The 57671-nt window shown below is 71.0% G+C and carries 48 protein-coding genes, 1 tRNA gene and 1 pseudogene (2 of these 50 only partly in view); 28 read left to right on the top strand and 22 right to left on the bottom strand.

The genetic code is table 11. The features are described from left to right. The 3 genes and pseudogenes from ABZV34_RS01500 to ABZV34_RS01490 all read right to left on the bottom strand — a co-directional run. Positions 1 to 552: the 5' portion of an ATP-binding protein gene (locus ABZV34_RS01500; RefSeq protein ID WP_356270335.1), read on the bottom strand. Its footprint begins 549 nt before the window's first position; the window shows 552 of its 1101 coding nt (coding positions 1–552); its start codon is at positions 550 to 552; its stop codon lies beyond the left edge, outside the window. 40 nt (positions 553 to 592) lie between these two features. Continuing rightward, positions 593 to 1333, bottom strand: coding sequence for a response regulator transcription factor (locus tag ABZV34_RS01495; protein WP_356270333.1), 741 nt, complete (start codon positions 1331 to 1333; stop codon positions 593 to 595). A 113-nt stretch (positions 1334 to 1446) separates the two neighbouring features. Continuing rightward, positions 1447 to 1990 (bottom strand): annotated as a pseudogene (locus ABZV34_RS01490) (spermidine synthase); the annotation flags it as partial. Between the two features lie 330 nt (positions 1991 to 2320). Here ABZV34_RS01490 and ABZV34_RS01485 point away from each other — a divergent pair. The 3 genes from ABZV34_RS01485 (at position 2321) to ABZV34_RS01475 (ending at position 6661) form a co-directional block, all read left to right on the top strand. After that, on the top strand, positions 2321 to 3109 hold the full coding sequence (locus ABZV34_RS01485; protein ID WP_356270716.1) for a rhomboid-like protein: 789 nt from the start codon (positions 2321 to 2323) through the stop codon (positions 3107 to 3109). Positions 3110 to 3380: 271 nt separating this feature from the next. Beyond that, positions 3381 to 5804, top strand: coding sequence for an endopeptidase La (lon, locus tag ABZV34_RS01480; RefSeq protein WP_356270331.1), 2424 nt, complete (start codon positions 3381 to 3383; stop codon positions 5802 to 5804). A 365-nt stretch (positions 5805 to 6169) separates the two neighbouring features. Further along, positions 6170 to 6661: a MarR family transcriptional regulator gene (locus tag ABZV34_RS01475; RefSeq protein ID WP_356270329.1), complete on the top strand. Its 492-nt coding sequence runs from the start codon at positions 6170 to 6172 to the stop codon at positions 6659 to 6661. 203 nt (positions 6662 to 6864) lie between these two features. On the opposite strand, the gene ABZV34_RS01470 is transcribed toward ABZV34_RS01475, so the two are convergent. Continuing rightward, complete coding sequence (locus ABZV34_RS01470; RefSeq protein ID WP_356270327.1) at positions 6865 to 7653, bottom strand: hypothetical protein; 789 nt, start codon at positions 7651 to 7653, stop codon at positions 6865 to 6867. Positions 7654 to 8047: 394 nt separating this feature from the next. Here ABZV34_RS01470 and ABZV34_RS01465 point away from each other — a divergent pair, with 394 nt between their 5' ends. The 7 genes from ABZV34_RS01465 to ABZV34_RS01435 all read left to right on the top strand — a co-directional run bounded on the left by ABZV34_RS01465 (position 8048) and on the right by ABZV34_RS01435 (position 16794). Beyond that, positions 8048 to 10963, top strand: a complete 2916-nt coding sequence (locus tag ABZV34_RS01465; RefSeq protein ID WP_356270325.1) for a nitrate- and nitrite sensing domain-containing protein — start codon at positions 8048 to 8050, stop codon at positions 10961 to 10963. Continuing rightward, on the top strand, positions 10960 to 11463 hold the full coding sequence (locus ABZV34_RS01460) for a roadblock/LC7 domain-containing protein (RefSeq protein ID WP_356270324.1): 504 nt from the start codon (positions 10960 to 10962) through the stop codon (positions 11461 to 11463). Before ABZV34_RS01465 ends, ABZV34_RS01460 begins: the two co-directional genes overlap by 4 nt. Further along, complete coding sequence (locus ABZV34_RS01455) at positions 11460 to 11867, top strand: DUF742 domain-containing protein (protein ID WP_356270322.1); 408 nt, start codon at positions 11460 to 11462, stop codon at positions 11865 to 11867. Before ABZV34_RS01460 ends, ABZV34_RS01455 begins: the two co-directional genes overlap by 4 nt. A gap of 37 nt (positions 11868 to 11904) precedes the next feature. Next, positions 11905 to 12528: an ATP/GTP-binding protein gene (locus ABZV34_RS01450; RefSeq protein ID WP_356270714.1), complete on the top strand. Its 624-nt coding sequence runs from the start codon at positions 11905 to 11907 to the stop codon at positions 12526 to 12528. A gap of 24 nt (positions 12529 to 12552) precedes the next feature. After that, a complete protein-coding gene (locus ABZV34_RS01445; RefSeq protein ID WP_356270320.1) occupies positions 12553 to 13806 on the top strand; it encodes a styrene monooxygenase/indole monooxygenase family protein in 1254 nt (417 codons plus the stop codon). Positions 13807 to 14155: 349 nt separating this feature from the next. Next, on the top strand, positions 14156 to 14386 hold the full coding sequence (locus ABZV34_RS01440; protein WP_356270318.1) for a hypothetical protein: 231 nt from the start codon (positions 14156 to 14158) through the stop codon (positions 14384 to 14386). Between the two features lie 1685 nt (positions 14387 to 16071). Continuing rightward, positions 16072 to 16794 carry a GNAT family protein gene (locus ABZV34_RS01435; protein ID WP_356270316.1) on the top strand — a complete coding sequence of 241 codons (723 nt, stop codon included), beginning with the start codon at positions 16072 to 16074 and terminating at the stop codon, positions 16792 to 16794. A gap of 498 nt (positions 16795 to 17292) precedes the next feature. On the opposite strand, the gene ABZV34_RS01430 is transcribed toward ABZV34_RS01435, so the two are convergent. Together ABZV34_RS01430 and ABZV34_RS01425 are read right to left on the bottom strand one after the other, a co-directional pair. Then, positions 17293 to 17706 (bottom strand): Imm10 family immunity protein, encoded by a 414-nt coding sequence (locus ABZV34_RS01430; RefSeq protein WP_356270315.1) that lies wholly within the window; start codon positions 17704 to 17706, stop codon positions 17293 to 17295. Between the two features lie 260 nt (positions 17707 to 17966). Continuing rightward, entirely contained in the window at positions 17967 to 18311 is a 345-nt protein-coding gene (locus ABZV34_RS01425; protein WP_356270313.1) for a DUF2283 domain-containing protein, read from the bottom strand. Between the two features lie 210 nt (positions 18312 to 18521). Between ABZV34_RS01425 and ABZV34_RS01420 the strand changes: the two genes are divergently transcribed. Then, the gene (locus ABZV34_RS01420; protein WP_356270311.1) at positions 18522 to 20150 is read left to right on the top strand and encodes a multicopper oxidase family protein; all 1629 of its coding nucleotides are present in this window, start codon (positions 18522 to 18524) and stop codon (positions 20148 to 20150) included. A gap of 62 nt (positions 20151 to 20212) precedes the next feature. Here the strand turns inward: ABZV34_RS01420 and ABZV34_RS01415 are convergent, their stop codons facing one another. From ABZV34_RS01415 to ABZV34_RS01400, 4 genes are all read right to left on the bottom strand, one after another. Then, a complete protein-coding gene (locus tag ABZV34_RS01415; protein WP_356270309.1) occupies positions 20213 to 21361 on the bottom strand; it encodes a C40 family peptidase in 1149 nt (382 codons plus the stop codon). A 102-nt stretch (positions 21362 to 21463) separates the two neighbouring features. After that, complete coding sequence (locus ABZV34_RS01410) at positions 21464 to 21781, bottom strand: hypothetical protein (RefSeq protein WP_356270307.1); 318 nt, start codon at positions 21779 to 21781, stop codon at positions 21464 to 21466. 105 nt (positions 21782 to 21886) lie between these two features. Continuing rightward, positions 21887 to 22612, bottom strand: a complete 726-nt coding sequence (locus ABZV34_RS01405; protein WP_168530205.1) for a TetR/AcrR family transcriptional regulator — start codon at positions 22610 to 22612, stop codon at positions 21887 to 21889. 114 nt (positions 22613 to 22726) lie between these two features. Further along, complete coding sequence (locus ABZV34_RS01400; protein ID WP_356270305.1) at positions 22727 to 23671, bottom strand: diiron oxygenase; 945 nt, start codon at positions 23669 to 23671, stop codon at positions 22727 to 22729. 138 nt (positions 23672 to 23809) lie between these two features. Here ABZV34_RS01400 and ABZV34_RS01395 point away from each other — a divergent pair, with 138 nt between their 5' ends. Both ABZV34_RS01395 and ABZV34_RS01390 read left to right on the top strand, forming a co-directional pair. Beyond that, the gene (locus tag ABZV34_RS01395; RefSeq protein WP_356270303.1) at positions 23810 to 24916 is read left to right on the top strand and encodes a ferritin-like domain-containing protein; all 1107 of its coding nucleotides are present in this window, start codon (positions 23810 to 23812) and stop codon (positions 24914 to 24916) included. 230 nt (positions 24917 to 25146) lie between these two features. After that, positions 25147 to 26055: an ADP-ribosylglycohydrolase family protein gene (locus ABZV34_RS01390; protein WP_356270301.1), complete on the top strand. Its 909-nt coding sequence runs from the start codon at positions 25147 to 25149 to the stop codon at positions 26053 to 26055. Between the two features lie 52 nt (positions 26056 to 26107). Here ABZV34_RS01390 and ABZV34_RS01385 read toward each other — a convergent pair whose 3' ends face one another. From ABZV34_RS01385 to ABZV34_RS01355, 7 genes are all read right to left on the bottom strand, one after another. Beyond that, a complete protein-coding gene (locus ABZV34_RS01385; protein WP_356270299.1) occupies positions 26108 to 26878 on the bottom strand; it encodes a TIGR03943 family protein in 771 nt (256 codons plus the stop codon). Continuing rightward, complete coding sequence (locus ABZV34_RS01380; protein WP_356270712.1) at positions 26875 to 27855, bottom strand: permease; 981 nt, start codon at positions 27853 to 27855, stop codon at positions 26875 to 26877. The genes ABZV34_RS01385 and ABZV34_RS01380 overlap by 4 nt, the downstream gene beginning before the upstream one ends. A gap of 241 nt (positions 27856 to 28096) precedes the next feature. Further along, positions 28097 to 29614: a penicillin-binding transpeptidase domain-containing protein gene (locus ABZV34_RS01375; RefSeq protein WP_356270297.1), complete on the bottom strand. Its 1518-nt coding sequence runs from the start codon at positions 29612 to 29614 to the stop codon at positions 28097 to 28099. Positions 29615 to 29636: 22 nt separating this feature from the next. Beyond that, complete coding sequence (locus tag ABZV34_RS01370) at positions 29637 to 31058, bottom strand: FtsW/RodA/SpoVE family cell cycle protein (RefSeq protein ID WP_356270710.1); 1422 nt, start codon at positions 31056 to 31058, stop codon at positions 29637 to 29639. A gap of 120 nt (positions 31059 to 31178) precedes the next feature. Continuing rightward, entirely contained in the window at positions 31179 to 32522 is a 1344-nt protein-coding gene (locus ABZV34_RS01365) for a HAMP domain-containing sensor histidine kinase (RefSeq protein ID WP_356270708.1), read from the bottom strand. A gap of 161 nt (positions 32523 to 32683) precedes the next feature. Beyond that, on the bottom strand, positions 32684 to 33460 hold the full coding sequence (locus tag ABZV34_RS01360) for a hypothetical protein (RefSeq protein ID WP_356270295.1): 777 nt from the start codon (positions 33458 to 33460) through the stop codon (positions 32684 to 32686). 222 nt (positions 33461 to 33682) lie between these two features. Then, positions 33683 to 34189 (bottom strand): dual specificity protein phosphatase family protein, encoded by a 507-nt coding sequence (locus ABZV34_RS01355; RefSeq protein ID WP_356270706.1) that lies wholly within the window; start codon positions 34187 to 34189, stop codon positions 33683 to 33685. A gap of 97 nt (positions 34190 to 34286) precedes the next feature. Between ABZV34_RS01355 and ABZV34_RS01350 the strand changes: the two genes are divergently transcribed. Then, on the top strand, positions 34287 to 35090 hold the full coding sequence (locus tag ABZV34_RS01350) for a nuclease-related domain-containing protein (RefSeq protein ID WP_356270293.1): 804 nt from the start codon (positions 34287 to 34289) through the stop codon (positions 35088 to 35090). Positions 35091 to 35288: 198 nt separating this feature from the next. Here the strand turns inward: ABZV34_RS01350 and ABZV34_RS01345 are convergent, their stop codons facing one another. Both ABZV34_RS01345 and ligD read right to left on the bottom strand, forming a co-directional pair. Continuing rightward, positions 35289 to 36566, bottom strand: a complete 1278-nt coding sequence (locus ABZV34_RS01345; protein WP_356270291.1) for a GNAT family N-acetyltransferase — start codon at positions 36564 to 36566, stop codon at positions 35289 to 35291. A 319-nt stretch (positions 36567 to 36885) separates the two neighbouring features. Then, a complete protein-coding gene (gene ligD, locus ABZV34_RS01340; protein WP_356270290.1) occupies positions 36886 to 37767 on the bottom strand; it encodes a non-homologous end-joining DNA ligase in 882 nt (293 codons plus the stop codon). 199 nt (positions 37768 to 37966) lie between these two features. Here ligD and ABZV34_RS01335 point away from each other — a divergent pair, with 199 nt between their 5' ends. Beyond that, entirely contained in the window at positions 37967 to 39115 is a 1149-nt protein-coding gene (locus ABZV34_RS01335; protein WP_356270288.1) for a Ku protein, read from the top strand. 78 nt (positions 39116 to 39193) lie between these two features. Here ABZV34_RS01335 and ABZV34_RS01330 read toward each other — a convergent pair whose 3' ends face one another. Together ABZV34_RS01330 and ABZV34_RS01325 are read right to left on the bottom strand one after the other, a co-directional pair. Continuing rightward, positions 39194 to 40972, bottom strand: coding sequence for a beta-ketoacyl-[acyl-carrier-protein] synthase family protein (locus tag ABZV34_RS01330; protein WP_356270286.1), 1779 nt, complete (start codon positions 40970 to 40972; stop codon positions 39194 to 39196). A 344-nt stretch (positions 40973 to 41316) separates the two neighbouring features. Then, positions 41317 to 42207 carry a LysR family transcriptional regulator gene (locus tag ABZV34_RS01325; RefSeq protein ID WP_356270284.1) on the bottom strand — a complete coding sequence of 297 codons (891 nt, stop codon included), beginning with the start codon at positions 42205 to 42207 and terminating at the stop codon, positions 41317 to 41319. Positions 42208 to 42337: 130 nt separating this feature from the next. Here ABZV34_RS01325 and ABZV34_RS01320 point away from each other — a divergent pair, with 130 nt between their 5' ends. The 4 genes from ABZV34_RS01320 (at position 42338) to ABZV34_RS01305 (ending at position 45233) form a co-directional block, all read left to right on the top strand. Further along, positions 42338 to 42781 (top strand): hypothetical protein, encoded by a 444-nt coding sequence (locus ABZV34_RS01320; RefSeq protein ID WP_356270282.1) that lies wholly within the window; start codon positions 42338 to 42340, stop codon positions 42779 to 42781. 43 nt (positions 42782 to 42824) lie between these two features. Next, on the top strand, positions 42825 to 43247 hold the full coding sequence (locus tag ABZV34_RS01315) for a nuclear transport factor 2 family protein (protein WP_356270280.1): 423 nt from the start codon (positions 42825 to 42827) through the stop codon (positions 43245 to 43247). A 280-nt stretch (positions 43248 to 43527) separates the two neighbouring features. Next, positions 43528 to 44586, top strand: coding sequence for a zinc-dependent alcohol dehydrogenase family protein (locus tag ABZV34_RS01310; RefSeq protein WP_356270278.1), 1059 nt, complete (start codon positions 43528 to 43530; stop codon positions 44584 to 44586). A gap of 200 nt (positions 44587 to 44786) precedes the next feature. Continuing rightward, a complete protein-coding gene (locus ABZV34_RS01305; protein WP_356270276.1) occupies positions 44787 to 45233 on the top strand; it encodes a hypothetical protein in 447 nt (148 codons plus the stop codon). Between the two features lie 310 nt (positions 45234 to 45543). Here ABZV34_RS01305 and ABZV34_RS01300 read toward each other — a convergent pair. Next, positions 45544 to 45615, bottom strand: a tRNA-Arg gene (locus tag ABZV34_RS01300). Positions 45616 to 45855: 240 nt separating this feature from the next. On the opposite strand from ABZV34_RS01300, the gene ABZV34_RS01295 reads away from it, so the two are divergent. The 9 genes from ABZV34_RS01295 to ABZV34_RS01255 all read left to right on the top strand — a co-directional run. Beyond that, a complete protein-coding gene (locus ABZV34_RS01295; RefSeq protein ID WP_356270704.1) occupies positions 45856 to 46506 on the top strand; it encodes a response regulator in 651 nt (216 codons plus the stop codon). A gap of 213 nt (positions 46507 to 46719) precedes the next feature. Further along, on the top strand, positions 46720 to 47826 hold the full coding sequence (nrtL, locus tag ABZV34_RS01290) for an ArgS-related anticodon-binding protein NrtL (RefSeq protein ID WP_356270274.1): 1107 nt from the start codon (positions 46720 to 46722) through the stop codon (positions 47824 to 47826). Positions 47827 to 47833: 7 nt separating this feature from the next. Beyond that, positions 47834 to 49225 (top strand): diaminopimelate decarboxylase, encoded by a 1392-nt coding sequence (gene lysA / locus ABZV34_RS01285; RefSeq protein WP_356270273.1) that lies wholly within the window; start codon positions 47834 to 47836, stop codon positions 49223 to 49225. A 165-nt stretch (positions 49226 to 49390) separates the two neighbouring features. After that, positions 49391 to 50689, top strand: a complete 1299-nt coding sequence (locus tag ABZV34_RS01280; RefSeq protein ID WP_356270702.1) for a homoserine dehydrogenase — start codon at positions 49391 to 49393, stop codon at positions 50687 to 50689. A gap of 6 nt (positions 50690 to 50695) precedes the next feature. Further along, positions 50696 to 51754 carry a threonine synthase gene (thrC, locus tag ABZV34_RS01275; RefSeq protein WP_356270271.1) on the top strand — a complete coding sequence of 353 codons (1059 nt, stop codon included), beginning with the start codon at positions 50696 to 50698 and terminating at the stop codon, positions 51752 to 51754. Positions 51755 to 52227: 473 nt separating this feature from the next. Beyond that, the gene (gene thrB / locus ABZV34_RS01270) at positions 52228 to 53157 is read left to right on the top strand and encodes a homoserine kinase (RefSeq protein ID WP_356270269.1); all 930 of its coding nucleotides are present in this window, start codon (positions 52228 to 52230) and stop codon (positions 53155 to 53157) included. A gap of 388 nt (positions 53158 to 53545) precedes the next feature. After that, positions 53546 to 55639 (top strand): transcription termination factor Rho, encoded by a 2094-nt coding sequence (gene rho, locus ABZV34_RS01265; RefSeq protein ID WP_356270267.1) that lies wholly within the window; start codon positions 53546 to 53548, stop codon positions 55637 to 55639. A 137-nt stretch (positions 55640 to 55776) separates the two neighbouring features. Continuing rightward, a complete protein-coding gene (locus ABZV34_RS01260; protein WP_356270265.1) occupies positions 55777 to 56313 on the top strand; it encodes a hypothetical protein in 537 nt (178 codons plus the stop codon). Positions 56314 to 56616: 303 nt separating this feature from the next. Continuing rightward, a protein-coding gene (locus ABZV34_RS01255) for an LCP family protein (RefSeq protein WP_356270263.1) crosses the window boundary here: on the top strand, positions 56617 to 57671 show its 5' portion. Its footprint extends 85 nt past the window's final position; the window shows 1055 of its 1140 coding nt (coding positions 1–1055); its start codon is at positions 56617 to 56619; its stop codon lies off the right edge, out of view.

Genomic DNA, 57671 nt, shown 5'->3' with positions numbered 1-57671 from the left:
GAGCCGGGAGAGGTCCAGCAGCGTCTCGACCAGCCGGCCCAGCCGCTCCGTCTGCTTCAGGGCCGTACGCATCGTCTCGGGGTCGGCGGCGGAGACGCCGTCCACGACGTTCTCCAGGACCGCGCGCAGCGCCGCGATGGGGGTGCGCAGCTCGTGCGAGACGTTCGCCACGAGTTCCTTGCGCTGGCGGTCCTGGGCCTCCAGCTCGTCGGCCATGAGGTTGATCGTCTGGGCCAGGTCGCCCAGCTCGTCGCGGCGGCTGTCGCTGACCCGGCGCGTGTAGTCGCCGTGCGAGATGGACCGGGCGACCGTGTTCATCTCGTCCAGCGGCGCGGTGAGCGAATGCGCCACGAACTGCGTGATCAGGAGGGTGGCGATCATCGAGAAGACCGTGATGAAGCGCAGCTCCGTCTCGGTGCGCACCGCGATCATCAGCAGACCGGTGGTGATGAAGACCGAGACCACGACCAGCGTGCCCAGCTTCGTCTTGATCGAGAAGGGGCGCACGGAGCCCCAGGGCCCGGCGTTCCCGCGCTCTCCCGATCCGCTCATGAGATCAGCCCCCTCAGACAGGTCCTCGCGCGGGCCCCGATCAGGGAGTCGGGGTCTCCAGCGCATAGCCCACACCGTGCACGGTGCGGATCCGCTCGGCGCCGATCTTCCGGCGCAGCGCCTTGATGTGGCTGTCCACGGTCCGGGTGCCCGAAGCGTCCGCCCAGTCCCAGACCTCGGCCAGCAACTGCTCGCGGGAGAGTACCGCGCGCGGCGTGTTGGCAAGGCAGACCAGCAGGTCGAACTCGGTGGGGGTGAGGTGCACGTCCTCCGAGCGCACCCGCACCCGGCGCTGGGCGTGGTCGATCTCCAGCTCGCCGAGGCGCAGGATGCCGCTGCGCGGCGTCGAGGCCGCCACCACCGCCCGCTCGACCCGGCGCAGCAGGACGTGTACGCGCGCGGCCAGCTCGCGCATCGAGAACGGCTTCGTCATGTAGTCGTCGGCGCCCACGCCGAGCCCGACCAGCATGTCGGTCTCGTCGTCGCGCGCGGTGAGCATCATCACCGGTACCGGACGCTGGGCCTGGACCCGCCGGCACACCTCCAGGCCGTCGAAGCCGGGGAGCATGATGTCGAGGATCAGCAGGTCCGGCTGCCAGGCCTCCGCCGTGTCGACGGCGGCCGGTCCGTCGCCCGCGGTTTGCACGAGGAACCCCTCGGCCCGCAGACGGGCCGCGATGGCGTCGACGATCGTCGGATCGTCCTCGACCACCAGCACCCGGCGCTGAGCGCCCGGCGTCGTCGCCGCCGTGCCGTTGTGGGATGTGTGGGTCTGCTCCATCGCCCGCCCCTGATGTGTGCGTTCCGGAATCCGTGGGGTGATCCCATGACTGCGCTTGACGCTTGAATGATCCGCGCCAGGGGAGCAGCGTAAGGGCAGTCGCCCGCGCTCGGCTATCCAGGCCCTGTCGCGAGGTGGACGACGTCCGGAACGCCCCGGGCAACCGGGATCTCTTCGGTACGCACCCGGCGGAATCCGGCATTCCGCAAGCTACCTTCAAATTCCGGAGAGGGCCGGGCCGACCACGCGGCGAGCACCCCGCCGGTCCTCAACACCCGCGCGCAGTCCGCGAGTCCGGCCGGTCCGTACAGGCTGTCGTTGTCCTCCGTGACGGTCCAGCCGGGGCCGTTGCCGATGTCCAGGCAGAGCAGCGTCGTACGTGGCGGATGTCTCACGGAGGCGAGTGGACGGATCGGCCTCCACGATCCCGGTGCTCGGATCGGCCGACGCCCGCGCGCAAAGCCCGGCCGGTGGGCCGCCACGGTGCCGGTCGACGATGGCCCGCTCGCGTTCGACGACACCGATGAGCCCCCGGCGCCGGTCCGCCGCCGCGTGGGCGAGCGAGAACCCGACGCCGAGTCCGCCGATCGGCACGTCCGGCTCCGGGCGTCCGTCGAGGGCGTCGTACGCGGCGTCGACGAGCAGCCGCTCCGACCGGCTGTGTCCTCCTTACATATGGCGATGGCGACATGGCGATGGCGGCATGGCGAGCACGTACGGCGATGGCGACACGGCGTCGCCCTCCCGCCGTCACCGCGGCACGCACGTCCCGGAAGCCCCGCACACCGTTCCTGGATGTGGGGTTGCTGTGAATCGCCCCGCGGGTGGCGTCGGTCATAGACAGTGACGCGTGGGACACCCAAGGGTGGGTGAGGACGGAAGGAGCCTTCCACCTTGGACCGGAGCACGACCGCGGCGGCCACGACCTCTCGGTCGGACGCCACGCCCGAGAACGCGGAAGCCGGTGGCACGTCCGTGCTGGACGGCATGCCGCGACAGCGCGGCGACGCGGTCCCGGAGACATCCGCGCCCCGCCCGCCCGCCTCTCGCGCCCGCACCCGTGGCCCCGCCCGCGCCCGGCTGCGCGCGCTGCGGCCCTGGCGGCTGCTCCCCACCCCCGCCGGCACGCCCTTCACCTTCGGGTACGCGGCCGTCCTCGCCGTCGTCTCGGTGACCGCGGACCACGCTGCCCCCTCCCTCGTCCACGCCCTGCAGCAGGGCTCCAGTACGGACGTGGCGCACCTCGCGCGCCATCCGGTGCTGGTGCTGCTGGCCAGCGCGCTGTGGATCGCGGGCGGCGTCGCGTCGATGTACGCGGCCGGATTCGTACTCGTGCTGACCGCGCTGGAGCGGCGCATAGGCGGACTGCGGACGGCGGGTGTCTTCCTGCTCGGCCATGTCGTGGCCACGCTGGCCACCGAGGTGCCCGTCGGTCTGTCGGTGCTGGCGGGACGCCTTCCCGGCAGTTCCCTGCACCGTCTCGACTACGGCATCAGCTTCGGTGTCGCCGCGAGCGTGGGGGCCCTCGCCGGGCTGCTGACGCCGTGGCTGCGCTGGCCGGTGCTGATCGGCTTCGCGGGGGTGCTGGTCGGCGACCTGATCGCGTTCAGGGACCCGATGACCGACTGGGGACACCTGCTGTCCCTCGCGGTCGGGGTGTCGACCTGGCCGCTGATACGGCGCCGGCACCGGGCCGGGGCGGACGGGAGCGGGGGCCGCGGCACGGCCGACCCCGCCGTCCGGGCCGCCCAGGCGCCCGGCACCCTCGCCGCCTAGGGCCTGACCATCGCCCCTGGGCCCCGCGGGAACAGGGCGCGGCGCGAGGGGGTTCTCGCGGTAAGCCTTCGGCCGTCGCATGTCCGTCGCCTCGTCGACCGGTCGCCCCGGGCGGCCCACCGACCTGTCGAAGACGACGCTGACCTGCGGGGATTCCCGAAGCCTCAGGGGGTGGCCGAGTGATCGCTCAGAGCGAACAGGCCGGGGGAACAATCGGGGACTCACGTGCATTGAGTCGGTGTAGCTCAACTTGACTGCCGGAGGGAAGATCATGGCTTCGACGTCCACCTCGCTCACCCTGCCCGTGCTGCCGCTCGACGACGAGGTCGTGCTGCCCGGGATGGTGGTTCCGCTGGACCTGAACGACCCCGATGTGCGCGCCGCGGTGGAGGCCGCCCAGGCCGCCGCGCGGTCGGAGCCCGGCAAGCCGCGGGTGCTGCTGGTGCCGCGCATCGACGGGGCGTACCCGAGCACCGGTGTGCTCGGCACCGTCGAGCAGGTCGGCCGGCTGGCCGACGGCGACCCGGGCGCGCTGATCCGCGGTCGTGGACGCGTGAAGATCGGTGCCGGGACGACCGGTCCCGGTGCCGCGCTGTGGGTCGAGGGCACCCAGGTCGACGAGACCGTGCCCGACCCGCTGCCCGGTCACGTCACCGAACTGGTCAAGGAGTACAAGGCCCTCGCCACCAGCTGGCTGCGCAAGCGCGCCGCCTGGCAGGTCGTGGACCGCGTACAGGCCATCGACGACGTGTCCGCGCTCGCCGACAACTCCGGTTACTCCCCGTTCCTGAGTACCGAGCAGAAGGTCACGCTGCTGGAGACCGCCGACCCGGTGGCCCGCCTGAAGCTCGCCACCGAGCAGCTGCGTGAGCACCTCGCCGAGCAGGACGTCGCCGAGTCCATCGCCAAGGACGTCCAGGAGGGCGTCGACAAGCAGCAGCGCGAGTTCCTGCTGCGGCGCCAGCTGGAGGCGGTCCGCAAGGAGCTGCGCGAGCTGAACGGCGACGCCAAGGAGGGCGAGGAGTCCGACGACTACCGGACCCGCGTCGAGGCGGCCGACCTTCCGGAGAACGTCCGCGAGGCCGCGCTCAAGGAGGTCGACAAGCTGGAGCGGTCCAGTGACCAGTCGCCCGAGGGCTCCTGGATCCGGACCTGGCTCGACACGGTGCTGGAACTGCCGTGGAACGAACGGACCGACGACACCGGCGCGTACGACATCCAGGGCGCCAAGGCCGTCCTGGACGCCGAGCACGCCGGACTCGACGACGTGAAGGAACGCATCACCGAGTACCTCGCCGTGCGCAAGCGGCGTTCCGAGCGCGGGCTCGGCGTGGTCGGCGGGCGGCGCGGCGGTGCCGTGCTCGCGCTGGTCGGACCGCCCGGTGTCGGCAAGACCTCGCTCGGCGAGTCCGTCGCGCACGCGATGGGCCGGAAGTTCGTCCGGGTCGCCCTCGGCGGCGTCCGGGACGAGGCCGAGATCCGGGGCCACCGGCGTACGTACGTCGGCGCCCTGCCCGGCCGTATCGTCCGCGCCATCAAGGAGGCCGGGTCCATGAACCCGGTGATCCTGCTGGACGAGATCGACAAGGTGGGCTCCGACTTCCGGGGCGACCCGGCCGCGGCCCTGCTGGAGGTCCTCGACCCCGCGCAGAACCACACCTTCCGGGACCACTACCTGGAGGTCGAGCTCGACCTCAGCGACGTGGTGTTCCTGGCGACGGCCAACGTGCTCGACGCCATCCCGGAGGCCCTGCTCGACCGTATGGAGCTGGTCAGGCTCGACGGGTACACCGAGGACGAGAAGGTCGTCATCGCCCGTGACCACCTGCTGCAGCGGCAGCTGGAGCGGGCGGGTCTGGCGAAGGACGAGGTGACGCTCGACGAGAGCGCGCTGCGCAAGCTCGCCGGGGAGTACACCCGGGAAGCGGGCGTCCGCAACCTGGAGCGGGCCGTCGCCCGGCTGCTCCGCAAGATCGCGGCGCAGCACGAACTCGGCGAGCGGGAGCTGCCGTTCACGGTGACCGACGCCGATCTGCGCGGGCTCCTCGGCCGGCCGCACCACGTGCCCGAGTCCGCCCAGGACCCGGCCGAGCGCCGTACCGCGGTGCCCGGCGTCGCCACCGGTCTGGCCGTCACGGGCGCGGGCGGTGACGTCCTCTACGTGGAGGCGTCGCTCGCCGACCCGGAGACGGGCGCGGCCGGTCTGACCCTGACCGGTCAGCTGGGTGACGTGATGAAGGAGTCGGCGCAGATCGCGCTGAGCTTCCTGCGGTCGCACGGAGCCGAGCTGGAACTGCCGGTCGGCGACCTGAAGGACCGGGGCGTGCACATCCACTTCCCGGCGGGCGCCGTTCCCAAGGACGGTCCGAGCGCGGGCGTCACCATGACGACGGCCCTCGCGTCGCTGCTCAGCGGGCGGCCGGTCCGTACGGACGTGGCGATGACCGGCGAGGTCTCGCTGACCGGCCGGGTGCTGCCGATCGGCGGCGTCAAGCAGAAGCTGCTGGCCGCCCACCGGGCCGGGGTGACGACGGTCGTGATCCCCAAGCGCAACGAGCCCGACCTGGACGACGTCCCCGCGGAGGTCCTGGAGAAGCTCGACGTCCACGCCGTGACGGACGTCCGGCAGGTGTTGGAGCTGGCGCTGACCCCCGCGACCAGCGCCGCGACCCCGGAGGTGCCGGTGGCGGCGTGACGGACGCCGCCGGTCCGTCCGGACGGGGAAGGCCCGGGCCCGTGAGGGAGCCCGGGCCTTCCCCTGTTCCGGCGCTCACCCGGCTGTCCGGGCGTTCACCCGACGGCGAGTGCCCGCAGCCGGTCGTAGCCGCCGTCGAACCTCGTGGGGGTCGAGCCCTCGGCGACCTGATGATGGCGTGCGCATGCCAGTATTTGTCCGTCAAAGAGAACCTGGTGCCGCGGCACCAGGTGCGGGGCAGGCCGCGGGGAGGAGGGCCCGGAGGCTGCCGTTGGTCTATGCCTGCGAAATACTGGCGGAGCTGCGGCGACGGCGACTTTTGGCAGAGACTTTCAGGATCGGGAAACCGGGTCAGGGGTGCTGACGTGCACGAGGGCGCAAACGGCGAGGGACGTCGTGTCGAATCCGAGGCGTCGGAAAATGGTGTGGACCAGGAATTCCCGGCATTGGAAAGGGAGTTGACCGTTTTCCTGCGACGCGCCCGTGCCAATTCCGGTGAGATGGCCCGGGAGGTCCACCCGGACCTGGAGTCCTCGGCGTACGGACTCCTCTTCCGTCTGGAGGAGTGCGGCCGCCAGCGCGCCACGGAGCTGGCCGCCTACATCGGGGTCGGCAAGGCCACGATGTCCCGTCAGCTCCGCGCCCTGGAGGAGCTCGGCCTCGTCGCCCGCGAGCCCGACCCGGCCGACGGCCGCGCCTGGCTCGTCCACCTCACCGAGGGGGGCCGGGAACGCTTCCGCCGGGTCAGGGAGGCGCGACGGGCGCGGTACGTGCGCGAACTCGCCGGCTGGGACCCGCACGAGGTCGCCGAACTCGCCCGGTTGCTGCACCAGCTGAACCAGGGCATGGAGAAGTAGGCCCCCGGCCGCTCCGCGGGCGGCCCGGCGCCTCGCGGCCGCCGCGCTGCTCCGCGGACGGTCCGTTTCTCCATGGGCCTTCCCCGCGAGGTTTCCCCAAGGGCCTTCCCCGCGGGGCCTCCCCGCGGGCCTCGTCCGCAGGCCTTTCCAGGGGCCGTCCGTTCCGCCGGGGCCTCGCCCCGCGCACCCGAGGGCGCCCCCGTTCAGTACTCCACGAACACCACCGTCGCGTCGTCGTGCGTCTTGCTCCGTCGCAGGCGTATCCGGGTCTCCGCGTCGTCGCGCTCCAGCGTCCGTACGCGGTCGACGAGAGCCTGCCCGCCCTCCTTGCGGAGGAGCGTGAACAGCTCGCTCCAGTCGCCCTCCCCGAACTTCTCGACCCAGCGGGTCGCGCCGTCCGTGAGGGCCGCCAGCGCGCGCACCTCCGCACGCGGGCGCACGCCCGTCACGGCCCGTGCCGCCACCGAAGGGTCCGCGGCGGCCGTGAAGAAGCCCCCCTCCTTGTTGCGGACCGTCGCGTCGGCGATCGCGTCCGTGGCGAGCCAGGCGCGCGGGACGAGGTCGAGGCGGCCGTCCAGGACCGGTGTCACCTCCCCGGCGGGGGACTCCAGCAGCAGGGCCGAGTCCGACAGGACCAGGTACTCGACCAGTTCGGCGGACCACCGCGCGACCACCACGGTTGCCTGCGGCGTGCGCGGGTGAGAAAGGTCACAGGAGCCGGCGTGGGCCTCGGCGGTGCGCCGGATCGCCAGGGAAAGGATCTCCGACAGGGGGAGATCTCGCCGGGAAACGGACAGTTCGGTCAGGGATCCGCCGAGCCGTGCCGAGAACCAGGCAACGGAATGAAGACATCCGTCGTCGCCCGGTGGAGGTGTCACGCCGTCGAGGAGGACCAGTGAACCCCCCTGCCCCGAGGCCGGAAGTCCGACCGATGCGAAGTCCTCATTGGGGCGGCCCGGGTCACCGGGTTCGGAAACGAGTTCGGTGCGCATCCAGTCAGTCTGCACGAGCTCTTCACAAGGTCCACGGAAGGCTGGCAACGGTCGCCGAACAGGTACGGACCCGCAGCTCAGCCGCCTGGTTTGGCATGGAATGATCAACTCCGGGAACGCGTGGCGGCGCATACTGCCAAAGCCCGCCGCCGACGTCCAACCGGCCCGCCGCGCAGGGGGACGCACACGCCGGAGGAACTTGCCCGCCAACTCCCGTCCGGGGTTCACTCCTTCGGGTGGCGGGTCAGTTGATGCGGGACCACCGCCCACCGGCACTGGGAGGGTCGGGAGCCGATGGGGGGGTACCCCTGCTCACGCCGAGTCGAAGGCGTGCGGAGGGCGGACACCTTCATCGACGGAGCGTCACCCGGGCCCTTGGGTACACGAGTCAGGAATGCGAGCACCGGTGCAGAAGATGCGGTCTCGGCGCACAGGCAGGCAGCCGGCCCCCGAGGGGGGCGCGGAACGCACGCCGGGGGCCGCGGGGGACACCTCCGCGGGCAAGGGCCGCGCCGCTCACGTGCGCAATCGGCTGATCGTCGCCGTGGCGGTCGTCGCGGCCGCCATCGCCGGCGCCGGAGCCCCCACGGTCATGGCCGCCTCGGAGCGGCTCAACGATTCCCAGAACCTGGTGACGCTCGCGCAGCGGACCCAGGAGGCGCTGACGCTCGCCCACGCGCTGGCCGACGAGCGCGACGACGTCACCACGTACATCGCCGCGGGCCGCCCCAAGTCCAAGGCCCCCTCCGAGCAGCGCAGCGCCCGGGTCGACCGACAGGTCACGGAGCTGCGGGCGGACGAGGACGCGCCCGCCGTGCTGCTGACCGACCTGGACGGCATCGGCGCGGTCCGCAGAGCGGCGCTCACCGGCAAGAGCGACGCTCTCGAGACCCACGAGGCCTACTCCGCCGTCATCACCGGACTGCACGGCCTCGCCGAGGACCTGGCCGAGCGGCTGCCGCCCCGGGCCGGTGCCGGTGCGCACTCCTTCGCCGAGCTCGACTCCGCCGTCCAGCAGTCGGCCGCCGCCCGCGGGCTGCTCCTCGCCGCTCTCGGCATCCCGCGCACCACCCGGACGGTCATCGACCCGCTCACCGGGCTGCCGACCACCACGAGCAGCTCTTCGGCCAGCGGCACCAAGCAGCGCGACGCGCTCAGCGCCGCCGCCCAGCGGGCCGGACTGCGCTCGGACGCGGCCCTCGCCGACTTCCGCGAGACCGCGCCCAAGGCCGCCAAGGCCTCCTACGACTCGACGGTCACCGGCCCGGACGTCACCACCGCCGACAAGTACCTCGCCGGTCTCACCGACCAGCCGACGTTCTCCGACGACGAGCTCGACACCAGCGCGAAGAAGGTGGACGCCGCGCTCTCCGCCCGGGTCGAGCTGATGCGCGGCGCGGAGGCCTCCCTCTTCGAGCACCGCACCAAGGGCCTCGAACTGCTGCGGGACGACGACGTCACCGCGCTGGAGGTCCGGATCGCCCTGATCGGAGCCCTGCTGCTGGTCACGGTCGGCGTCTCGATGGCGATGGCCCGTACGCTCACCCGCCCGCTGGCCGTGCTGCGGATCGGATCGGCCCGCCTCGCCGCCGACCCGGGGGCCGGGGAACCGGTCAGGTTCACCGGCCGCAACGACGAGTTCGCCCAGGTCGTCCGCTCCGTCAACGCGCTGCACGCGCACGCCGCGGGGCTGCACGAGCGGCTCACACCTCTCGAGACGGACCGCAAGCACCTCGTCGGGCAGCGCCGGCTGATGGCCGACGAACGCGACCGGCTGCGGGCCGAACTCGCTGAGGCCGCCTCCCACTTGGAGCAGGTGCGCGGCACCATCCACGGGACCTTCGTCAATCTCGCCCTGCGCACCCTCGGTCTGGTCGAACGGCAACTCGGCGTCATCGAGGGGCTGGAGGAGCGCGAGCAGGACCCGGAGCGGCTGGGCACGCTCTTCAAGCTGGACCACTTCGCCACCGTCATGCGGCGCCACAGCGAGAACCTGCTGGTCCTCGCCGGGCACGAGCACGTCCAGCACCACACGGGCCCGGTCCCGCTCGTCGACGTCGTGCGCGCCGCGGTCAGCGAGATCGAGCGGTACGAGCGGGTCCGTATCGCCGCCCTGCCGCCGCACGCCCATCTCGTCGGCTACGCCGCGGACGACCTCTCGCACCTTCTGGCCGAACTCATGGAGAACGCCTCGTCGTTCTCGCCGCCCGACCTCCCCGTCGAGGTCTCCGGCTGGCTCCTGGAGAACGGCGAGGTGATGCTCTCCGTGCAGGACGAGGGCATCGGCATGGCGGCCCAGCGGATGACCCAGCTCAACGCCCGCCTCTCCGCGTTCGACCCGGACGACACCTACGACCAGGAGAGCGGCGAGGGGCTCGGACTCGGTCTGTACGTGGTGGCGCGGCTCGCCCACCGGCACGGCGTACGGGTACAGCTGCGCGAGCAGAAGCAGGGCGGGACCGCCGCGGTGGTCGTCCTCCCGAAGACGCTGCTGTCCGCGTCCCCCGCCGGCACGGTCCCCTCGACCGCCCCCGTTCCGGGCGCCGCCCCCACGGTGACCCTTCCGGGGGCCGCCGCCGAGGTCAACTCCAACGTCCTGCGCGGACGGTCGGCCCTCGGGGCGACCGTGCCCGCCGCCGTGGCCGGGGACGAGGACCCCTTGATAGCCGCGGCGGAGGAGGCCGTACGGGACGCCGGCGCGCAGGACGCGCCCGTACCCGGTCCGTCGGCCTCCGAGACCACGATGGAACTCCTGGCGCCGGTGCCGCCGGCCGACGCGCCGGTACCGCCGCCACGCGGCCCGGTCACGTGGACGGGCGGACCGATGGCGTCGCCGGACGGACCGACGACGCCCGCCGCCGGACGGGTGACGGCGCCGCCGGACGGGCCCGCGACGGCGGCGGACGGATCCCGCGCAGCCGCGGCGGCCCCCGCCCAGCCCACCGTGCCCGCCCCCCGGCCCGCCACCGACCCCTACGCCATCGGACCCGACGTCCACGACCGCGTACCGGACGACGAGCCGGAGCGGGTCACCGACAAGGGCCTGCCCAAGCGCACACCGAAGATCTCCGCCCCCGCGCCTGCCCCCCGGGCGCGTACCGGCGGAGTGGACGCCGAGGCGCTGCGGCGCAGACTGGGCGGCTTCCACCGGGGTGCGACGGAGGGCCGCCGCGACGTCGAGGCGGAGATCTCCGAACAGACGGCACAGACACGTACCCCCGGCGCGCCGGACGGCCCGGCCACCGCGCCGCACCGGGCACCGGACGCGGTGGACGCATCGGGGGGCACAGTCGAGGAGGCAAGCAGTTGACCGCGCCCAGTACCTTCGGCCTGAGCAGCGAAGCCCGCAATCTGCACTGGCTGCTGACCAACCTCGTCGAGGAGGTGCCGGGACTCCTGTCGGTCGCGGTCGTCTCCTCCGACGGTCTGCTGCTGCTCTCCTCCGACCCCGGGAGGAACGCGGAAGCCCGCACCGGGACGGAGCAGCGCCCCACGGGCCCCAAGGGGTCCGCCGCGGACCTCGCCACCATCGTCTCCGGCATCGGCAGCCTGACCATCGGCGCCGCGAAGCTGATGGAGGCGGGCGGTGTCAAACAGACCATGGTCGCGATGGACGACGGCAGTCTCTTCGTGATGTCGATCAGCGACGGTTCGCTGCTCGGTGTGCACGGCGCCCCGGACTGCGACATGAGCGTGGTGGCGTACCACATGGCGCTCTTCGTCGGCCGCGCCGGCCATGTGCTGACCCCCGAACTCCGCAGCGAACTGCGCCAGTCACTGGAAGCCGAGCCGACGGGGAGTACCCAGTGAGTTCTTCCTCCGCACCCAGGCTCCCCATACGCGGCGGCGACCGCAAACCCGCCCGGGTCCGCCCCTACTCGCTCACCGGTGGCCGGACCCGCTTCGGGCACGTGCTGCTCGTCGAGACCTTCGTGGCGGCGCTCGAAGCCCCCGAGGAGCGCCGGGAACTGGCCAACGGGTCGCTCGAGACCCGGGTGATGCCCGAGATGCGGGCCATCGTCGAACTCTGCCGCCGGATGCGTACGGTGGCCGAGATCGCCGCCCTCCTCAGGATGCCGCTGGGCGTGGTCCGCGTGCTCCTGAGCGACCTGGCGGACCAGGGAAAGATCCGTGTGTACGGAACAGGTCACGGCCCGGGACAGCCGGACCGCGCTCTGCTGGAAAGGGTGCTCAATGGACTCCGTCGTCTCTGAGGGCGCGCCGCGAACCGCCTTCCCCGCCACGGCCCCGATGCCGCTCGCCCCGGTGCCGCTCCCCGGGCCGGAGTCCGACGAGAACCTCCAGGCCTGGCAGACGGACCGCAGCCGCGCCCCGATCGCCACCAAGATCGTGGTCGCCGGCGGTTTCGGTGTGGGCAAGACCACGCTGGTCACGGCGGTCTCCGAGATCACGCCCCTCCAGACGGAGGCGCTGATGACCCAGGCCAGCGAGGCCACCGACGACCTCAGCGCGACACCGGAGAAGCTGACCACCACGGTGGCCATGGACTTCGGCCGCATCACGCTCGACGACGACCTGGTGCTCTACCTCTTCGGCACACCGGGGCAGCAGCGCTTCTGGTTCATGTGGGACGACCTGGTGCGCGGCGCGATCGGCGCGGTGGTCCTGGCCGACACCCGCCGCCTCAAGGACTGCTTCCCGGCGCTCGACTACTTCGAGAGCTGCGGACTTCCCTACGTCGTCGCGGTCAACCACTTCGACGGCAGCGAGCCGTTCGACGCCACAGACGTGCGTGAGGCCCTCACGGTGCCTCCACACATACCTGTCATGATCATGGATGCCAGGCGTCGGATCTCGGCCGTCGAGACGCTCCTCGCGCTGGTGGGGCACGCGCTCGACGTGAGCTCCGAATAAGACGTACGCAGAGTAAGGACGCCCATGCGGAAGATACTCGTCGTCGGAGCCGGCCAGTCCGGACTCCAGCTCGCCCTCGGCCTCCAGTCGAACGGGTACGAGGTCACCCTGATGTCGAACCGGACGGCGGACGAGATCCGTACGGGCCGGGTCATGTCGACGCAGTGCATGTTCCACACGGCACTCCAGCACGAGCGCGATCTCCAGCTGAACTTCTGGGAGTCGCAGGCCCCGAGGATCGAGGGTCTCGGCGTCTCGGTCGCCGCCCCCGGCTCCTTCGACCCGGGTCCCTCGCAGCGCGCGATCGACTGGGTCGGCAGGCTCGACGGCTACGCCCAGTCGGTCGACCAGCGGGTGAAGATGGCCGGCTGGATGGAGACGTTCGCCCAGCGCGGCGGCCAGCTGGTGATACATGGCGCGGCGGTATCCGACCTGGACTACTTCGCCCGTACGTACGACCTCGTGCTGGTCTCCGCGGGCAAGGGCGAACTGGTGTCCATGTTCGGCCGGGACGCCTCCCGTTCGCCGTACGCGCAGCCGCAGCGGGCACTCGCCGTCGCCTATGTGCACGGTCTCGGTCCCCGCCCGGAGCACCCGGACTACGACGCGGTCCGCTGCAACCTGGTCCCCGGTGTCGGTGAGCTGTTCGTCATGCCGACGCTCACCACCTCCGGCCGCGCGGACATCCTCTTCTGGGAGGGCGTGCCCGGGGGGCCGGCCGACGTCTTCAACGGCGTCAAGGACCCGGCCGAGCACCTCTCCCTGACGCTGGAGCTGATGGAGCGGTTCGTGCCGTGGGAGTACGCGCGCGCCACCAAGGTCGAGCTGACCGACGCCAACGCGACACTGTCCGGCCGTTACGCCCCCACCGTCCGCAACCCGGTCGGCCGACTCCCCGGCGGCGGCCTGGTCCTGGGTGTGGCCGACGTGGTCGTGGCGAACGACCCGATCACCGGCCAGGGCTCCAACTCCGCCTCGAAGTGCGCGGCGGCGTACCTCGGCTCGATCCTGGAGCACGGCGAGAAGGAGTTCGACGAGGCCTGGATGCGTTCCACCTTCGACCGCTACTGGGACACCGCCCAGCACGTGACGAAGTGGACGAACGCCATGCTGGGCGTCCCGCCGGAGCACGTCCTCAAGCTGATCGGCGCCGGCACCCAACTCGAGCCGGTCGCCGACCGCTTCGCCAACGGGTTCGACAACCCGGCGGACTTCGAGAACTTCTTCTATGAGCCGGAGAAGACGGAGGCGTATCTCGCGGCGGTCGCGGGGGTCTGACCCGTAGCTGACCTGCGGTCGGGCTGTCGGCACCTGTCGTCATCTGTCGACGTCGGCCACCCTCGGACGGCCCACAGGCGGCCCGGCGCCGGGTCCCGAGCAGCCGATAGCGTTAGCGGCAATGGTCGCTAACGTTAGCGGCCCCGCTGGTGACCAAAACCGTTGGTGACCAGCAGGTTGGCGGTTAGCGAGCCATCTGGGCAGACCTCGGAATCGGACCGCACGATGCCTCCGGGAGGGGCATGACCGGTTGGCTAGTGCTGTGACCGCGAAGGTTCACCGGGTTGGGTCGTTTCGATGGCTTCCGCTACCAGTACAGTCGGCGCACTGAAGAAGCAGAGGAGCCCCGGTGCGCAAAAGAGACAGCAACGCTGATGGCCACGGCCAGCGGGCCGTGGCCATCAGGTGGATACAGGTCGTGCTGTTCGGCGTCGTTGTCCTGCTGGTCGGATTCCGTATCTGGGAGCGAGAGCACAGCGGTGGTTCGAGCGCGATCGTGTTCGGGCTGATGGCAACATTGGCACTGTCCATTGGCGTACTGGAACGCTATCGGGCAAACGCCGCCAAGCGATCTCGGTGACTCGCCCTTGGCGTTAGCGCCATACCGCGGCTCCCCGCCCATTTTGGTACGAGATGGTTCCCTGATCAGCTGGGCCTGCCAGTCAGTCCATGTGACCCGTCAGGTAGGCGATCAAGGTGGAGACACCAGCAAGCAGGAAAACGGCACCGAAGAACAGCAAGAAGTACGGCGCCACCTTGTTGATGGTCCACTGTGCCGCTTGGCGACCGTGAGTGTCCCCCCACTCAGGCATTGGCTGAGAAGGAGCTTGTCGGTACCGCCTCCGGAGAGCTACGCCTCCCACCACCACCACCGCACCGCCGATGAGAATGAACTGAAGAGACGCAGACGTCGACCAGCCGTTCGCCACGCAATGACCGTTGTGCAGAGTCTCGGAACTCGAACAGTGGATCAAGAGCCCCCCAGGATCGGAAGACAGATCATAGCTGCGGGGTGCAGACGAACGTCCAGGTCGTCGAAACTGCGGGGGACCGGCCTGCGGTCGACGAGGTGAGGGGTTGGCTGCGAGACTTTGGGCGGGAGCTGCCCTGGGGCGCGGGGCTCTCGCGGTCGGCGGAGTCTCAGTGACCGAGTCAAGGCGGAGCGTCGATCGCCAGTGCGGACGGCACCCTTACACGGCCAGGGCTTTGAGGTCCGTGCTCATCTTTATCAGGTCAATCGTGGGCCATCATCGCCAGTGGCCTCGCCCTGATCTCCCACGGTCGGCCAACCGCTGCCGTTCGCCGCTGCCCGCCGCGGTTCGGGCTCGTTGGTGTCAGCCATTGATGTCAGGAATCGGGCCGCCCTTGGTGTTGGGCCGCCGAGGAACTGAAGCACCGCGCCGCTCACGATGAGAATCATGGCCACGCCGGCGAGGCCCGAGCCCACTCCGAAGGACCACCCGACCGGCCTCGGCACTCCGTCCAAGGCGAAACCGGCACCGAACAGGATGAAACCCCAACCAGCCTTCTGGGGATGCCTGTACCGCGCTCCACGCCGACCACTCAAAGTCAGCAACCCCAAGGACGCCAACAAGCCCCCACAGGCCAACATGATCCACGAAGTCATAGCACCCCTCCGCGGGGAGATTAACCCGCGTGCGTTGAAGTCTTCACGAGGGGGGCAAGAGCGTGGAGTGTTCTGCCTGTAGTACGTAAGTCGGGCGAGCCGATCACGCCGTCAAAAGAAGCGTTCTGACCTGCTCCTTCTCCTGATGTCTGAGAGAGTCCTTCGCTAGATCAGCGAGGGACTCTCTTGCTGTCCGGACCTTCGGGCCGCCTTCTGATCCGTAGCTCTACAGAGATCGGTCATCAGCGGTCATACAGGCTGCCGGACGGAAGGTGACAGGCGCCGATGGCCATGGTCGGTGCCTGGACGGGAGTGAACGGGGCTGAATGAGACGGAAACGGAGACGGCCGCCCATGGTCCTAGAGCTGACCTTGCCACCATGGCACGTCCAGGCTGTCAGCCGGGATGGCCCTGGCCCTTGCCAGAATCTTCCCTTCGAGGGCCCACACGAGGTCGCGCAACTCACGCGCGCTCTTCCTGAGCAGCGCGTGAAGCACCTATGGCCCGGGGGCCTCGTCGCGAGCACGATGTCATGACACGGTGAAACCGTGGTGTGATCGCGTCCGCTCAAGTTGAGCCCGGGCGAGGGAAGCCCGTGTCGGGCGCAGTAGGATCCGGCCATCGTCGCACCTGGCCCAATGGGCCGTGGGGTTCGTCAAGGGGGGCACATGGTCTGGTCACGATTGCGTCGCGGGCGGGCGACGCCCAAGCTCCCCCATCCCGGCGTATGCGGGCATCGGCGACACACCCTGCGCACGGAGCGTCTCCTGCTTTACACCCCGGAGACCACGCAGGACCTCGTGGCAGCCATGGCTGCCGCTTCGGATCCTGAGGCTCAACGATGGCTCGGGTGGGACAAAGACGTTGTGAGCGCGCAGGTTCGCGGTGCCGTGCTTCAGCTTCATCCGGGTGACCCCGACTCCCGTCTTTCGTCCCCGGCGGCCCAGCGCCTGCTGGCCGGTGCCTTCGAACCTCGTCCGGACCAGGGTGAGATGTTGATCGCTGTGCGCGTGGATGACGGCAGATACGCCGGGGCCACGGGTCTGGATGCCGGCACCGGGCAGATCGGTGGGTGGCTGGTCCCTCATGCGCGTGGCCAGGGGCTCGGCGCGGAGCTGTTCGGAGCCGCCGCGCTCCTCGGCCATGCCCACCTGGGGCTTCAGACGGTTCGGGCAGGACACGAGCCGATGAACACCGCGAGCGCGCGGGCGCTGGCGAACGCTGGCTTCGTCGCGGACGACGGGCCGCCACGTCACACCCTGCCGAACGGCCGTGAAATTGACGCCCGCTGGCTGCGCCATACGACCATGAGGCCGACCTCCCGCTGCCGCGGCACCAGGCCGACAGTGTCGAGCGAGTGATCGCAGTGCTCGGTCGGCAACTGAGGGGCTTTAGGAGACGACGAGACATCGACGTTCGCCTGGTTCAAGCCGCCTTCCTACGGCCGTGGTGAAGACGCGACAGTTCGAAGCGCACCCGAGGGCATCCCGCCACAAACACCCAAGCCGACGCGCTGGCGCGATCATCTCCATGTGGCCCCCGAACACGACAGAGGACCAGCGTCGATCACGCCATTACCCTCTGACCAGCTTCGGAGGCGGTCCAGGCGCTGACCTGGGCGAACGGTCGGATCGTGGCTCTGCCCGACTGAGCTTCTTTTACCGTGATTCCCCGCTGTTCCCCGCTGGATCTGGTGCGTTTACGGTGCGGCCGTGGTGGATACCCACGGCCGCAACCTTCTGATCCGTAGCTCTATGCGGAGCGGCTGTTGGTGGTCATACCGGTCCTGACGCGGCTCTTCGAGGTTGCTACCGGTCGGGCCCGCTTGCTGGGGTTGCTGTACTGCGCTGCTGTACTCGCTACAGGTTGATCAGCCTGGGGTGGGTACTTGGACGCCCGTACGCCAGGATGCGCGGCAGCACGTCGCGCATGCGTGCCACGTCGACCGCCGGCGCCCGCAGCAAGGCCTCGACGATGGGGTCGGCCAAGCCGAGCGCAGCCAGCGACGAAGGGGCCAACGTCACCCGAAGCACATCTCCGTCCAGTTCCACCTCACGCACACAGCCATATGCGGTGCCCTGGTGCGGCGTGACAAGACAGTGGGTGTCCATCCCCAATGACGCTTCCTGTGCGTCGGGCTCCTCGAAGTCGCACATGAACAACAGGGAGAACCCCTCCTCGTCGTCCGACTCGGCCACACCCGCCATCACGCAGTCGTCTTGATCCGGATCATCGAACCCGCAAGCAATCTGCGCCGTGAATCTGTACGCCATGCGGGTGTTTCTAGCACTCGGGGCTGACGGTCTCGATCACTCGGGGGGACCCCAGACGAGACAACGGGAGCGGGGCCACCTTTGCTAGGTGCACCGCCCCAGTTGTATGGCGCTATGGCCTCATCCTTATCAGGTCGGTCACGGTGCTTCGTAGTACTGGGTTGATCGGCTGTCGACCTGAGGTGACTGGTCTGCGGGGGTTCGGCAGTGACCGCTGCTGTCCGCCCCTGTTGGTGTCAGCTGTTGGTGTCAGACAGATGTCACAGGGCTACGGCAACCGATCCGCTGTTTGTCGTCCGCACATCACGGAATGGGAGGATCACGGCACTGCCGGAGCCGGAGCCGGAGGCGGTGAAAGCTTCGGGAGATGCGTTCTGGTAGAGGGACCGGAGCAGAGTCGTTGCCTCGGCCGAGATGTCGAACTCTGCAAGGAGTCGATCAATAGGCCAGTTGCGCGCTGGCGTGACGATCTCGATGCCTACAACGCTGCCGTCATCAGCTACGTCCACCATCGTGCCGCTGTCGACCTCGACGGTTCGAGCTACAGGTACGTCGGTGGCATGCAGGTACATCGCGTCAGCGTCAAGGTCGTAGCTGAGTTCCACCAGACGGAGGCGTATCTCGCGGCGGTCGCGGGGGCCTGATTCCCGTCCCGGTGTGGGCCGAGCGTGCTCGGCCGGGCGGTTCGCGGCGCTCCTCCGAGGAGCGCCGGCGCCCGCGAGGGCCCGGGAAGTAACGATTCTTCACCACCCTGGTGCCAGGACACGCCGCTCCAGTTCTCACACACATGCGGACAAGACGTGTGTTATTCATCCATGCACACATATAAGCGGCGCACCGTGCTGGGTGCCTCGATCGTGGCCGTCGGCTCGGGAGTCCTGGCAGGCTGCTCCGGCTCCGACTCGGGGCCCGGCCCGCGCTCGGGGGCCGGGGCCGCCGGCGGCGGGGGCGGCGGCTTCGTCCCCCGGGGACCCGACGGCTTTGTGAACCCCTCCGATCCCGAGGTCCTCGCCGCCGAGCGCAGACGAGGCACCGGACCCGTGCGGGAGTTCCGGCTCACCGCCGCCGAGACCTCCCTCGACCTGGGCGGACGCACCGTCAGGTCCTGGGCGTACGGCGACGCGCTGCCCGGCAAGGAGGTCCGGGTCACCAAGGGGGACATCCTCGCCCTCACGGTCGCCAACCACCTGCCGGTGGAGACGACGCTGCACTCGCACGGGGTCCGGATGCGCTGCGACATGGACGGCGTGCCGGGACTGACCCAGAACTCCATCAAGCCCGGCGCGGACTTCACCTACCGCTTCGCCATGGCGCACGCGGGCACCTACTGGCTGCACTCGCACTCCGGCATGCAGCTCGACCGGGGTCTGTACGCGCCCCTGATCGTCGAGGACCCCAGGGAGCCCCTGGCCTACGACCAGGAGTGGGTCGTCGTCCTGGACGACTGGGTGGACGGCGTGGGCGGCTCCACCCCGGACGGAGTGCTCTCCCAGCTGCGCGGCGGCAGGGGCGCGCCGATGGACATGGGAGAGGGCGGTGCGCACAGCGGGTCCGGCCATGACGCGGCGGCCGGCGCGCAGTCGTCGGGCCATGACCACTCCACCGGCCCCTCGCGCATCCTGCGGGGCTCGCACAGCCGCATCCTGCGCAGCGAGGGCGGCAACGTCGACTACCCGTACTACCTGGTCAACGGCCGCATCCCGCAGGCCCCTTCGGTCTTCCGGGCCCGCCCCGGGGACCGCATCCGGCTGCGGATCATCAACGCCGGGGGCGACACGGCCTTCCGGGTGGCGCTGGGCGGACACCGGATGACGGTGACCCACACGGACGGCTATCCGGTCGAGCACACGACGACGGACGCGCTGCTGATCGGCATGGCCGAACGCTACGACGTGCTGATCACCGCCCAGGACGGGATGTTCCCGCTGGTCGCGCTGGCCGAGGGCAAGAACGCCCGGGCCCTGGCGGTCCTGCGCACCTCAACCGGGACCCTGCCCCAGCCCGCCGTGCACCCGCGCGAACTCGACGGCGAGGTGGTGCCGGCCCGACGGATGCGGCCGCACGAGTCCGTGGCGCTCAACGACTCCCGTCCGGACCGCCGGCTGCGCGTCAAGCTGACCGGCGGGATGCGGAGGTTCGACTGGGCCTTCGACCACGAGCCCTACTCCCTCGAACGCCGTCATCCGATCCGCGAGGGCGAACGGATCCGCCTGTCCCTCATCAACGCCACCAACATGTGGCACCCCCTGCACCTGCACGGCCACACGTTCGCCCTCACCGGCCTCGGCGCGGTCGGAGCACGCAAGGACACCGCTGTGGTCCTGCCGCACCGCAAGATCGTCGTCGACTTCTACGCCGACAACCCGGGACTGTGGATGCTCCACTGCCACAACCAGTACCACTCCGAGTCCGGCATGATGACCCTCCTCGGCTATCGCAGGTGAGAGCCGGACGCCGTGCCCTGCCGGACGGGACGCCGCGCTCCCGCCGGGCAGGACGACGGCCCCTACCGGTCGTTCCCTTCCGGTCCGTCGGCCGCCCCCGGGGGGAGCGCCGGCGGGGTGTCCTGCCGGACGGGCTTCCCGGCGGGGTCCGGCCGTACGGCGCCCAGGACCGGGTTGGCGGCGATCGGTGAAATCTTGATCCTCGTCCCGGGCCGCGGCGCCTGTACGACCATGCCGTCCCCCATGTACATGGCGACGTGGGTGGCCTCGGGGAAGTAGACGACCAGGTCGCCGGGGCGCAGCTCGGTCAGGGGGATCCGGGGCAGCCGCGCCCACTGTTCCTGGCTGGTGCGCGGAATGGGCTGCCCGGCGTGGTCCCAGGCCTGTGAGGTGAGCCCCGAACAGTCGTACGCCCCAGGTCCCTCGGCACCCCATCGGTACGGCTTCCCGAGCTGCTTCACGGCGTAGTCCACCGCCGCCTGACCCCGCGGCGAGGGGGCCCGTACGCCGCTCAGCGCCCCCGATGTCACCAGTTTCCGCTGGGCCGCTTCCGTCCCCCGCTTCTCCAGCGCGTCGAGTTCGGCGAGCTGCCGCGCGGTGAGCGAGGCGAGCAGTCTCTCGACGTCCTTCAGCCGGGCACGGACCTCGTCGCGTTCCTTCTTCTGCCGCGCGGCGAGGGTGAGCCGGCCGTCCAGTGCCTCGCGCGCCCGCCGCGCCAGCCCGTCGGTGTGCCGCTCGCTCCCGGCCAGCCGGTCCACGGCCTTGACCCGCTCCCGGGACAGCTGCCTGATCACCTGTCCCTCGTTCATCGCGCGCTGCGGATCACGGGTGAGCAGCAGCCGCAGGTACGAGGAGATCCCGCTGCTGCTCTGGTACTGCTGCCGGGCCAGCCGGCCCGCCGCGCCGCGGCTGTCGTGCAGGGAGAGGCGGGCGCCGGCGAGTCTCGCGTCGAGCCTGGCGACCTCGGCCCGCTGTCTCCCGAGCTTCTCCACGGTCGCGTTGTACGTCTCGGTGGCGCGCTCGGCCTCCCGGTAGCGCTGCTGGAGGGTCGTCAGCAAACGCGCCGCGGACCGCACTTCGGGGCCGCCCGCGCCGGCCCCCGCGGACGCCGAGGGCCCCGGGTCCGGGGCGGCCGCGGCGGGTACGGGCGCGAGCAGCGCCCCGGTCGCCACCGCGACCGTACAGACCAGGCGCAGGATGCGTCCTGACACTTCATCACCTCCGGTGCGGCGGTGGTACGTCCACCTCGCACCGGCAGGATCGGGCGCGCGCGTCCCGCGTGCGCGCCCGGTGACCGGTTCGGCCCAAGAAGGTCACTCGTCGGCGTGGGACTCCGGCGTGGCGTCACCGCCCCCGGCGCGCGGCCCGGACCACGGCCACCTCGGTCCGCCGGGCGCGTGGCCCGCGCGGCCCTCGGGGTCGAACGCGTACTTCCATCCCTGGTGCAGTCCCAGGCGCCTGCTCCGGCCCGCCTGGACGCGGCGGTAGACGAGGACGGTCGGCGGGCCGCCGGCCGCGTCCGGTACCGGTACGCGGTACACCTTCGGCGGGTGTCCGGTCAGACCGAGCAGGACGGGCAGCACACGCCCGTCCAGCGGGCCGCCCTCGAAGGGGGTGTCTTGGCTCTTCACCGCACCAGTGTCACAAACGCGCCGCTCGGGGGCGCCCATTGCGGGTCGGTGCGGGTCGGTGCCGGTCAGCGTGGGTCACTGCCGGGCCGTGCTGGGCAGTGCTGGTCAGAGGAGGCGCGCCGCGCCGTCGAGCAGCGGGACGACCCGCCGGGCCAGCACCCCCACCGCACCCTCCGGCGCCTCCAGGGCGAGCGCCGCACGCACGACGTCGGCGGTCTGCGGATCGCGTCCCGCGCTCGCCACCAGCATCGCCACGAACTGCTCCACCAGCCAGTCCCGCAGCTCGTCCAGCGGCGGTTCCTTGCCCCCGTCGAGCCAGCTGAGCGACGCGCCTTCGACGGCGGTGATCCACATCCGTACGGTCATCCGCAGCCGGGGCCCCGGGTCCCGTACGGCGAGATGGTCGACGATGTGGTCGGCGGCGGCCCGCCGTACCCCGTCCACTATGGCGGTCGTCCTGGACGTCTCGACGACACTGCCCCCCTGCAGCAGCGCGCTGAAGCCCGCGTCGTGCTGGTCGACGAAGGCGAGATAGCGGTCGAGGGCCCGCGACAGCCGTTCGCTCAGCGACCCCTGCGGCGGCTCCGCGAAGCAGTGCTCCAGCTCCTCCGCGGCGGAGCGCAGCGCGGCCTCGTACAGCTGCTGCTTGCCGCCCGGGAAGTACCGGTACACGAGGGGCCGCGACACCCCCGCGGCCTCCGCCACGTCGTCCAGCGAGACCTCCTCGGGCGCCCGGTGCGCGAAGAGGGTCAGCGCCGCCTCGAGGAGCTGTGAACGCCGCTCCTCGACACTCAGGCGGCGGTATGCGGGGGTGGGGGCCGCGGAGGTCATGTCGGCAGCGTAACCCGTGGGTTCGCCCCCGCCGCCCCTGCTCGCGGCCGCCCGGCGGGGCTCCGTCCGTGGGGAAGTCCCGGGCCCCGCGAGGGGCACCGGCGTGGCGCCCCCTCAGGCCAGCAGCCCAGAGGCCTTCCACAGCCGCCGCCCGACCCCGCGCAGTACACCGATGTCGTCGAGGAAGTCTGTCAGGCGCTTCGCCCCGGTCTGCATCACCTCTTGCCGGTGCCCGCTCGCCCGCACCTGCGCGACGGCCTCGCGCCGGTCCAGACCGACGTTCGTGTAGACCTCGGGATGGACGAAGGCGACGGAGAAGACCCGGGCGAACTCGCCGGAGGTGACGCGGGTGAACTCCTGGGACCAGCGTGGCGCGGTCACCATCTGGCGCCGCAGCTCCTCCCGCGCGTACCGCACATGCCGGGCCTCCTCCACCACGTGGATGCGGGTGACGCCGCGCACCAGGGTCTGCACCCGCTCGTCGGGGAAGGTCAGCCGCTGCATCCAGTCCAGGATCTCCTCGCCGAGCAGTGTGGCGGTGAAGGAGCCGGGGGTGGTCGAGATGGTCTTGAAGAGCCGCCCGAGATTCAGATGCGCGCGGCTGACCGGGTAGTGCGGTGTGCCGCCGCGCGAGATCAGCCGGGCGAACATCTTCGAGTGCCGGCACTCGTCCTCGATCTCGGTGAGCGCGTACCGCACGTGCGCGCTCGTGGCCGCCTTGTCGTAGATGTGACGCACCAGCAGCTGCATCAGGATGATCTCGAACCAGATCCCGAGGGAGGCGAGTGCCGCGGCCTCGTGCCGCGAGAGCAGGATCCGCTGCTCCTCGCCCATCCGCTTCCACAGCGGGGTGTCGTAGAGCGACACCAGCTCGGGCGGCCAGAACCACTTGCCCTCCTCGAAGGGGGCGTCCCAGTCCAGCTCCTTGTCCGGGTCGAAGGAGTGCTTGGCGGAAGACGCGAGCAGCCGTTCGGCCACCTGTTCCCGGTCCTTGAGCAGGCCGAGCGCGTCGCGGAGCCCGGCGAGCTCGTCGGGTCCGTCTTCCGTCACCGTCGTCATGACTGTTCCCACCTCGTCGTACGCGATCTTCAGGAGTTACCGGCGGTCATCTCTTATGAGACTGCCTGTCAGCAAGCCCGTCAATCCCCTGTGCGCGACTTGTTGACGGCACGTCTACCCCGTGTGAGCCTGCGAAGCATGCCGACGCACGAGCTGTACGCCAAGGACCCGGGAGACCCCCTCTGGCAGATACCGGCCTCGGGGGCAGCACGCTTCAGCTGGGAGTACGACGACGGTCGCGCCCGGCTCCTCGCCCTGTACCAGAAGGGCAAGGACAAACAGTGGGACGGACAGCGGCGTATCGACTGGGACATCGAGGTCGACCCGTACGATCCGCTCGGCACCCCCGACGAGGCGATGACCCTGTACGGGACCCCGCACTGGGCGAAGCTGACCGACCGGGACAAGGGCGACCTGCGCCGGCACTACACCGCCTGGCAGTTCAGCCAGTTCCTCCACGGGGAGCAGGGCGCCATGGTCTGCGCGGCGCGCATCGTGGAGTCCGTCCCCGACCTCGACGCGAAGCTCTACTCGGCCACCCAGACCATGGACGAGGCCCGGCACGCGGAGATCTACGGCCGCTTCCTGCACGAGAAGATCGGGATGCTCTACCCGGTCAACGACAGCCTGGGCTCCCTGCTCGGCGACACCCTCCGCGACTCCCGCTGGGACATGCCCTACCTCGGGATGCAGGTCCTGATCGAGGGCCTGGCGCTCGCCGCCTTCGGCATGATCCGCGACACCACGGACAAGCCCCTCCCCCAGCAGATCCTCGCCTACGTGATGCAGGACGAGGCCCGCCACGTCGCCTTCGGCCGCATGGCGCTGCGCGACTACTACCGGCAGCTCTCCGACGCCGAACTGCGCGAACGCGAGGAGTTCGTCATCGAGGGCTGCCACCTGATGCGGGACCGGCTGCGGGGCGTCGAGGTGCTGGAGAACTTCGGCATCCCCAGGGCCGAGGCCGAACAGTACAGCGAGCAGTCCGAGTTCCTGCACCTCTTCCGCCGGCTGCTCTTCAGCCGCATCGTCCCCTGCGTCAAGGACATCGGCCTGTGGGGCGAGCGCCTCCAGCAGGCGTACGTGGACATGGGCGTCTTCGAGATGGGCGACTCCAGCCTCGACCTGCTGATGTCCCAGGACGAGGAGATCGCGGAACGGCTGGACGCGCAGCGGTTCGCGGCGGAGGAGAAGCGGCGCGTGGCCGAGGTCGGGGAGATGATCGAGTCCGGGGCGGACTCCTGAGAACCGTGCGCCGCTCGAACCGTGGCGCGGCAGCCTGAACGGGGACGGTGTGTCCGCACACCGGGCCGCTCGAACCGTGCTGTCCTCAGCCCGTCGGTGACGGTGTGTTCGCACCGCGGCGCGGTGGCCCGCGGGGAACGGTGTGTGCGCACCGAGGCCTGCCGGCCCGCCTCGGACCACATACTCGGACACCAGTACGGCACCCCGTTCCGACCGGCATGATCCTCCCCATGACGCCCGAGCCGCACTCCGTCCAGACCGATCGTCCGTCGGCGCGCCGCAGCCTGGAGGGACTGGCCCTGGGCGACGCCTTCGGCGAGCGCTGGTTCCCACTCTTCCGCGACCGTCCCCAGGCCTACGCGGAGATCCGCGCACGGCGCACCCCGCACGAGCCGGCCTGGCACTGGACCGACGACACGGCGATGGCGCTGGGCCTGCTCAGAGTCCTCGACCAGTACGGAGAGATCCGCCCACGCGAACTGGCCCAGGTCCTCGCCCTGGGCCACGACGCGGACCCGGCCCGCGGCTATGGCCACGGAATGCGCCAACTCCTGCCCCGGCTGCTCCAGGAGCCGGAGCGCTGGCCGGAACTGGCGCGGGAGCTCTTCGACGGCGAGGGCAGCCTCGGCAACGGTGCGGCCATGCGCGTCGCTCCGCTCGGCGCCTGGTTCCATCGGAGCCTGCCGCTCGTCGCCGAACAGGCGGCACTCTCGGCCCGGGTGACGCACGCACACCCGGAGGGGGTCGCGGGAGCGGTCGCGGTCGCGACGGCGGCCGCGCTCTCGGTCCGGGGCGAACTCGACCTCACCGCCGTCGCGGCCGCCACCCCGGCGAGCGCGGTCCGCGACGGCCTCACCGAGGCGGCCCAGGTCTCCTTCACCACCGAACCCTGGAAGGCCGCGGACCTCCTCGGCAACGGACAGCGCGTCCGCGCCGACGACACCGTCCCGTTCGCCGTCTGGTGCGCGGCCCGCCACCCCGGCGACCTGGTCTCCGCCCTGTGGACCACGGCCGAGGGCTTCGGCGACGTCGACACGACCTGCGCCATCGCGGGCGGGATCGTCGCCGCCCGCACCGGCGTCGACGACGTACCGCAGGAGTGGCTGCGGCGCCGGGAGGCGCTGCCCGGCGCCGCCTGAGCGGTCGGACGACTCCCCGGGCGACACGTCCGGGCCGCCCGGTACCCCCGTCTCAGTTGTTCCAGCTCTCGTCGTACGGGTCGCGCGGGGTCGGGACCGGCTTGGCCTCGGTGACGTCGAGGAAGGGGATGACCCCGTCGTTGACCGGGTCCTCGGCCCGCTTGCCGGTGTAGGTGCCGGTGACCCGCAGCCAGGCGTCGGGCCGCAGGACGGGCGGGATGTGCCCGGTCAGACCGATCTTGACCGGCTGGGCGTCGGCGGCACAGCAGTTGAGTGCCATCCGGACCAGGTACGGGGTGCCGTCGTGGCCGAGGGCGACGAAGCCGGTGACCTCGACCCGCCGGTTCCCCAGGGTGCGGCCGTGACCGTACGCGGCGCGCCCCGCGTAGTCGACGACGCTGAGCGGGAGCGGGTCGGTGGCCGGCAGGCGCGGGTAGGCGAGGGGCGCCTGCAGGGCCGTACCGGTGTGCAGGGCGCTGTAGGAGCCGAGCGCGGGCGGGGCGACCAGGATGAGGGCGAACAGGGGCAGGACGAGGAGCCAGGAGACACGGGGTTCCCGGTGCGCGTGCCCGTGGCCGTCCGCGCTCCCGGCCCCTTGCCCGGCGTCCTCCCCCGCGCCCGCCGCGTGCCGGTGTCCGTTTTTTGACGCGCGCCGGTCGTACCAGACCGTCGCCAGCGCCGCGAGGATCAGGACGACACCGGCCGCGAGGAGCAGGGGTCGCAGCCCGGCCTTGACATAGCGCAGATAGAGGTCGGTGAAGCCGGCGTGCAGGACCGCCGCCCCGACCAGGAACATGATCGCCGCCTGGGCCTGCCGGTTCACAGGAGCACCGTCCCGACGAGCACCGATCCGAGGACGGCCAGCGCGAAGGTGGCGGGCGCGAACCGCAGGGCGAACCCGCGGCCGAACGTGCCTGCCTGCATGGCGAAGAGCTTCAGGTCGATCATCGGTCCCACCACGAGGAAGGCCAGCCGTGCGGTCAGCGAGAACTGGGTCAGGGACGAGACGACGAACGCGTCGGCCTCCGAGCAGATGGACAACAGCACCGCCAGGACGGCCAGGGCGAGGATCGCCACCACCGGGTTGTCGGCCGCGGCGTGCAGCCAGCTCGCCGGTACGACGGCCTTGAGCGTGGCCGCCGCCATGGCCCCGATGACGAGGAAGCCGCCGGCGTGCATCACGTCGTGCCGTACGGACCCCCAGAACGCGGCCCCCTTGCCGAGGCCCTCGTGCGAGGGGCGGGCCGGCGGCCGCAGCCAGTCGGCACGGCCCAGTCGCTGCCACAGCCACCCCATCGAGCACGCCACGATCAGACTCGCCACGAAGCGGGCCACGACCATCTCGGGGTCGCGGGGGAACGCGACGGCGGTGGCGGTCAGCACGATCGGGTTGATCGCCGGCGCCGACAGCAGGAACGCCAGCGCCGCCGCCGGTGTCACCCCCCGGCGCACCAGCGCCCCGGCCACCGGCACCGACGCGCACTCGCAGCCCGGCAGCACCGCCCCCGCCAGCCCGGCCACCGGCACGGCCAGCGCGGGCCGCTTCGGCAGCGCCCGGGCGAAGAACGCGGGCGGGACGAACACCGCGATGGCCGCCGACAGCAGCACGCCGAGGACGAGGAAGGGCAGCGCCTGGAGGACCACCGCGACGAACACGGTCATCCAGCTCTGCATCACGGGCGCGGACAGGGCGCCGCGCACCGGGCCCTGCGCCAGCACCAGCACGACCAGCAGCATGACCAGCACGAGCGGCGAGCTGAACTGCCAGCCCTGCGGCTCGTCGGCCCGCGGTTCCTTCACCTCCGCCGACGGTTCTGTCACCTCGGCCGGCGGTCCGCCCGCGCCCTCCGCCGGCGGTCCGCCCGCGCCCTTGACCGGGAGTCCGCCCGCGTCCTTGTCCCGGGGTTCGTCCGGGTCGCGGTGGCCGGACCCCGGCGGGGCCGCTCTGGTGATGCTCACGGGCGAGGTACCTCCGGCATGACAGGACTGGGGCCGTGTGGTGGGGAGCCCCCCATCAGTACGCCGATTCCGGCCGGATCACTCATTCCGGCCGCAACCGACCTCCACGACGCCCCTTCGAGCCTCCTTCCCCGTGCCCGTCCCCGGACCCGAGCACCGCCTCCATCACCGCCCTCGCGATCGGCGCCGCGTCCCCGCCCCCGCTGATGTCGCCTCGGTCCGCCGCCGCGTCCTCGACGACGACCGCGACCGCCACCGCGGGCTCCAGGGAGTCGTCGGCCTGGGCCCAGGAGACGAACCAGGCGTACGGCAGCCCCAGGTTGTCGATGCCGTGCTGGGCGGTCCCGGTCTTGCCGCCGACGGTCGCCCCCGGAATCGCGGCGTTCGCGCCGGTGCCGTCCGTCACCACGTCCGTCATCAGCCGGCGCATCCGTGCCGCCGTCGCCGGGCTCATCGCCTGACGGAGCGTGTGCGGTCCGGTCGACGAGACGGTGGTGCCGTCCAGCCCCTTCCGCCGTTCCACCAGGTAGGGCGACTTGACGGTCCCGCCGTCCGCCACGGCCGCCGAGATCATCGCCATCTGCAGGGGCGTGGCCCGGGTGTTGAACTGGCCGATGGAGGAGAGCGCCAACTGCGGCCTGTCGAGGACGGTGTCGAAGTTGCTGGGCGCGGTCAGGAAGGGGATCCGCAGCTTCTTGTCGTTGAAGCCGAAGTCCGCCGCCGTGCGCGTCATGGCACGCAGGCCCACGTCCACGCCGAGTTTGGCGAAGACCGTGTTGCACGACCACTCGAAGGCGTACCGCAGCGACGCGTCCTCGCAGCCCTCGGTCTCGTTCGTCAGCCAGGTCGTGGTGCCGGGCAGGGTGTACGGGTCGGGGGAGTCGGTCGACTCGTCGACGTCCGTCACCACGCCGGTCTCCAGCGCCGCCGCGGCCGTCACCACCTTGAACGTCGACCCCGGCGGATAGGTCTGCCGGATCGCCCGGTTGAGCATCGGCTTGTCCGCCGCCGCGTTCAGCCGCCGCCACGCGTCCGTCACTGCCGTACCCGTCCCCGACAGCTGCCCGGGGTCGTAGGAGGGCGTCGAGACCAGCGCCAGGATTCTCCCCGTGGACGGCTGGATCGCGGCGACCGCGCCCCGGCGCCGGCCGAGCCCCTGGTAGGCCGCCCGCTGCGCGGCCGGATCGAGGGTGGTGACGACCTGGCCGCCGGGGTTGCGGGCACGCGTGACGTCGTTCCACAGCGGGAACGGGGAGAGCAGTGGATCGGTGCCGGAGAGGATGCCGTCCTCGGTGCTCTCCAGGGACGTCGTGCCGTACACCTGCGAGGCGAAGCCGGTCACGGGCGCGTACAGCGGGCCGTCCGTGTACGTCCGCTCGTAGCGGAGCTGCTCCCCGGTGTCCCGGGAGCCGGTGACCGGCCGCCCGCCGACCAGGATGTCGCCGCGCGGCTGCCCGTATCGGGCGATCGACTGACGGCGGTTGGCCGGGTTGTCGTCGTACGTCCCGCCCCGGACGACCTGGACGCGGGCGGCGTTCACGAGGAGCGCGACGAGCAGCACGGCGCACAGGGCGGCGGCCCTGCGGATGTACTTGGTCATGGTGAGTCCTTCCGGCGGCGGCTCACGGCGCCGCCGTCCCGTCGTACTGACTGCGTGCCGAATCGCTGATCCGGATCAGCAGCGCGACGATGATCCAGTTGGTGACGACCGAGGAGCCGCCCTGGGCGAGGAACGGCATCGCCATGCCGGTCAGCGGGATCAGACCGGTCACCCCGCCGGCGATCACGAAGACCTGGAGCGCCACGATCGAGGCGAGGCCGATCGCGAGGAGCCGCCCGAAGGGGTCGCGCAGGGCGAGGCCGGCCCGGTAGCCGCGCTCCACCAGGAGCGCGTAGAGGAGGAAGATCGCCGAGAGCCCGGAGAGGCCAAGCTCCTCGCCCGCCGTCGCGAGGATGAAGTCCGACTTGGCGGCGAAACCGATCAGGATGGAGTGGCCGAGCCCGAGACCGGTGCCGAACATGCCGCCCGCGGCGAACGCGAAGAGGGACTGGGCGAGTTGGTTGGGCCCGAGCCCCGCGTCGATCGAGGCGAAGGGGTGCAGCCAGTCCTGCACCCGCCCGTGGACGTGCGGTTCCAGCCGGCCCACGGCCATCGCGCCCGCACAGGCGAGCAGGAGACCGACCGCGATCCAGCCGGTGCGGCCGGTGGCGATGTACAGCAGGATCACGAACAGGCCGAAGAACAGCAGCGACGTCCCCAGGTCCCGTTCCAGGACGAGCACCAGCACGCTCAGCAGCCAGACCGTGACGATCGGGCCGAGGACGCGGCCGGTGGGCAGCTGGAGCCGGATGAAGCCGAGGATCGGGCGGCCCGCGTGCGTGAGCGCGTTGCGGTTGGCCGCGAGGTAGCCGGCGAAGAAGACCGCGAGGAGCACCTTCGCGAACTCGCCCGGCTGGATGGAGAATCCGGCGATCCGGATCCAGATCCGGGCGCCGTTCACGGCGGGGAAGAGGATCGGCAGGAGCAGCAGCGCGAGCGCGGTGACGACCGAGACGTAGGTGTAGCGCTGCAGGACACGGTGGTCGCGCAGGAAGAACACGACCACGATGAAGAGCGCGACACCGAGGGTCGACCAGATGAGCTGGATCGGGGCGGCCGGGTCGTCGGGGGTCTCCAGGTCGAGACGGTAGATCAGCACCAGGCCGAGGCCGTTGAGCAGGACGGCGATCGGCAGCAGCAGCGGATCGGCGTACGGCGCCCGCAGCCGCACCGTGACATGCGCGAGGAGCGCCAGCACGCCGAGTCCCGCGCCGTAACCGGCGGCGCCGGGCGGGACGGTGCCGTGCCGGGCGAGTCCGACGGCGCAGTAGCCGTACACGGAGAGCAGGACGGCGACGACGATGAGGGTGAACTCGATGCCGCGGCGCCTGGCGAGACGTGCGGAGGGGACGGGCGGGGGTGGGTCCGCCACCACGGCCGTTCCGGCAGTTCCGGTCGTTCCGGCAGTTCCGGCAGTTCCGGTCGTTCCGTCCGAACCGGGCATTCCGGGCTGAATCATGTCCGGAACGTAGCAAGTGGTGGAGCTGATGTCCCGTTATGTAGTGACGAACGGTCCGTTTCGGTGTACCTCGCGCGGGTTCGTCGCGTGGGGGGAGCGGAGAACTCAGGGACCGTTGTCACCGTCGCGGCTGTTCCCGCCGTTCCCGCTGTTCCCGCCGTCCCGGTCGTTCACCCCGCCCCGCGCGTTCCCTGCGCTCCGCTCGTCGTGTTCATCGTGCTCGTCCCGCTGGTCCCGCGCGTTCTGAGGGAGCGTCAAGGTCGCGAGAGCCCCGCCGTCGGGAGCGTTGGCGAAGACCAGCGGCGCGCCCAGCACCTCCGCCTGACCGAGCGCGATCGTCAGGCCGAGGCCATGGCCCTTGGAACCGCCCTCGGTACGGAACCGCTGCGGGCCGTGCTCCAGCAGGTAGTCCGGATAGCCGTCGCCGTGGTCCCGTACGGTCACCACCGGGCCGTCGACGGTCAGCGCCACCGGCGCCCTGCCGTGCTTGTGCGCGTTGGCCACCAGATTGCCGAGCACCCGCTCCAGGCGGCGCCGGTCGGTCTCCACCCGGGTGTCGCGCACGACATGGATCTCGGTGTCGGTGCCCGACGCCCACACCACCCGTCCGGCCAGCGGAGCCAGGGGCTCCGAATCCAGTTCGAGCCGCTCCCGTCCGGCGTCCAGGCGGGAGATCTCCAGCAGATCCTCGGTGAGCGTGCGCAGTGTGGCGACCCGGTCGCGCACCAGCTCGGTCGGCCGGCCCGGCGGCAGCAGCTCGGCGGCCGCGTGCAGTCCGGTCAGCGGGGTGCGCAGCTCGTGCGCCACGTCCGCGGTGAAGCGCTGCTCGCTCAGCAGTTTGCTCTGCAGCGAGGCCGCCATCGTGTCGAGCGCGCCGGCGACCGCGGCCACCTCGTCCTGGGGACGCGTCGGGCGCTGGGTACGGGGTTCGACGCGCCCGGAGGAGTCGTGGACGGTCCGGGGGTCGTTGACGCGTGCGTCCAGGTCACCGGCGCTGATCCGCCGGGCCACCCGCGCCGTCGCGTGCAGCCGCCGGGTCACCCGGGTCACCGCGAAGGCTCCCACCAGCAGCGTCGCGCCGATCGCCAGCGCCGAGGACCACACGATCGCCCGGTCCAGGGCGTCGATGGCGTGGGCGCCCTGCGCGTAGTCGAACTGCACGGCGAGCGCCCGCCCGCGGCCGGCGGGTCCGGCCGCCCACATGGTGGGGTGCGCGTCCTGGTCCCCGACCATCGTGCCGCGCCGGCCGTCGGTGGCCAGCTCGCGCAGCGCGGCCGGCAGCCCCGGCAGGTCGACACCCGCGCCCGGCGGCAGCCGGTCACCCTCCTCGTACGCCGCCGTCACCTCGGTCAGCCGGTCGAGCGCGCGGCCGCGGGCCTCGCCGACGGTCTGGTTGGTCACCGACACATGTACGAGGACGCCGAGGAGGGCGGCCAGGCCGCAGCACATCACCGCGAGGAAGGCGGTCGCCTTCCAGGTGAGGGTGGCGGTCCAGTGGGGGATGCGGCAGAGGGCCCGCAGGGTGCGCACGGGACGGAAGCGCCGGGCGGGACGCGTACGCCGGGCGGGGCGGAGGTGCCCGGCGGGGCGTGGGTGCCGTCGGAGGCGCGTCATGAGCCGCTCGCCGACGGGGACGGGCCGGAGGTCGTGAACGGCGGTGCGGACGCGGACGGCGGCGGGACGGGCGCGGGGGTGATGGCACGGGTGGGGGAGGGGGTGCCCACCCGGAGGATCTCGTCGCGGGTCGCCAGCATCGCGTTCTGGTGCGCGTCCCAGGTCCACACCGTGCGGAACTCGTAGCCCGGCAGGGTCGAGGGCGAACGGATGATCACCTGGCGGCCCGCGAGCTCGACGCTGACCACACTGTCCGAAGTGCTCATGACCTGCACCAGCCTGTGGTCCAGGAAGGCGTACACGCGGACGGCCAGCTGGTTGTGGGGAAAGCGGATGCCGAGCACCATGTCGTCCTTCCCGTCGCCGGTGAGATCGCGGTAGTACGCCTTCAGGAGCGGGCACTCCTTGCCGAGGGCACCCTTCTTCCCGCAGTCCTCCAGCTGCCGGGCCGTCGCCGCGTGCGAGGCACCCGCGCCGGAGTACTCGTCCGGGTGCGCGGCGACCTCGGCGCGCACCACGTCGAGCGGATTCACCTGGTGGATGTCGTCGCCCGGCGCGGTGACACCCTTGACCGTCTCGGTGTCGGCCTCGCCGTAGTCGAGGGCGGGCGTCGACGCGGGAGGCAGCTCCGGCCAGAGCCTGGCGGGGCCGACGGCGGTGGGCGTCTCACCCGCGGAGCGCAGCGCACCGGAGTCACCGCAGCCGGCCAGGGCCGCCACCAGCGCGGCGGCGAGGGCGGCGAGCGTGAGGCGGCTGGGCCGAGTGGGGGTCACTGCTCTCCTGCGTCCGTGCGGCCTCGGTCCGGGGCCGGGGACGGCACGGTGCGCGAGGCCGGCGTGAAACCGACGGAACCGACGTCCTACACCTTATTCGTACGGAAGTCCTTTTTGTTCGTGAGCGGACGGTCGACCGGACTCCCGCGTTCCGCCCCGCCGGCGCTCCGTGCCTACTCCGCACTACTCCGTACTGCTCCGCCACTTCGCTGGTCCACGCCGCTATTCCGCCAGTTCCTCCAGGAGACGGGCGGTGGGGAGCCCGGCCCGCAGGTACTCCACGAACAGGTCGTTGTGCAGGGCCCACGGCGAGCGGCGGCCCCGGATCAGCCGTATCGCCTCGTCGGAACTGTGCCCCGCGAGGACCAGCGCGTGCGCCACGACGAGCCCCGAGCGGTTGTAGCCGTGGTAGCAGCGGACCAGGACCCGGCGCCCGTCCTCCAGCGCGTCGTCCGCGGCCCGCGCGAGACGGATCACGCCCGCCAGCTGCGTGCCGTCCAGGGGGCCGTCCGGGATCGGCCACACATGGTGCTCGACGCCCGGGTCCGGACCGTGCCCCGGTAGCCGCAGCAGTGTCAGGACCAGGTCGAACTCGTCGTGCACGACGGCGAATTCCGGCTCCCCGGAGCGCCCCGCGAAGGCGTGCCCGCCCATCCACAGGCCGGGCACGATCTCGCTCCACGGGTTCTGCGGAGCGGGTACATCGGGCTGTCTTCTGCGAGTCCGCAACGGCGCCTCCCACAACTCCCCCAACCGCTCCCAAAGGTAACCGGGTTCTTGCCCCTGGAGCACCCCGCCTGTTCCCATGGTCATGGGGTGATGGTGCATGAACGGACTGCGGGTCGTACCGGCCTGGCGCCACGGACAGGAGCGCCTCTACGTGTGCCTGACCGACGGGAGGAACGTCGCCTGGTACGACCGTGACACGGCCCGGGTCAACCTGCTCAGCGAGGACCGGCGCGAGGACGTGCTCGACACGCTCGCCCCGTTCCTCACCGGCCCGGTGACCGTGGGGCCGCCCCCGGTCCCCACCCCGGCGGAGCTGGCCCGCCTCACGCTCCATCCGGACGACGACCTCGCGCCCAACCGGCCGGGCGAGGCACTGGTCGTCGCCCTCGACCGGGATCCGGGGCCGGCCCACCGGCTGCGGCCCGACCCGCGCCGCCGCGCGCTCGCCGCCGAGCAGGCCGTGGGTGACGCCCTCGACCGGATGGAGGGGGCGGGCTGGCACACCGTGCACTCGGTCCCCCTGCCCGGCGGTGACCGCATCCACCACCTGGTCATCGGTCCCGGGGGCCTCTTCTCGGTCCGTGCCCTGTACGCCCGCAAGCAGCGCGTCCTCGTCACCGATCCCCTGGTCACGGTGGGCCGCCGCGAGTCGCGTCCACTGCTCCGGCAGGTACGCGCCGACGCCGGCCGGGCCTCGTACGCGCTGACCGCCGAGGTCCGTCCCGTCCTGGCCCTGGCCGGGGCCGCGGGACTCGACGTCCTCTCGCCGCTCCGTGAGCTGCGCGTGCTGCGGGACACCGAGCTGTCCTCCCTGGGCCGGCTGGGCGGGGTCCTGAAGCCCGCGGACGTGGAGGCGCTGCACGCGATGGCCCGCGACCGGAACACGTGGCTGAGGGTGTGAGGCTCCCGCCGCCCCTCCCGCGCGTCCCGCCCCTCCCGCAACCGCCTGGCGTCGCGGGTTCCTCGCCGGCCCGGTGTCACGGGTGCTCGACGGCCGGTGTCGCGTCCGTACGCCCACTCCGCGCCCTGTGTACGCCCTCCGTACGCCTGCAGTGAGCGACGACAGGTGTCACATCCGCTGGTGTCCCATCCGCGGGTGTCACATCCGTACGTGACGCTCGATGTCCTCCTCGAACTCGGTGAGGGCCTGCGCGGTGAGGGTCGGGCGGGTGTCGGCGACCGCCGCCAGGTAGTCCTCGGTACCGGCCGGCGCGCCCAGGCGGTCGGTGATCTCGCGCTCGAACGCGGCCTGGGCGCCCTTGCGGGCGGCGAACTCGATGTCGGCGGGGGTGAACATCTCACTCGCCGCCACCAGCCGGCGCAGCTCGACCCGGTCGGCGGCGGCCCCGAGATAGCGCCGCCAGATGGCCTCCCGGGCGGCCGGATCGGGCGGTCCCACCGGGATGACGTAGTCGAACCGTCCGGGCCGCAGGAACGCCTGATCCAGTGAACGGACCGAGTTCGTGGCGCAGATCAGCAGCCGCTCGTCGTGGTCGCGGAAGCCGGGGATCAGCTTGAGCAGCTCGTTGGTGACACCGTGGCCGGGATCGACGGCCAGACCGGACCGGGCGCCGGCGATCTCCTCGACCTCGTCGATGAACAGCACCACCGTCTCCAGTTCCGCCAGTTCGGCGAAGGTGTCCCGCAGCGACGCGGCGAGCCCCTCGGTACCCGCCGCCAGCCGGGACGGGAAGAGCTCCACGAACGGCCACTCCAGCCGGGAGGCGACCGCCTTCGCGAAGCTGGTCTTCCCGGTGCCCGGGGGCCCGAAGAGGATGACCGCCTTCGGTGGCGTCACCCCGTACTGGTCGGCCAGCGCGGGCTCGGCCAGCGGCAGCACGATCCGCCGCTCGATGGCGTCCTTCTCCCGTTCCATCCCGGCGAGCGCGCGCCAGAGGCCCTGCGGCTGCAGCCTCCCGCCGAGCTCCGCGAGCAGACCTGCCTCACCCGCACCGAGATGCTCGACCTTCTCGTGGAAGACCAGCCCGGCGCGCGCCCGGTAGCCGGAGTTCTCCAGGGCCGCCGTCCCGGTGGCCCCCGGGGCGAGCAGCGCCCCGATCCGCCGTACGTCCTGGGTCCGCAGCCGCCGTTCGAGCTCGCCGATCAGGGCGCTGCCGATGCCCCGGTCGCGCCACGCGGCGGAGAGTGCCACCAACGTGATCCAGGCCCGTTCGCCCTGGGCCTGTGCCACCGCCATGCCCACCATGTCGTTCCCGGCCACGGCGACCACGGCCGTGCCGCCGCCCCGGGCGGCCGCCATGACCTCGGAGACCGGGAACACGGTGGCGGCGTCGTCCGCCTGCCGGTTCTGGTCCCATATCTGGATCGCCTGGTCGAGATCATCGTCGTGGAAGTCCCGCAGTCGCCACGTCGGCATCATCGCCACCTCGCCGGCAGGCCGCCACCGCCCCTGGTGGCACGCGGCCACATACCCGGCGCTGCCTTTGTCCCGTCCCGCCTTACCCCGCCCCGCGCTGCCTGCCCTTGCCCTGTCCCGGGGTGTCCCGTCCTGCCCGAGTGTTCTGTCGCCGTTCATTGTCCGCGCGGGCCTGATGCACGGCGACCCGAGGTCCGAGGCCCGGCGACGCGGTGGGTCCGGGAGGAGTCCCGAGGGTCTCGGGAGGAGCCACATGAGTCCCGGGAGGAGCCAAGCGGGTCCCGGGAGGAGTCCGTGGGCCGTGCACGGCGTCCGTCGCTCACGGCAAGGCGTGCGCGCGGCCCGGATCCAGCAGCGGTGCCAGCAGATCGCCGTACCGCTCCAGCCGCGGTGCGATGTCCCCGGCGTGGAAGACGAGCCGCTCCGGCTCACCGCAGTCCGCGACCTCGTCCCAGGTGACGGGCGCGGAGACGGTGGGCGTGGTCCGGGCCCGCAGCGTGTACGGCGTCGCCGTGGTCTTGCGCGCGGCGTTCTGGCTGTGGTCGACGAAGACCTTTCCCGGCCGCAGACTCTTCGTCATCCGGTGCGTGACCAGACCCGGCAGCGCGCGCTCGGCCTCGACGGCGAGCTCCTTCGCGTACGCGCTGACGTCCTCGGACGCCACCGGCACCAGCGCCGCCAGCAGATGCAGCCCCTTCGAGCCGGACGTCTTCGCGTACGCCGCGATTCCGTCCGCCGCCAGCCGCTCCCGCAGCCACAGGGCCACCTCGCAGCACTCGACGACCGTCGCGGGGGCGCCGGGGTCCAGGTCGAACACCAGCCGGTCCGCCGCGCCGGGCGCGTCCGCCCGCCACTGCGGTGTGTGGAACTCGGTGACGAGGTTCGCGGCCCACATGAGCGAGGCGAGATCCTGGATCAGGACCATTCGGGCGGGGCCCTCCGTCCGGGGGACCTCGGCGGTCCGGACCCAGGCGGGCGTGCCGGGCGGCACGTTCTTGGTGAAGAAGACCTGGCCGTCCGGTCCGTCGGGATAGCGCAGGAAGGAGACCGGCCGGTCGTGGAGGTGCGCCAGCAGAGGGGCCGCGGTCGTCGCGCAGTAGTGCAGGACCTCGCCCTTCGTGAAGCCGGTCGCCGGGTGGACGACCTTCTCCAGGTTGGTGAGCGCGAGCCGCCGTCCCTCCACCTCGGTGATCGGCGTCATGGGTCGAGCGTCGCACGAAACCGTGGGGGAGGCGCTCGGCGGCCCGCCTGCGGATGTGCTGTCGCGAACACGCGTCTAGCCTGACTTGCAACCGCACCTCGCGAAATCCGTGTCAGCCCCTGGCCCCTCTCCTCTCTCCCCTCACCTCCCCTCTTCCTTTCGTCTCTCGCCTCCCGCCTCTCGAATCCGTGTCAGGAAGGTGCTGCACGTGCGATCCATCTGGAACGGTGCCATCTCCTTCGGGCTGGTCAGCATCCCGATCAAGCTCGTGAACGCGACGGAGAGCCACTCGATCTCCTTCCGCCAGATCCACCTCGACGACGGTGGCCGCATCCGGTACCGGAAGTACTGCGAACTGGAGGACCGCGAGGTCACCACCGGTGAGATCGGCAAGGCGTACGAGGACGGCGACGGCTCGCTGATCCCGGTCACGGACGAGGACCTGGCCTCGCTGCCGATCCCGACCGCCAGGACGATCGAGATCGTGGCCTTCGTGCCGGCCGACCGGATCGACCCGCTCCAGATGGACACGGCCTACTACCTGTCCGCGAACGGCGTCCCCGCCGCCAAGCCCTACATCCTGCTGCGCGAGGCCCTCAAGCGCAGCCGGAAGGTCGCCATCGCGAAGTTCGCGCTGCGTGGACGGGAGCGGCTCGGGATGCTGCGGGTGGTGGACGACGTGATCGCCATGCACGGGCTGCTCTGGCCGGACGAGATCCGCGGTACGGACGAGGTGGCGCCGGACGCGAACGTGACCGTCCGCGACCAGGAACTCGACCTGGCCGACGCCCTCATGGACACCCTCGGCGAGGTCGACCTCGCGGACCTGCACGACGACTACCGCGACGCCGTGGAGGAGCTGATCGCCACCAAGGCTTCCGGCGAACAGGCGCCGGCCGCGCCCGCCGGGGAGAAGGCGGGTGGCAAGGTGCTCGACCTGATGGCCGCCCTGGAGAAGAGCGTGCGCGCGGCCAAGGAGTCCCGGGGCGAGGAGACGGACGGGGCGACGGGCGCGAAGACCGAGGAGCGGACCGGTGGGAAGGCCGAGGAGACCGGCGGGACCGCCGAGGTCACCCCGCTCCCGGCCCGCAGGTCGGCCCGTACGGCACCGAAGGCGGTCGGAGGGAAGAAGTCCACGTCGACCGCGAAGAAGACGGCGGCGAAGAAGACGGCGACGAAGACGGCCACGAAGAAGACCACGGCGAAGCCGTCCTCCGGGACCACCGCCCGGACGGCCACGAAGTCGACGGCCCAGGGGAGCACCAAGGGCGCGGCGAAGAGAACCGCCGCCAAGAAGAACACCGCGACCGCGAAGAAGACGACCCCGCGCAAACGGGCCTCGGCCTGAGACACGACAGAACCGCGTACGGACCGGTAGACCTGCCCGTACGCCCGTACGCCCGCGGCCGATGTGCCGGCCGGCCGGTCAACCCGTCCGGCGAAACGCCAGCACCGCGTTGTGACCGCCGAACCCGAACGAGTTGCTGAGGGCGAGGTCGCCGAAGGTGGGCAGCGGGCGGGGGCTCTTGGTCACCACGTCCAGGCCGATGGCGTCGTCCTGGACGTCGCAGCCGATGGTGGGCGGGATGAGGCCGTGATGGAGGGTGAGCACCGTGGCGACGGCCTCCACACCGCCCGCGGCCCCCTGGAGATGGCCGAGATGACCCTTGAGCGCGGTGACGGGCACCCGTCCGCCGAACACGGCGCGCAGCGCGCCCGCCTCGGCGAGATCGCCGTCGACGGTGGCGGTGGCGTGCGCGTTGACGTGGACGACGTCGACGACGTGGGCGCCCGCGTCCTGGACGGCCCGGCGCAGCGCCAGTGCCACGCCGCTGCCGGACGGGTCGGGCGCGGCCATGTGGTGGGCGTCCGCGGACAGGCCCCAGCCCGCGGCCTCGCAGTAGACGCGCGCCCCGCGTGCCCGGGCGTGCTCCTCGGCCTCCAGGAGCAGGAACCCGGCGCCCTCGCCGTTCACGAAACCGTCGCGGTCGCCGGCGAACGGCCGGGAGGGGCTGGTGGATCCGATCGGGTGGGCGGACAGCGCGCGCATCGCGGCGAAGGAGGCCATGATCGCCGGGGTGACCACCGCCTCGGCGCCCCCGGCGAGGGCGACGTCGACCCGCCCGTACCGGATGCGGTCGATGGCCTGCCCGACGGCCTCGGTGCCGGAGGCGCACGCGCTGGTCACGGTGCGGGCCTCGCCGGTGATGCGCAGGGCGAGCGACACCTGCGAAGCGGCCTGGGAGGGCACGGTCATCGGCGTGGTCAGCGGGGAGACCGCGCGCGGTCCGCGGTCGCGCAGCCTGCGGTCGCCGCCGACCAGGACGGAGGCGTCGCCGAGGATGGCGCCGACCGAGACGCCGACCCGCTCGGGAGCGAGCCCGCTCTCCGTCGTGCCGGCCGGGTCGAAACCGGCGTCCTGCCAGGCCTCGCGGGCGGCGAGCACCGCGAACTGGGCGGATCGGTTCATCCGCCGGGCCTGCGGCCGGGGCAGCAGTCCGGCGGGGTCCACGGGCACGGTCCCCGCGATCCGCACCGGCAGTCCGGCGAACTCCTCGCCCTCCAACTCCCGTATGCCGCACCGGCCTTCGAGCAGCCCCTGCCACAGTTCACCGACTCCGACACCGAGGGGCGTCACCGCGCCGAGCCCGGTGACGACGACCCGGCGCGGCGCACGGGCCTCGGCGGACCGGCGCGGACGAGGGTGATGGCGTACGACGTGTCCCTGCCGGACGGCCCGCGCGGCCCACTCCCGCACCTCCGCGTCCGAGACCGGTTCCTGGGTCCCGCTGTCCAGATCCGGGTACCACTGGCCCCACCTGCGGGTGCGGGACTCCTCCGCGGCCCCGGGGTCCACGACGCGCAGCGAACCGACGCGGTCTCCGTCCCGGAATTCCACCGTATCGAGATCGGACGAGATGATCTCGGGAATTGCCGTCACGTCCAACCGGCGGCAGCCGACGGTCACTTGATGACCCCGCTCGAATACCGTCTCGTGATCCCTCCCGCCGAGCGGCGGCCGCAATGTCAGTCGAATGGTGTGCGGAGTCTCGGGCGACGTGTGCGTCACCGCGTACCAGGTGTTCTCCCGCACGTCCTGATCCGAGAGGGCGAGAAGATCACCGGGAATCACTTCGGCGACGGTGACGGTGTGGGGCCGGGTGACGGCGTGGGGCTGTACGGGAACGTCGGACGAATAGCGCATATGAGCGATTGCTTTCTTCGGGGCCTTCCGTCATCAACTGTCGGCGAAGAAGTGCGAATTGCCTAGATGCCTGCACCATTTATGTGAGCGACACCGCCGAAAGCACGGACCGGAATTCCCTCGCGATGACCGCCGAACCGGCCGGCCGCCTCCCTCGTCGACAGCCAACTACCCCTGAAAGAAAGGCACTCGGTCCCGCACGCGTGAGGCGGGCGCGGAGGCGGCGGGGCGACGGACGGCGAGCACCGGCCTCCCCACCGACACCGCCCACTCCCTCCCGCGCGCCGGTCCCGGACCGGCGGCCGGGGCAGGGACCGGCGTGCAGGGCACTTCCGAGCCGGTGCTCACCCTTGACAGAAGAACTCGTGGGCCATGTCGAGCATGGCGCGTGCCGCGGCACCCGGCGGCCGCTCGGACGGAGCGGCCAGGGAGAACTGCCATTCCAGGTCGGCGTCGTCGACGGTCAGGGTGGCGACGTCCTGTCCCTTGCCGAGGGCGACCCGCGGCAGCAGCGCCACGCCCAGGCCGTTACGGACGTAGGCCACGCCGGTGGTCAGGTCGGTGATCTCGATGACGACGTGATGGGGGACGGAGGCGGTGGCGAAGGCCCGGTCGGCAACGGTCCGGTTGCTGTAGCCCGCGGGGAAGTCGACGAAGTCCAGGTCCGCCAGTTCGGTGAGCGACACGGAGCGGCGGTTCGCGAGCGGATGGGCGGCCGGCACGACGAGGTCGAGCACCGAGGTGGCCAGGGCGGTCAGCGTGACGCCGGTCGGGCGCGGTCCGGGCCCCGAGACGAAGGCGAGGTCGAGCCGCCGTTCGAGGAGGGCGTCGACCAGGCCCTGGGAGCCGGAGGGAGCGGCACTGGTCTGCAGGAACACGCCGGGATGGCGCCGGTGGAATTCACCGAGGAACACGGGAAGGTCGATGACCCCGACCGTGGCTATCGCGCCCAGCCGCAGCGCGCCGCGCAGTCCGCCGCGAACCTCGCCCACCGCGTCCGCTGCCTCCCGTGCGGCGTCGAGAGCGGCATGGGCGCGCGGGAGCAGGGCGGCACCGGCATCGGTGAGGAGCACGCGCTTGGGAGTGCGTTCCAGCAGCGGCGTGCGGAGTTCTCGCTCGAGGTTCTTGATCGTGGTGGAGACCGCGGACTGGACGACGTGCAGCCGTGCGGCGGCACGGGTGAAGTTCGCTTCCTCGGCGACGGCGACGAAGTACTCGAGCTGGCGCAGTTCCACCCTTCGAGTATCCCCCGGCGAGCCCGAGGTATCTCTCGGAGAGATGGCGGCAGTCTCGGACTTTCGTTGGACAGCGCCTGTTGCGTCCAGCGATTCTGTTAGAAGTTCAACTGATACAGGAGGGTGAAAGATGACCTACAAGACGCCACCGACATATCTGGGAAGCGGCGACCCGGTGCGGCAGCGCAAGGACTACTACCCTCCTTGGCTCGACAATCTCGCCGACGATGTGACGCTGGAGGCCGGAGTCTTCAGGGGTACCATCCACGGGGCCGAGGACGTCTTTGCGATTCTGTCCTATGCGCGCACTCTGTACGATTTCCAGGACTTCATCTACATCGGCAAGTACGGAGAGAACGGCTTCGTCGAGGACTACGCGGCGACGGTGGACGGCAAGCCGATCGGCAACATCGCCGTCGTCTACTTCAACGAAGAGGGAAAGACGCAGCATCTGGTGATGAACCACCGTCCGCTGCAGATGCTCAACTACTTCTCCCGCAAGCTGGGCGAACACTTCGCCGGGACGGAGTACGCGAAGTACGTAGCCGACCCGTCGGACGGCGACCGCGACTGAACGTATTCCAGTTCATCTATCTCTGCTGCGATCTGGAGGAAACGTGTCGCGCAATCAGACCATCGTGGACGCTTGCTGGCGAGCATATTCCGGATTCGAGGAGAACGATTCCTCGGACCTGGTGGCCCTCATGTCGCCCGAAGTGATCTTCGACTTCCCCACATCCCTGCCTTACGGCGGGACATTCCATGGGCCTGAAGGCTTTCTCGCCTTCTACCGGGACATCTACGATCACTACTATGAGACCTTCGACTACGACGCGCACACGGTGCTCGACGCGGGGTCGCACGTGGTCGTTCCCGTCAGGGCCAGGGCGAAGGCGAAAAACGGTCGCACCATGGAGAACGAACACTGTCTGCTGTTCACCGTGAGCGACGGCCTGATAGTCAAGGCCCGACTGTACGCGGACACCGCAAAGGGGCGTGACTCGATCGACGGCCTCCAGGTGTTCCCGGCGGCCTCCTGAGCCCCGAACCTGCACGGCGGTCATCGGCGCAGCGCGCGCCCTTGTCCGCCGCCGGGAATTCTCCCGGGGCCGGCCTTGGCGACCCCGAAACGACAGCTCCATCATCCGAACCGGAGTGGTGCGCTGCGGCGAGCGGTCCTGATCGCGAAACTCGGCAGGCCGCACGAACGCAGCACGCTCTCGGGCGCCGACGGGAATGCCGGCGCCGACACCGCTTCTTCCCGATCACCCGCCGAATATTTCGGCGGTGTGAGATGAAAGGTCATTCATGCCTCGGTCCATGCGTGCGCTCGTAGCCGGCAGGGTTGGCGAGCCTGTCGATGTTCTGCGGCTGGAGTCCCGGCCCGTTCCCGTGCCGGAGGCGGGCCAGGCGTTGATCCGTGTGTCGGCGACCCCGGTCCACGCCAGCGATCTGCACGTCCTGCGTGGCCGCTACGGTTTCTCCCCCGAGTTTCCCGCTGTCGGGGGACACATGGAATGCGTGGGCCGTATCGAGGCCCTGGGCCCGGATACGGCGGGACTGGAGGTCGGTGAGCGGGTGGTGGTCGCCGCCGTGCCCGCGGTACCCGGGCCCCCGGTGGCCGGCACCTGGCAGGAATACCTCGTCGCCGACACACGAAGGCTCCTGCCGGTCCCCGACGACCTGAGCGACTCCAGCGCCTGCCAACTCGCCGTCAACCCGTTGACCGCGCTGCTCCTGGTGACGCGTGTACTCGACGTGCGGCCGGGCGAGTGGCTGTTGCAGACGGCGGCGGGTTCCACCGTCGGCCGGCTCGTCGTCCAGCTGTGCCGGCATCTGGGTATTCGCACGATCAATGTTGTGCGACGTCGGGACGCCGTCGAGGAGATCAAGGCGCTCGGTGGTGACGAGGTCATCTGCACCGAGGACGAGGACCTGGTGCGGCGTGTGGCCGAGATCGCGGGGCCGGCGGGCGTGCGCAAGGCCACCGACTGTGTCGCGGGAGTCGTGGGCGCCCAGGTGTCCCAGGCGTTGGCCCCGGGGGGAGAGGTCGTGGTCTACGGCGCCCTGTCCACCCATCGGCAGACCGAACCGGCGGCGCTGACGATCCCGTTGCAAGCCCGCTCCGTGATCTACGAGACCAAAGTGGTCCGTGGCTTCTGGCTGAACCGCTGGTTCGCCACCGCCACACCCGAGGATGCGCTGCGCGCGCTGTCCGAGGTGCGCGCTCTGGTCACCGAGGGCGTCCTGAGCATCCCCGAGGGCCGGCCGTTCCCGCTCGAACGCTTCGCCGAAGCCCTCGCGCTCGCCGAAACGGCCGCACGTGGCGCCAAACCGCTCCTCGTCTTCGAGGACGACCGGACCGAAGGCGACAGGTAGAACGCGGCCCCGCCGGTAACGGTGCTGGTGCTGATGTCGGCGGCGCGGGCGGCGTGGTCGGCGTGGGCGGCTGCGGCGGGAAAAGGACGGCCGCAGCCCGCCCCCCTCAGCCCACCCCGCCCATCTCACGCAGCCGGCACCGCTCGGTCAGCCGGACAGGGGCACGTCGAACGCGTTGTTCCGTTTGAAAGGGCTGGAAGATGACCGACAAGACGAAACCGATGTATCTGGGCAGCGGCGACCCGGCGCGCCGACGCACGGACTACTACCCCCATTGGCTGGACAACCTCGCCGACGACGTGACGATGGAGGGCTCGGTCCTCAACGGGGTCGTGTCCGGGCCCGAGGACGTACGCACGGTGCTGTCCTACGCGCGCACTCTGTACGAGCACCAGGACTTCATCCACATCGGCGAGTACGGAGAGAACGGCTTCGTCGAGGACTACACGTCAACGGTGCGCGGTGAACCGATCGCCAACATCGCCGTCGTGTACAGGAACGCGGAGGGCCAGACACACCATCTGGTCGTGAACCACCGCCCGCTGTCGTCGGTCCTGCTCTTCTCCCGCCTGCTGGGCGAGCACTTCGCCGGGACGCGCTACGCCCAGTACTTCGCCGCCCCGCCGACCGACGCGGACCGCGACTGAAGAAAAACCCTCACACCCACGACCTGACGGCCCCTCACACCTACGGGAACCCCCGCCGCCCCTGCGGCACACCGCCGACGACGCACGCCTCGGAACGGCCGGATACGCCATGCGCCACGCCGCGGCCGCCTTCAGCCAAGGCCCCGATGAGCTGCGCCGTCCCACAAAGCCCCCGTCCACAACGTCCACAGGCAGTGTCACAGGACCGCCCAGGGCGGCCGACATACGGCTGCGCAGAGCCGTAGACACGCGAAGACCCCGGCCTCAGCGTTTCCGCTGGTGACGGGGTCTTTGGGCACCTCATAAGGGGTGCCCCCGGCAGGATTCGAACCTGCGCACACGGCTCCGGAGGCCGTTGCTCTATCCCCTGAGCTACGGGGGCGTGTCGGCCTTGGTGTGTGGCGACGGGTAGAACCCTACCAGCTCTTTCGAGGGGGACTGGCATGGGTTTATGTGGGGGAGGGGCGGTGTGTTGGGGAGGGAGGGAAGGGTGTCGGGGGTGAGGGTGGGGGCGGCTCGGGGGTGTGGGCCGAATGGGTTCAGGGTCCCTGGTGAGGGTTCCGGATGCGGGGCCTGGACGGGGTCGGGAACGGGCCGGAGAGGGTGCGGGAACACGTCCGGGGTGGAAGTGGGGAAAACCCGGACGCGGTGCCGGGCGCGGACCTACTCTCGAGTTGTGTCAGGCGCGTCCGGTCGGGTGCTTGTTGTGGACGACAACAAGGTCATCCGGCAGCTGATCAGGGTCAATCTCGAGCTGGAGGGCATCGAGGTCGTGACCGCGGCCGACGGTGCCGAATGCCTGGACGTGGTGCATCACGTGCGCCCCGATGTGGTCACCCTGGATGTGGTCATGCCCCGTCTCGACGGGTTGCGGACCGCCGCTCGCCTCCGTGCCGATCCGCGCACGCGGAACCTTCCCCTCGCCATCGTCAGCGCCTGCACGCAGTACGAGGTCGAGAGCGGGCTCGATGTGGGCGTCGACGCCTTTCTCGCCAAACCCTTCGAGCCTGCTGAACTCGTGCGGATCGTGAGGCAGTTGATGGAGCGGCGGGGGAGTCGGGGCGGCGAAGGCGGTGGTGACGACGACCGCGGGTCGCCCTTCCAAGGTGCCTTCCAGGGCTCGGACGAGCGCGAGGGCTTCGGCTCGGAAGGGTTCGGTACGGACGGCTTCCGTACGGAGAGGTTCGGTACCGAAAGGCTCGGTGTCGACAGGTTCGACGCTGAGGGGCTCGGGGTCGATGAAGCCGAGCGCGCCGGCCGTTCCGGTCACTGACGACAGTCGTTGATCCGACGCACACCGACCAACCCCGTCACCCATGGACCGCGGACGTCGCGTCACCCCTACGGGCCTACCGGGTCCACCGGGCCTACGGCGCGCAGGCCCGCCGCGCGTCCGCCGTCCGTACCGCCCCGACCCCGTCCACATCCCGGACCGCCGGCCAAACCGACTCGCATACCCACCCCCCTCCTCCCCTACGCTGGTCACGTGACTCCCGTCGAGCTCTCCCGTACCGTGCTGCGCGCGGTGCGTCGTGCTGTGGACGCGGGTGAGCTGAGTGTGGCCGTGCCGATGCGGGCGATGGTGGCGCCGCCGGGGCCCGGTGGGTGTGGGGACTACGCCACGAACATCGCGTTGCAGCTGGCCCGCCCCGCCGGGCGCTCCGCCGTGCAGGTCGCCGAGATCCTCCTGCCCCACCTCGTCGGCACCGACGGTGTCGCCGACGTGGCGATCACCGGGCCCGGGTTTCTCAACATTCGCCTCGGCGGCGCGGACTCGGCCGGCGCATCCCTCGTACGGGAGATCGGGCGCGGTTCCTACGGTCATGGCGACGCCCTCGCCGGACAGGTCGTATCGCTCCGGATTCCGATGCCGTACGACATCCGTGCCGAGGTCGTCGCCGACGCGCTCGTACGGATCATCGCCACCCAGGGTGGCCGGGCCCTCGTACAGCACGCCGAGCCGCCGCACACGGACCTCAACCACACGGGCCCCAACCACACGGGTCCCTCCCACACAGACCTCCCGCCCGGCGGCCCACGGCACGCCGAGGGGGCGCACCCCCTCGCCCCCGCACCGAGCGCCCCCACCACCCCCGTAACCCTCCGCCCCGTTCCCGCGCCCGAAGACCCCGCACCCCTCGGGCCCGACGCCGCCCGCTGGGCCCTGCTGCACCCGGCCGGGCACGACCGGCCCCGGATCGGTGCCGGGCATCTTCTTCAGCGGGAGAGCAACCCGCTCTTCCGCGTCCGGTACGCGCACGCCCGCACCCGGGCTCTCACCCGCAACGCCGCGGCCCTCGGCTTCACCGGCACCCCCGGTGACGTCCCGGGGGCGGACGACCTGCTCGGTGCCCTCGCCGATTACCCCCCTGCCCTGCGCGTCGCCGCGACCCATCGCGCCCCCGACCGCCTCGCCCGGCATCTCGTCACCACCGCCGACGCCTTCCTCGCCCTCCAGCACCTGGTGCTGCCGCTCGGCGACGAGAAACCCTCGGCCGCCCACCGCGCCCGGCTCGCGCTCGCCGAAGCCACCGGGACGGTGCTGGCCGGCGGCCTGTCCCTGCTCGGCATCAGCGCCCCTGACTATCTGTGAGAGAAGAATGAGCCGTTCCGCACACCCCGCCGGGCCCCGTCACGCCGATGTCCTGCCCGAGGGGCACTACAGCGCCCCACCCTCCGACCTCAACGCCCTCGACCCCAAGGTCTGGGCCCACACCGTCACCCGTACCGACGACGGAGTCGTGAGCGTCGGCGGTGTCGAAGTCACCACTCTCGCCGAGGAGTTCGGCACCCCCGCCTACTTCCTCGACGAGTCGGACTTCCGTGCGCGCGCCCGTGCCTGGCGCACCGCCTTCGGGCACGACGCCGACGTCTTCTACGCGGGGAAGGCGTTCCTCTCGCGGGCCGTCGTGCGGTGGCTGTACGAGGAGGGACTGAACCTCGACGTCTGTTCGGGTGGTGAACTGGTCACCGCCCTCTCCGCCGGTATGCCCGCCGACCGCGTCGCCTTCCATGGCAACAACAAGTCCGCCGAGGAGATCACCGCCGCCGTCCGCGCCGGCGTCGGGCGGATCGTCCTCGACTCCTTCCAGGAGATCGTGCGCGTCGCCCACATCGCCCAGTCCCTCGGCACGCGGCAGCGCGTACAGATCCGGGTGACGGTCGGCGTGGAGGCGCACACGCACGAGTTCATCGCCACCGCCCACGAGGACCAGAAGTTCGGCATCGCCCTCGCCGACGGGCAGGCCGCGGAGGCCGTACGCCGCGCGCTCTCCCTCGACGGTCTCGAGCTGGTCGGGATCCACTCGCACATCGGCTCGCAGATCTTCGACATGGCCGGGTTCGAGGTCGCCGCCCGGCGCGTCGTGGCGCTGCTCGCGGCCGTCCGTGACGAGCACGGGATCGAACTGCCGGAGATCGACCTCGGCGGCGGCCTCGGCATCGCGTACACCAGCGACGACGACCCCCGTGAGCCGCACGAGATCGCCAAGGCCCTCAGCGAGATCGTCACCCGGGAGTGCGAGGCCGCGAAGCTGCGGACGCCCCGGATCTCGGTGGAGCCCGGGCGCGCCATCGTCGGGCCCACCGCCTTCACGCTCTACGAGGTCGGCACGATCAAGCCGCTCGAAGGGCTGCGGACGTACGTCTCCGTGGACGGCGGCATGTCCGACAACATCCGCACCGCGCTGTACGACGCCGAGTACAGCGTCGCCCTGGTCTCGCGCACCTCCGACGCCGAGCCCATGCTCGTGCGCGTCGTCGGCAAGCACTGCGAGAGCGGTGACATCGTCGTGAAGGACGCGTTCCTGCCCTCCGACCTGGCTCCCGGCGACCTGATCGCCGTTCCGGCCACCGGCGCCTACTGCCGGTCGATGGCCAGCAACTACAACCACGCGCTGCGGCCGCCGGTCGTCGCGGTCAACGACGGGGAGGCGCGGGTCATCGTCCGGCGCGAGACGGAGGACGACCTGCTCCGGCTCGATGTGGGATGACCCCGCGGCCACCGGCGGGGTCCCGGCGGCCGGAGGAAGATCTCCGGTCCGTCGGCCCGGCAAGAATGAAATAGACATCTCACGATCCGGACAAGGGGCAGAAAGCCCCGTCCGGTGAGTGAGACTGGTCCCACCGTAGACGGTATGAGGAAACGAGGTCGGATGATGCGTACGCGTCCGCTGAAGGTGGCGCTGCTGGGCTGTGGGGTTGTCGGCTCAGAGGTGGCTCGCATCATGACGACGCACGCCGACGACCTCGCCGCGCGCATCGGGGCCCCGGTCGAGCTGACCGGCGTCGCGGTGCGGCGCCCCTCCAGGGTCCGTGAGGGCATCGACCCCGCCCTGGTCACGACGGACGCCACCGCCCTGGTCAAGCGCGGGGACATCGACGTCGTCGTCGAGGTCATCGGGGGCATCGAGCCCGCCCGCTCCCTCATCACGACCGCCTTCGAGCACGGCGCCTCCGTGGTGTCCGCCAACAAGGCGCTGCTCGCCCAGGACGGTGCCGCGCTGCACGCCGCCGCCGAGGAGCACGGCAGGGACCTCTACTACGAGGCCGCCGTCGCCGGTGCCATCCCGCTGATCCGCCCGCTGCGCGAGTCCCTCGCCGGCGACAAGATCAACCGCGTGATGGGCATCGTCAACGGGACCACGAACTTCATCCTCGACAAGATGGACTCCACGGGAGCGGGCTACCAGGAGGCCCTCGACGAGGCCACCGCGCTCGGGTACGCGGAGGCCGACCCGACCGCCGACGTCGAGGGGTTCGACGCCGCCGCCAAGGCCGCCATCCTCGCCGGCATCGCCTTCCACACGCGGGTGCGTCTCGACGACGTCTACCGCGAGGGCATGAACGAGGTCACCTCCGCCGACTTCGCCTCCGCCAAGGCGATGGGCTGCACCATCAAGCTGCTCGCCATCTGCGAGCGGGCCGCGGACGGGGGCTCGGTGACGGCGCGCGTGCACCCGGCGATGATTCCGCTGAGCCACCCGCTCGCCTCCGTGCGCGGCGCGTACAACGCCGTGTTCGTCGAGTCGGACGCCGCCGGTCAGCTCATGTTCTACGGACCGGGTGCCGGCGGCGCCCCGACCGCCTCCGCCGTCCTCGGTGACCTCGTCGCCGTCTGCCGCAACAAGCTCAACGGCGCGACCGGCCCCGGCGACTCCGCGTACACCCAGCTGCCCGTGAGCTCCATGGGCGAGGTCGTCACGCGCTACCACATCAGCCTCGACGTGGCCGACAAACCGGGTGTTCTCGCCCAGGTGGCCACGGTTTTCGCCGAGCACGGCGTCTCGATCGACACGGTTCGCCAGCAGGGCCGGCAGGACGGAGGCGGCGAGGCGTCTCTCGTCGTGGTCACCCACCGTGCGTCCGACGCGTCCCTGAACGGGACCGTCGAGGCGCTGCGCAGCCTCGACACCGTGCGGGGTGTCGCCAGCATCATGCGGGTTGAAGGAGAGTAACCAGCAATGACCCACCAATGGCGCGGAATCATCGAGGAGTACCGGGACCGGCTTCCGGTGTCCGGGAACACGCCGGTCGTGACGCTCCGTGAGGGCGGTACGCCCCTAGTGCCCGCGCAGGTGCTCTCCGAGCGCACGGGCTGCGACGTCCACCTCAAGGTGGAGGGTGCGAATCCGACCGGGTCCTTCAAGGACCGCGGTATGACCATGGCCATCACGCGGGCGAAGGAGGAGGGCGCCAAGGCCGTCATCTGCGCCTCCACCGGCAACACGTCGGCCTCCGCCGCGGCCTACGCGGTGCGGGCCGGGATGGTCTGTGCCGTCCTCGTCCCGCAGGGCAAGATCGCGCTCGGCAAGATGGGGCAGGCCCTCATCCACGGCGCGAAGATCCTCCAGGTCGACGGGAACTTCGACGACTGCCTCACGCTCGCGCGCTCGCTGTCCGACAACTACCCGGTGGCGCTGGTCAATTCGGTCAATCCGGTGCGCATCGAGGGCCAGAAGACCGCGGCCTTCGAGATCGTGGACATGCTCGGCGACGCGCCCGACATCCATGTCCTGCCGGTGGGCAACGCGGGCAACATCACGGCGTACTGGAAGGGCTACACGGAGTACGCCGGAGACGGCATCGCCGCGCGGACCCCGCGCATGTGGGGCTTCCAGGCCTCCGGTTCCGCGCCCATCGTGCGCGGTGAGGTGGTCAAGGACCCCTCGACCATCGCCACCGCGATCCGCATCGGCAACCCGGCCTCGTGGCAGTTCGCGCTGGCCGCGCGGGACGAGTCGGGCGGCTTCATCGACGAGGTGACGGACCGTGAGATCCTCCGCGCCTACCGGCTGTTGGCCGCGCAGGAGGGTGTCTTCGTCGAGCCGGCGTCCGCGGCGTCCGTCGCCGGCCTGCTGAAGGCCGCCGAGCAGGGCAAGGTCGACCCCGGCCAGCGGATCGTCTGCACGGTCACCGGAAACGGGCTCAAGGATCCGGACTGGGCCGTCGCCGGCGCCCCGCAGCCCGTCACCGTCCCGGTGGACGCGGCCACGGCGGCGGAGCGGCTCGGGCTGGCGTAAGGCCGTCCCGCGCCGACCAGCCGCCCCGGGGTAGTCCTGACCGGAGTCCCTGGCCGGAGTCCCCAGGGGTCAGGGGTCCCGGGGGTACTCAGGAGCGCGTAGGGGTGCGTCGGGGGGCCCTCGGCGACGGGTGGAAAGTGCCGGGAAGCGGCGGAAGGTGTCACCCGCCACGACCGGCCCCGGACGTAATCCGGCGGGGGGTGCACAGGGGGCTTACGACACGCATCGTGCGCCTCCTGTGCGCCCTATGTCGCCACAGAACCTTCCTTCGATAAGCTGTACCGAACCCGCCCGCCGCATATGCCGCGGTGCCGCGCCGTCCCTGCGGCCTCCGGGTCTTCTCGCAGGCATCGCAACCCGTCGAAGTTCCTCGCAGCAGTTCACCGCAGTTCCTCGCAGCAGTCACCGCAACAGCTCACCGCAGTTCATCGAGAATCTCGCACATCACGCAGCTCAAGGAGAGTCATCGAGCGATGGCCGGTCCAGCGTTCCGCGCCGCCGCCGTCCGGGTGCGCGTCCCCGCCACCAGCGCCAATCTCGGGCCGGGCTTCGACGCCTTCGGCCTGTCACTGGGGCTGTACGACGACGTGGTCGTCCGGGTGGCCGACTCCGGGCTGCACATCGACATCGCGGGTGAGGGCAGTGAGACCCTGCCGCGCGACGAGAGTCACCTCCTCGTACGCTCCCTGCGCACCGCCTTCGATCTGCTGGGCGGACAGCCGCGCGGCCTGGAGATCGTCTGCGCCAACCGCATTCCGCACGGACGGGGTCTCGGTTCCTCCTCGGCCGCCATCTGCGCCGGAATCGTCGCCGCGCGTGCCGTGACCATAGGCGGCGACAGCAGGCTCGACGACTCCGCGCTGCTGGAACTCGCCACCGAGATCGAGGGGCATCCCGACAATGTCGCGGCCTGCCTGCTCGGTGGTTTCACGCTCTCCTGGATGGAGGCCGGAGCCGCGCGGGCGATCCGGATGGAACCCGCCCATTCCATCGTTCCGGTGGTTTTCGTACCGGGAAAGCCGGTGCTCACCGAGACCGCGCGCGGCCTGCTGCCGCGCACCGTCCCGCACGTCGACGCCGCCACGAACGCGGGCCGCGCCGCACTGCTCGTCGAGGCCCTCACCAGGCGCCCCGAGCTGCTGCTGCCCGCCACCGAAGACCGTCTGCACCAGGAGTACCGCGCCCCGGCGATGCCGGAGAGCGCCGCACTGGTGGAGCGGCTGCGGGCCGACGGCATTCCCGCGGTGATCTCCGGCGCGGGCCCCACGGTCCTCGCGCTCGCCGACGGGGAATCGGCCGACAAAGTCGCTGACCTCGCAGGTCAGGGCTGGGCCGCCAATCGACTGGACCTCGACGCCACGGGGGCGAGCGTGCTGCCTCTCGCGCCGACGGGCGTCCATTAAAAGCGCGCGGTTGCCGGATTTCGAGAGGGGGAATGTTTGTTGGATCCGGTAGTGTTAACCTCAAGTCTGCACCCGACCCCACCATGGCGAGGTGCATCGTGTCCCCGTCCGGGACAACCTTTCTTCCGGGAGCCTCCCAAACTGCTTTGTGCCATGCATTGGGTGCTATGCGCTGAGCAGTGCTGAGCACGCTCCGGAACCGGCGTGACCGTGCCGATGACACCGCAATTCAGTGCCACGGCTCCGGAATCGTCATCACCAGATATGTCTTCCGCCGTTTTGGCGGACCACCGCCCCGGCGCGGTCCACACCACAAGGACCAATGCCGGACAGCACAACCGGTCGCCGAGCCAGACAGGCCGACGTCCGCTCCAGGGAAGGACCCTTCGTGAGCGACACCACCGATCTGATGGGCGCGCGTGTCGAGGAGACCGCTGCCGCGCCCGCCACGGACGCCTCTGCCGCGCCTGCCTCCGGTGCCGGCTCCCGGCGGCGCCGCGGTACCGGCCTCGACGGCATGGTGCTGGCCGAGCTTCAGCAGGTCGCGTCCGGCCTCGGTATCAGGGGCACCGCGCGGATGCGCAAGAGCCAGCTGATCGAGGTCATCAAGGAGGCGCAGGCGGGCGGTGCCCCGGCGCAGGCCGCCGACACCGCAGCCGAGGCCAAGCCGAAGCGCCGGGCCACCTCCAAGGCCCGTACCGGCGACGAGGCCACCGCGGCCGAGACGAAGGCCGAGAAGGCCGCCGAGAAGGCCGTGGCCCAGCAGCAGATCGAGATCCCCGGCCAGCCCGCCGGAGGCCCCTCCCGCGCGAGCGAGGCCGAGCGTGACGACGCCCCCGCCGTGGAGCGCCGCCGCCGTCGCGCCGTCGCCGAGGCGGGCAGCCCCGAGACGGTCGCCGTCGAGGCGAAGAGCGAGCCGAAGGGTGACACGGCCGGCGAGGCCAAGGGCGACGCCGGCGACGACGGCCGCCAGGGCCGCCGTGACCGCCGGGACCGCGGCGAGCGCGGTGACCGTGAGCGTGGCGGACGTGAGCGCGACCGCCGCGGCGGCAAGGGCGACGAGCAGCAGCAGGGCCAGGCCGGCGGCGGACAGCAGCGCGCGGAGCGCCAGGACCGGCCGGACCGTCAGGACCGACAGCAGCAGGGCGGTGGCCGTCAGGACCGCCAGCCGCGCGACAACGGCCCGCAGCGTGACAGCGGCCCGCAGCGTGACAATGGCCCTCAGGACGACGACGACTTCGACGGTGGCCGTCGCGGCCGTCGCGGCCGTTATCGCGACCGTCGTGGGCGTCGTGGACGCGACGAGTTCGTGGCCAACGAGCCGCAGCTCGCCGACGACGACGTCCTGATCCCCGTCGCGGGCATCCTGGACATCCTCGACAACTACGCGTTCATCCGCACCTCGGGCTACCTGCCGGGTCCGAACGACGTGTACGTCTCGCTGGCCCAGGTCCGCAAGAACGGTCTGCGCAAGGGTGACCACGTCACCGGCGCGGTCCGTCAGCCCAAGGACGGCGAGCGCCGCGAGAAGTTCAACGCGCTCGTCCGCCTCGACTCGGCGAACGGCATGGCCGCCGAATCCGGCCGCGGGCGGCCCGAGTTCAACAAGCTGACGCCGCTGTACCCGCAGGACCGCCTCCGTCTGGAGACCGACCCGGGTGTGCTGACGACGCGGATCATCGACCTCGTCGCGCCGATCGGCAAGGGCCAGCGCGGTCTGATCGTGGCCCCGCCGAAGACCGGCAAGACCATGATCCTTCAGGCGATCGCCAACGCGATCACCATCAACAACCCCGAGTGCCACCTGATGGTCGTCCTGGTCGACGAGCGTCCGGAAGAGGTCACCGACATGCAGCGGTCGGTCAAGGGCGAGGTCATCTCCTCGACCTTCGACCGTCCGGCCGAGGACCACACCACGGTCGCCGAGCTCGCCATCGAGCGTGCCAAGCGTCTGGTGGAGCTGGGCCACGACGTCGTCGTGCTGCTCGACTCGATCACGCGTCTGGGCCGTGCGTACAACCTCGCCGCCCCGGCCTCCGGCCGCATCCTGTCCGGTGGTGTCGACTCGACCGCGCTCTACCCGCCGAAGCGCTTCTTCGGTGCCGCGCGCAACATCGAGGACGGCGGCTCGCTGACCATCCTGGCCACCGCGCTCGTCGACACCGGCTCGCGCATGGACGAGGTCATCTTCGAGGAGTTCAAGGGCACCGGCAACGCCGAGCTCAAGCTCGACCGGAAGCTCGCCGACAAGCGTGTCTTCCCGGCGGTGGACGTCGACGCGTCCGGTACCCGTAAGGAAGAGCTCCTGCTCGGCAGCGACGAGCTCGCCATCACCTGGAAGCTGCGTCGCGTGCTGCACGCGCTCGACCAGCAGCAGGCGATCGAGCTGCTGCTGGACAAGATGAAGCAGACGAAGTCGAACGCGGAGTTCCTTCTGCAGATCCAGAAGACGACGCCGTCGCCGGGCAACGGCAACGACTGACTCCCGCACGACTGAGACTGAGGGCCGCCCCCGATCCGGGGGCGGCCCTTTGCGCTGCCTGGCGCGTGTACGATCGCGCCTTCTCGCGGCAACCCGGGTCAGCCCGGCAGACGTGGGGCTCCTGGAGCACGTCGAACGTGGTCCCGCAGGCCGACCCCGACCGCGACGGCTACCAGGACATCGTGGAGCGCCGCAGCTCCAGCGGTGACGTCCACTGGTGGCACTTCCCGCCGTCCACGGAGAAGTGGGCCGACACGAAGATCCTCGCCAACTGGAAGACACGCACACGCGTCGTCGCCCCCGGCGACGTCACCGGTGACGCCCTGCGCGACCTGCTCTCCGTCGACTCCGGCGGTGTCCTGTGGATCTACCCCGGCAAGGGCAACGGCACCTTCTCGGCCCGCGTCGAGGTGGGCTCGGGCTGGAACCGGTACAACTCCCTGCGCGCCCATGGTGACTTCACATGGAACAGCAAGGCCGACCGGATCGCGCGCAGCAGGTCCGGATCGTACGTCCACCTCTACAAGGGCACCGGCAAGGCGGGCAGCGGTGTGTTCCCGGCCCGCGTCAAGGTGCGCACCTGGGGCGACTGCAACGCCTTCGACGCTCCCGGTGACGTGACCGGCGACGGCAGGGCCGACTTCCTGGCCCGTACGGCCGGCGGCACGCTGTAGCTCTACCCGGGTACCGGCAAGGCGACCAGCGAGACCTTCGCCACAAGGATCAAGATCGGCACCGATTTCGAGCGGTACGACATCTTCGGCTGAAAGAGCAGGTGAGCGCGTTTCTGTCCGGACGCGCCGAGCGTTCGATGTGCCCATCGCGGTCGGCGGTGGGCACATCGCGTTGTGCAACCCTTTGCCGAGTTTCCCCGTCTGACGGTACGGAGTGACCATGGAGAAGTACGTGTCACGACCGCGGACGGGCCTGGCCCTGACAGACAGGGGTAACCGACAGTACGAGGACTGAGGGAGCACATGCCTGCCGAGAGTACGCCAGGACCCGGGACACCGGGCGAGTCCGGCACGAGCCGTTCGCGCCCCCGTGCGAAGGGCAGCCGCCGCAAGCCGCGCGGAGCGCGTCGCAAGGCGCTGCTCATCACGGCCTGGACAGCGGCGGGCATCGTCGTGCTGGGCGGCACGGGCGTCGGGATCCTCTACTTCAAGCTCAACGACAACCTCAAGACCGTCGACATCAACCAGGCCCTGGGTCCGGACCGGCCCCTGAAGGCCGACAACGGCTCCGAGAACATCCTGGTGCTGGGGTCCGACACGCGGTCCGGCGGCAACGAGAAGCTCGGCGGCGGCGTCGACGACGGCAGCGCCCGCTCGGACACGGCGATGGTCGTGCACGTATACGAGGGCCACAAGAAGGCCAGCGTGGTCTCCATACCCCGCGACACCCTCGTCCGGCGCCCCTCCTGCACGGACGCCAAGGGCGTCACCCACGACGCCGCGACCGGCGTGATGTTCAACTCCGCGTACTCCACCGGTGGCGCGACCTGCGCCGTGAAGACCGTCGAGTCCCTGTCCGGCATCCGCATGGACCACTACGTCGAGGTCGACTTCAGCGGCTTCCAGAAGCTCATCGACGATCTGGGCGGTGTCTCGGTCACCACGACCAAGGACATCAAGGACCCCGACAGCCACCTGAACCTCACGGCCGGCCCGCACACGCTGGACGGGCGGCAGGCGCTCGGTCTGGTCCGCACCCGGCACGGCGTCGGTGACGGCTCCGACCTCGGCCGCATCCAGCTCCAGCAGGCGTTCATCAAGGCCCTGGTCGACCAGGTCAAGCACCTCGGCGTGCTCACCAGCCCCACGAAGCTCTTCCAGCTCGCCGACACCGCCACCAAGACCGTCACCACCGACTCCGACATCGGTTCGGTCAAGGCCCTCGCGTCCTTCGCCGACGGCCTCAAGGGCATCGGCTCGTCGCACATGAACATGGTGACGATGCCGGTCCAGTACGACAGCGCGGACGCCAACCGTGTCCTGGTCGACGAGGCCAAGGCCAAGATGGTCTGGAACGC

Origin of the sequence: Streptomyces sp. NPDC005195 (assembly GCF_040608315.1) — a bacterium.
Taxonomy (GTDB): Bacteria; Actinomycetota; Actinomycetes; order Streptomycetales; family Streptomycetaceae; genus Streptomyces; species Streptomyces kaempferi.
This window is presented reverse-complemented; position numbering and strand designations above follow the sequence as displayed.

Excerpts from the sequence above, each read along its gene's own strand:
- ABZV34_RS01305 (WP_356270276.1), top strand. The coding sequence starts at position 44,787 with ATGACCGACAAGACGAAACCGATGTATCTGGGCAGCGGCGACCCGGCG.
- ABZV34_RS01330 (WP_356270286.1), bottom strand. The coding sequence starts at position 40,972 with ATGCGCTATTCGTCCGACGTTCCCGTACAGCCCCACGCCGTCACCCGG.
- ABZV34_RS01390 (WP_356270301.1), top strand. The coding sequence starts at position 25,147 with ATGACGCCCGAGCCGCACTCCGTCCAGACCGATCGTCCGTCGGCGCGC.
- ABZV34_RS01420 (WP_356270311.1), top strand. The coding sequence starts at position 18,522 with ATGCACACATATAAGCGGCGCACCGTGCTGGGTGCCTCGATCGTGGCC.
- ABZV34_RS01350 (WP_356270293.1), top strand. The coding sequence starts at position 34,287 with ATGAACGGACTGCGGGTCGTACCGGCCTGGCGCCACGGACAGGAGCGC.
- ABZV34_RS01280 (WP_356270702.1), top strand. The coding sequence starts at position 49,391 with ATGCGTACGCGTCCGCTGAAGGTGGCGCTGCTGGGCTGTGGGGTTGTC.
- ABZV34_RS01365 (WP_356270708.1), bottom strand. The coding sequence starts at position 32,522 with ATGTGCTGCGGCCTGGCCGCCCTCCTCGGCGTCCTCGTACATGTGTCG.
- ABZV34_RS01370 (WP_356270710.1), bottom strand. The coding sequence starts at position 31,058 with ATGCCCGGTTCGGACGGAACGACCGGAACTGCCGGAACTGCCGGAACG.
- ABZV34_RS01400 (WP_356270305.1), bottom strand. The coding sequence starts at position 23,671 with ATGACGACGGTGACGGAAGACGGACCCGACGAGCTCGCCGGGCTCCGC.
- thrC (WP_356270271.1), top strand. The coding sequence starts at position 50,696 with ATGACCCACCAATGGCGCGGAATCATCGAGGAGTACCGGGACCGGCTT.
- ABZV34_RS01450 (WP_356270714.1), top strand. The coding sequence starts at position 11,905 with ATGCCGCTCGCCCCGGTGCCGCTCCCCGGGCCGGAGTCCGACGAGAAC.
- ligD (WP_356270290.1), bottom strand. The coding sequence starts at position 37,767 with ATGACGCCGATCACCGAGGTGGAGGGACGGCGGCTCGCGCTCACCAAC.
- ABZV34_RS01485 (WP_356270716.1), top strand. The coding sequence starts at position 2,321 with ATGCCGCGACAGCGCGGCGACGCGGTCCCGGAGACATCCGCGCCCCGC.
- ABZV34_RS01430 (WP_356270315.1), bottom strand. The coding sequence starts at position 17,706 with ATGGCGTACAGATTCACGGCGCAGATTGCTTGCGGGTTCGATGATCCG.
- ABZV34_RS01310 (WP_356270278.1), top strand. The coding sequence starts at position 43,528 with ATGCGTGCGCTCGTAGCCGGCAGGGTTGGCGAGCCTGTCGATGTTCTG.
- ABZV34_RS01320 (WP_356270282.1), top strand. The coding sequence starts at position 42,338 with ATGACCTACAAGACGCCACCGACATATCTGGGAAGCGGCGACCCGGTG.
- ABZV34_RS01395 (WP_356270303.1), top strand. The coding sequence starts at position 23,810 with ATGCCGACGCACGAGCTGTACGCCAAGGACCCGGGAGACCCCCTCTGG.
- ABZV34_RS01445 (WP_356270320.1), top strand. The coding sequence starts at position 12,553 with ATGCGGAAGATACTCGTCGTCGGAGCCGGCCAGTCCGGACTCCAGCTC.
- ABZV34_RS01435 (WP_356270316.1), top strand. The coding sequence starts at position 16,072 with ATGGGCCGTGGGGTTCGTCAAGGGGGGCACATGGTCTGGTCACGATTG.
- thrB (WP_356270269.1), top strand. The coding sequence starts at position 52,228 with ATGGCCGGTCCAGCGTTCCGCGCCGCCGCCGTCCGGGTGCGCGTCCCC.
- ABZV34_RS01465 (WP_356270325.1), top strand. The coding sequence starts at position 8,048 with ATGCGAGCACCGGTGCAGAAGATGCGGTCTCGGCGCACAGGCAGGCAG.
- ABZV34_RS01470 (WP_356270327.1), bottom strand. The coding sequence starts at position 7,653 with ATGCGCACCGAACTCGTTTCCGAACCCGGTGACCCGGGCCGCCCCAAT.
- ABZV34_RS01495 (WP_356270333.1), bottom strand. The coding sequence starts at position 1,333 with ATGGAGCAGACCCACACATCCCACAACGGCACGGCGGCGACGACGCCG.
- lysA (WP_356270273.1), top strand. The coding sequence starts at position 47,834 with ATGAGCCGTTCCGCACACCCCGCCGGGCCCCGTCACGCCGATGTCCTG.
- ABZV34_RS01375 (WP_356270297.1), bottom strand. The coding sequence starts at position 29,614 with ATGACCAAGTACATCCGCAGGGCCGCCGCCCTGTGCGCCGTGCTGCTC.
- ABZV34_RS01345 (WP_356270291.1), bottom strand. The coding sequence starts at position 36,566 with ATGCCGACGTGGCGACTGCGGGACTTCCACGACGATGATCTCGACCAG.
- ABZV34_RS01405 (WP_168530205.1), bottom strand. The coding sequence starts at position 22,612 with ATGACCTCCGCGGCCCCCACCCCCGCATACCGCCGCCTGAGTGTCGAG.
- lon (WP_356270331.1), top strand. The coding sequence starts at position 3,381 with ATGGCTTCGACGTCCACCTCGCTCACCCTGCCCGTGCTGCCGCTCGAC.